Raw genomic sequence first — 55,910 nt, 5'->3', positions numbered from 1 at the left:
GGCAATGATCGCCTTGTCGCCAGCAGCGCTGTCGCCGACATGTGGGGTGATGCCAAGTTCATGTTCGACCATGCAAAGGGCGGTCGCGACACGTTCGCCTTCTCCGGTGAGTTCGGAGACACCCGCATCCATGACTTCCAGCAGGGCAAGGACCGTCTGGAGATCAATGTCGATCGCAGCCTCAATCCTTTTTCGCAGGTCGAGTGGGAAAGGGTTGGGAGCGACGTGGTCGTGACCGTCGATGGGCCTGTCTCGGAAGGCGAGTTCCGGCTCGCGGGATTCTCCGGGACGCTCAAGAACAACGATTTCTATTTCGTCTGACGATATGGCGGCGGCCGAACGTCGGCTCCGCCCCATTCTTCGCACTACCTCTCTTGCCCGAATGGCAAGGGCAGCGGGAAGAGGTATTGTCAAGCTTGGCCATGGATGCTGCGGCAGCTGCGCCCGTGGCCAGGCTCGGCGACTGACGCCGCTTCACCGCCTCCATATATGGACGGCTCTGCCGCCGAGCCACCCCGGCCACATCGGGGCGGCCTCTCGCTGAACGGCCAGCATCTCCTCCATTCAGAGCAAGTTAACATTCGCAGATGCATTCTGCGGGCAGAATGGAACCCTGCTCATGAGCATGTGTTCCTGAGTCAAGCGCCACGCGAATGGAAGGAAACTGGACGATGCTGAAGAAAATCGTAGCTATCGCTGCCGTTGCTGCTGGCCTTGTACTGCCGGGATCTGCCCTTGCGGCACCACTTGCCTTCACGACGACGGATCTCAACATCCGCACGGGACCTGCCGCATCTTATCAACGCTTTGATACGATTCCGGAGGGCGGGCGCGTGACGGTTCATGGCTGTCTGACCGGCTATAACTGGTGCGATGTCACCTGGGCCGGCGAGCGCGGCTGGGTCTCGGGCAACTATCTGGCCTATGCAGGCGAGCGTTATGCTCGCCAGCCGATTCCGAGCGTTGCTTTCTCCATTGGCGTTCCGGTGATCGGTTTCGATCCCGGCATCTATCACCGCCGCTACTACGTCGATCGTCCCTGGTACCGCGACCGCTACCTCGAGCGTCGCTGGGCCCGCGAGCCCTATTTCGACCGGCGGGATGCATTCCGGGAGCACCGCGAATTGCGCGATGCCCGGCGCGCGGTGCGCGAGGAGCAGCGGGATGTCTTCGATGCCCGGCGGGACCTGCAGCGCGAACGCCGTGTCGGAGGCAATGTCCGCGATGAGCGGCGCCAGCTCCAGCGGGAGCGCCGCGAACTCCTCGAAGCCCGGCAGGAGCTGAGGCGCGAGCGGAGAGACTAAGATGCGCAAGCCCCGCTGCTTCCCGAAGGCAGCGGGGCTTTGCTTTCATGCGCCGCTATGAGTCCAGGGCCGTAACCGTGCCGTCGGCGCTGATCTGGCAGGTGATATAAGAGTGGCGGACCTGGCGGGCGCGGGTGCTGGCATAGACGATCCTCACCTCGATCGGTGCGACAAGCCTGCCATCCTGCGCCTGTTGTGTCTGGCCGGCGCTGGCCGCATCCACGCGAACCGCACCCAGCGGGGCCGCAGCCGCGACGATGGAGTCGCGGCAGTTCCGGACGATGTATGTCGGCGTGCCGCTGCGGGGAACGAGCGGCGCAATGGAGCCGGTCGAGATCGGCTGTTGCATCGGTAGGCCGCCATCTCCGGAATTCGAGGCCTGAAGAGCCGGACGGAGAGCAGCCGGCAGGTTCAGCTCGCCGCCGCTTCCTCTGCGAACGATAACCTGCGCCGGCGGCAGGGCGGAATGCGTGACGACCGGAGCCGCGGCGGGGCGGGAATTCGTCGCCCTCGATGCCTCCGCTTTCGACGAGCTTCTGGAAGGAGACGAATCCCGAGCCGGGGATTCCGCGGATTGCCTGCCGCCGCTGCGCCGTGAGCCACCGCTCCTGCTGGGAGAGCCGCCGCCTGGATCGCTCGCCACTGAACCGCCTCCGGGAGGGCTCGAAGGGCTCGGACCCTGGCCGCCGCTGTTTACAGCGCCAGCGCTCGTGCTGATTCCGCCTCCTAAGGATCCTGCGGCGCCATTTCCACCCGCACCGATTCCGCCCGCACTGGAGGTGCCAGTTCCGGAATTGGAAAGGCCGACCGCGGGAGTGTCGGCAGTCGCGCCGGATGGGCTGGGACTGGCCGTGCCGGCATTCGGGTTTTCGCTCGGGGTGTCGCCTCCCTGCACACTGCCCGAACCGCCGCCCGCCGAGCCACCTCCGCCGCGGCCGACTCCGCCTGTGCCGTCGCCTTGGCTGCTCCCGCCCAGGCTTCCGCCCAGCGAGCCGCCACCGCCATTCTTGCCGCCGCGGCCGCCCCCGCCACCCCGTCCGCCATTGCCTTCATTGCCGCCACGGCCGCCACCGCGGCTCCCATCGCTGTCGCTACGGCCTTCGGCCTCGCCGCCATCGCCCCTTCCACCGCCGCCGCGTCCGCCGCCACCGTTCCCGCTCTCGCTGCCCCCATCCCCTTTGCCGCCTTTTCCTCCGCCATCACCTCCTCTGGCGAGGACCGGTTGGGCGGAAACGAGAGCGAGGACGACGAGGGAAACGAACGATGTCCGAAGCATGGCTCCTCCAGAGGGTGCGAGACCGGTGCAGCAGCTGCATCCGCTCGGTCTCTTGGTTCGGGTTTGGACTCGTCCGGGGAACGCAAAACGAAGAGAACGTCATTGGTCGCAGGCTGGCGGATTCCGGTTCGTGAGGTCTTGAGCCGGTCGTGGTTCGGAGCTTCCTGACGCCTGGTAAAATTGAAGCGAACGAGTTCCTGCTATTCCTGCCGAGGATCGGCCGGGGGGAGGGCAGCGTCAAGGAAAAGCCGGGCCGCTACCCTTCAGAGGTAGGCCATCCTGCTTTGCACCCCGATCCCGAGCGGCCGTGCGAAATCAGTCGCGGTATCGATCCGTATCCGCGGCAGGACCCGAATTGTCCGCCGATGGAGGCGGGTCTAGTTCTGCCGCCACAATCTCCCGTCGGGCAGCAATTCGGGCGGCAGTTCGAGAACGCGGATCTCCCGTCCTGCATCGGCCGCTCTCGCAGTGGAACGCGGTGATTGCTTCGCCGCCCGCGTCGGGGACTTCTTGTTGGCGGAGCGCTGGCTGCGCTCTTCTGCTGCCGGCTTGGTCGAGCGAGAATTTTCCTTGACGGATGCGCGGCCTTGCGAAGAAGGCTTCGCTGCTCTTTCCGGTGCGTCCTTCGGCAGTGCGGCCTGCTTGGCCTTGCGTGAGTCATCGCCGCGCTCGTCCTTCTCGGTGCGCCGCGGCGCATTCTCCGGCGGAGCAGGCGCAGGCGCTTCCAGAGTGAGGGGAAGCCGGAACATCACGGCTGCGGGCACGTGCTCATTCCGGGCCTGCAAGGCGGCGAGCTTCTGCCTGAGGCCATGGAGCTCGCGATGAGCAGCGGCGAGCAGCTCCCGCTCATGGCGCAATGCAATCCCAACCTGCGCTGCCTGCGCTTCGGCGGATCGCAGGGCCGCAAGCTGCCCTCGTGCATCGTCCAGCTGAAGAGACAGAGACGAGCTGCGCTCCTTTTCCGTTTCAGCCGCTTCCTGCGCCTTCGTCGCGTTCGCTCTGAATGCTGCGATCTGCTCCTTCGCCACGGACAGTTCGTGCGCTACGGAAACGGAGCGCTTTTTTTCCTGCGCAAGAGTCTCCGAGAGCTCTTGTGCGTTCGCAACGCGAGCCTGAAGGGCAGCAAGCCTTTCCCGCGATGTCGCGAGTTCGAGCGTCGTTGCATCGGCCCGGCCTTTCTCAAGCGTGACCGTTTTTTCAAGTTCAGCGTTTCTCGCTCTGATGGCTTCGGCCGCTTCCAACTGCTCCTGCGCCGCCTCAAGTTCGCGAGCGGTTATGGCAGCCCTCTCCCTCTCCTGCTTCAGCGCCGCTTCCAGTGCACTCCCTCCGGCCTCCGCTGCCTTCAGGCTCGCGACCTGAGCGCGCAGGATCTCGAGTTCCTGACGCGCCGCCGAGGCATTCGTGCGCTCCTGCGCAAGCTCGCCTTCACGCGCAGCCGCCCTGGCCTCGGCATCCGCCAGAACCGCAAGCCGCTCCCTGGCGCGGTTCAGCTCCTCGATGGTCTGATCTGCTCTCCGCTTTTCATCCGCCAATGCCTCTTCGAGCTCGGCAGTGACAGGCTGAGCTGTGGTCAGAACAGTCAGCTGTTCCCGGGCACCGTCCAGCGCCTTCAGCGCCGCATCGGCCCGGTCCTTCTCCCGCGCGAGGGCGCTTTCAAGCTCGGCGATTCTGGCCGTGGCGGCTTCCGATGTTCTGTCGCGTGTTTCGTCGGACAGGATAGGAGGGCCCTGCTCGCCGGATGCCAGTTCCTGCAGACTCATCTGCAGGGCCGGATCCCCGATGTGGTCGATCATCATGACGGCGAGCGATCCTGCCTCGATGGCGGATGAGAGGACCTGTTTCGCCTGTGCCGCATCGCCCTTCTGCACCAGCGCCGCCAGATGGGCGATCAGCGCCCGGCCTTCCTCCGAGGTGGAGAGGCCGCCAAGCATGAGGGACCAGTCCCGCGCCGGTTCGCCGGCTGGGGCAGAACCCGTCGTGCTGTGCCCGTCAGGGGAATTCACAGTATGCGAGGAGGCATCCATCCTGGCGCCGCGCTCATTCGCAGCGAGAGGCAGGGAGCCCATGATCAGCGTTGCAACCGCCGCCGGGGCGACGCGCCACCACAGACACGTTGCATGATGAGACTTCATCTTCTGCCGGGCCATGGCGCTTCTCCGCTGTGTCACAGGAGCTGACGGCATCTGCGGCGAGACTTCGGAAGCGCGCCGAATGATGCGGACAGCAACGACTCACAGCAGAGCCGATAAATCAGGCGACATTTGGCACCGGCCTGACCTGCAGGGCTGCTGCCTTTGCTGCAGGGCCGGAGCTCGATCGCACGGATGGTGCGGCAATCGCCATCAGGAATGCAGAGCGGAGCGCCCGCCCAGGTCTTTCGTCAACGCGAAGCCGTGATGCCGGCCGCTTGGGGCACGGGACTCCTGGTGAGGGTCATCCTGCTGTCGGGCCGGCTGCAGGACACGGTGACGAACCCGTCCGATGCGTTGATTCGAACGGAGATCAGGTCGTCGGTGCTGGCGAGGTTCACAGGCTCCTCGTCGATCTCCTGCGACACCTCGGCGATGATCGAGAGGCAATCGGCAAACGGCATCGTGGCGACCCGGGTGGTCTCGGCCGACTCGGCGCGAACGCCGGAGCTTGCAAGCGAGGCGCTGAAAGCGCCTATCAGCAGGCCGGTTAACAGGGAGCGCATCATTGATTCTCCTGATGCCGAGACATCAGCATAATGGGGGCGGGGCGGCTGTGCTGCGCCGCACATGCGGGGTCCTTCATCAGAAGTCCGGCCGCCGCTGTTGCTCTTCGGTTCTCATCGTGGAGAGGCAAGCCCCGCGCGTTTCATAAGTTCCGGCTTGGCCGGCGTGCCGGACAGAAAGTCGCGCACATGCGGCTTCGGTTATCGGTCAAGCTGGCCGCTGCCGGATCGGGCCTGGCGGTACTGTCGTCTGCGCAGGCGTTAAGAGCAGCCCGGCATAGGGCTTGCACCTTTCGCGATGCCGGCTGAGAAGCTTCTCCCTGACCTCTGTTCTGGTGCGGTCATCCATGCCGCTCATCTCCAGGTTCTGCAGTGCCGCCCGGTGCTGGAAGTCGATGTCGCCGAGAGTATGGAGAACCTCTCGCATGATCGATTCCAGCGCCAATGAGTTCGTGCCTCTCAAGGCCCTGCCGACGGCGTTCGCGTCGATGTTGTTGCCGGTCATGTTCCCTCCGCGCCGAACATTGAATCCTTGTTCGCTGATGATCCCCATAGGAGCGGGAGAGAGCGGGGGCGCGCTACCTCGCAATTTTACCTAACCCATTCGAAAGTCTGTCTTTTGTGACAAAATTCTCCGGCTGTAACGCCGGGAGGCTGTGCGCGCCTAGCGACAAGCTCTTGCGCTCTTTCCCGCCGCCACTTAGGCTCGTGCCAACATAACAATAAAAGCCAAATCAAAAGAGGGCTTTGAGGGAGAAGACGCTTGGGAGCCGAGGCTCGTGCCCGTTGGCATGTCCGCTCCATCGGGAAGGCTGCCGCAGTCCCGGTGCTGGCGATCGCGATGCAACTAGCCTCTGACCGGTCGAGGGGCGCGCTTTCGTGACGCTCGTTCTCGACAATGTCTGCAGGAAGGTCGGCGCGGAGACCCATATTCGCGACATATCGCTGACCCTGGAGCGAGGTTCGCTCAACGTGCTGCTCGGCGCGACGCTCGCCGGCAAGACGTCGCTGATGCGCCTGATGGCGGGCCTCGACGCCCCGAGCAGCGGACGCATTCTGGTCGATGGGCAGGACGTGACGGGATGGCCCGTGCAGCGCCGCAGCGTGGCGATGGTCTACCAGCAATTCATCAACTATCCGTCGCTCACCGTCTATGAGAACATCGCCTCGCCCCTGCGGGTCGCGCGGCTTCCATCGGCGGAAGTCGATGCCCGGGTCCAGGATGCGGCGCGGCTCCTCAAGCTCGAGCCTTATCTCGACCGCAAGCCCCTCAACCTGTCGGGCGGACAGCAGCAGCGCACGGCCATCGCCCGGGCGCTGGTGAAGCGCGCGGACCTCGTGCTTCTCGACGAGCCTCTCGCCAATCTCGATTACAAGCTGCGCGAGGAACTGCGCGAGGAGCTGCCGCGGGTCTTCGCCGCTTCGGGGGCCATCTTCGTCTATGCCACGACGGAGCCTTCCGAAGCCCTTCTTCTCGGCGGCAACACAGTGACGCTCTTCGAAGGCCGGGCGACCCAGTTCGGCCGGACGCCGCTCGTCTACCGTCACCCGCAGGATCTCGTCACGGCCCAGGTCTTCTCCGACCCGCCGCTCAACACGCTCAGGGCCAGCAAGACCGGCTCCACGGTCGCCCTGAGCACCGGCGGGCAGGGCCCTGCCGCTGGTGCCTTCGCCGCCGCGCCGGACGGGGAGTACACGGTGGGCTTCAGGGCTCATCACCTGGGCTTCGAGTCGACGGGACGGGACGAGATCGCGATTCCTGTCAAAGTTTCGCTCGCCGAGATCACCGGTTCCGAGAGCTACGTGCATCTCAGCGCAGGCGAGCACCGCTTCGTCGCCCTCGTTGCCGGCGTGACGCGTCTTCAGCCCGGAGCCGCGGTGACGGCCTATCTCGACCCGCGCCACGTCTTCCTGTTCGACGAAAGAGGCCGCCTCGCCGCTGCCGATCTCGCCAAAGCCGCGTGAGGAGAGAGGATATGGCCCGCATCACCCTCGACCATCTCGCCCACGCCTACAGGCCCGATCCGAAGGGACCGCAGGATTATGCCCTGAAGGAGATCAACCATGTGTGGGACCAGGGCGGCGCCTATGCGCTGCTCGGTCCCTCGGGTTGCGGCAAGACCACCCTCCTCAACATCATCTCCGGCCTGGTGCACCCGACGCGCGGGCGCATCCTGTTCGACGACCGGGACGTGACGGATCAGCCGACGGAGCAGCGCAACATCGCGCAGGTTTTCCAATTTCCCGTGGTCTACGACACCATGACCGTGCGCGAGAACCTCGCCTTCCCGCTCAAGAACCGCCGTGTGCCGCGGGAAGCGACCCATCAGCGGGTGGAGGAGATCGCCCGCCTGCTCGACCTGACCTCAGTTCTCGACCGCAAGGCGAACAACCTGACCGCCGACATGAAGCAGAAGATCTCGCTCGGGCGCGGGCTCGTGCGCCCCGACGTGGCGGCGATCCTGTTCGACGAACCGCTCACCGTGATCGACCCGCACCTCAAATGGCAGCTGCGCTCCACGCTCAAGGAGATCCACCGGGCGCTCGACATCACCATGATCTACGTGACGCACGACCAGACCGAGGCACTCACCTTCGCCGACAAGGTGGTGGTCATGCATGACGGCGCCGTGGTCCAGACCGGAACTCCGGACGAACTGTTCGAGCGCCCCGCCCACACCTTCGTCGGCCATTTCATCGGCTCGCCCGGCATGAACATCCTGCCCTGCCGGGTCGAGGGTGCGACGGCCTTCATCGACAACGAGCGCATCGCGCTGAAAGGCGCCTATCCGGCTCTGCCTGCGGGAGAGCGGATCGAGCTCGGCATTCGTCCGGAATTCGTGCAGCTTCAGCCGAAGGGAAGCGGGCTGCCGGTCCGCATCCGGCGCATCGACGATATCGGGCGAGCGCGCATCGCCCGGGTGGAGATGGGCGGTCGGGCGCTCGCCGCAAGCGTGCCGGAGGACATCTCCATCGAGGGTGACGAGGCCTCGCTCGCCTTCGATGCGCGCTATGTGCACATTTACGCCGACGGTCACCTGGTTCCGGGCGAAGAGCCGGGAGGGAATGCGCAATGACGAAGACCCTCAACAACAAGGCTTGGCTCTTCGTCCTGCCCGTCTTCGGCATCGTGGCCTTCTCGGCCATCCTGCCGCTCATGACGGTGGTGAACTATTCGGTACAGGACACCTTCGGCAACAACCAGTTCTTCTGGAACGGCGTCGGCTGGTTCCAGGACCTGCTCGACCCGTCGACCCAGCTCGGCGAGCGCTTTTTCGACGCCCTGTGGCGGACCCTGCTCTTCTCGGCGATCATTCTCATGATCGAGGTGCCGCTCGGCATCGCAGTGGCGCTCGCCATGCCGCGCGAGGGCTGGGGCGTCGCTTTCTGCCTCGTTCTCATGGCCCTCCCGCTTCTGATTCCGTGGAACGTGGTCGGCACGATCTGGCAGGTCTTCGCCCGCAGCGACATCGGACTCCTCGGCTGGGCCGTCAATAGGCTGGGGATCGACTACAACTACACGGGCGATCCGCTGGATGCCTGGGTCACCATCATCATCATGGATGTCTGGCACTGGACCAGCCTCGTTGCGCTCCTCTGCTATGCAGGGCTGAAATCGATCCCTGACGCCTATTTCCAGGCGGCGCGGATCGACGGGGCCTCGCGCTGGGCGGTGTTCCGCACCATCCAGCTGCCGAAGATGCGGCGCGTGCTGCTGATCGCGGTGCTCCTGCGCTTCATGGATTCCTTCATGATCTATACCGAGCCCTTTGTGCTCACGGGCGGCGGACCGGGCAATGCGACCACCTTCCTGTCCATCGACCTCGTGAAGCTGGCGCTCGGCCAGTTCGACCTCGGCAAGGCCGCCGCCATGTCGCTGGTCTACAACCTGATCATCATTGCGATCTGCTGGGTCTTCTATACCATCATGACCAACGCGGATGCGCAGCGCGGGAGGGTGCAGGAGTGACCGGAACCGTCGCCATCGGGCCATCCGAGACCAAGGTCTCCGCCGCGCCGCTCGCCGCCAACAAGGCCGTCCCTCGGCCGCGCGTGAACGGGCGGGTGGTGGTGATGACCCTCTACCTCCTGTTCCTGATGCTGCCGATCTACTGGCTCGTGAACATGAGCCTGAAGACGAACACGGAGATCACGTCGGGCCTCACCCTCTGGCCGCAGGAGATCACCTTCCAGAACTACGTCACGATCTTCACGGATGCGAGCTGGTATTCGGGCTACATCAACTCGCTCACCTACGTGCTGATCAACACGGTGCTGTCGATCTCGTTTGCGCTTCCGGCGGCCTACGCCTTCTCGCGCTATCGTTTCCTCGGAGACAAGCACCTGTTCTTCTGGCTGCTCACGAACCGCATGGCTCCGGCGGCGGTGTTCGCGCTGCCATTCTTCAATCTCTATTCCGCCATCGGCCTCTTCGATACGCCCTGGGCGGTGGCTCTCGCGCATTGCCTCTTCAATGTGCCCTTGGCCGTGTGGATTCTCGAAGGATTCATGTCGGGCGTGCCGCGCGAGATCGATGAGACGGCGGCCATCGACGGCTATTCCTTCCCCCGCTTCTTCATCAAGATCTTCATGCCGCTGATTGCGTCCGGCATCGGCGTTGCGGCCTTCTTCTGCTTCATGTTCTCCTGGGTCGAGCTGCTGCTCGCGCGTACCCTGACCTCGGTCAACGCCAAGCCGATCGCCGCCACCATGACCCGCACCGTCTCGGCGGCAGGCATGGACTGGGGGCTCCTTGCGGCGGCGGGCGTGCTCACCATTGTGCCCGGCGCACTCGTGATCTGGTTCGTCCGCAACTACATCGCCAAGGGCTTCGCCCTGGGGAGGGTGTGATGGAAACCAGGCACCGGCTTCCCGTGAGCGAGATCCGCGAGTGGGCGAATTCGATCTGTGACGCTCTCGAGCTGCGGGGCATTACGGAAGTCACCCTTGAGCATGACCAGTACTGGAGCATCTTTTTCGATGACGCCTTCGACTTCGATGATCCGGTGAAGCCGGTTGTCGGCTCGCTCGGTGATGACATCGGCGATCTCCGCAAGGAGATGGAGGCGTTTCGATCCCGTGATCGCGGCATGGTCGTAGAGCATGCATGCCATCATCTGCAGGGTATTCTGGGCTATCTGGCCTATGCGTGCAGCGGAACGGTCGTGAATGCTTCGAACAATGCTACGGGAGGTGCCCGTGCCTGATCTCGCTTGGATGGCTTGGACTTGGCAGACGGCGCTCTTCTTTGCCGGCATTGCCAGCCTGCTCCTGCTGATGACGCTGCTCGCGATCTACCGCCCTGAGACCGAGCGGGTGGGCGTGCTGCGCATTCCCACGACGCGCGGCGACCGCCTGTTCATCTCTCTTCTGGGCGCAGCCTTCATCCATTTGGCCTGGCTCGGGTTCGTCGGCACGGACCTTTGGTGGGCTTCCGGCTTGTCTCTCGTCTATGCGGCGGCGGTTTTCCGCTACGTGTGAGGGACGGGCTCAATAAAGCTCTTTCGGGCTTGGGGCTCGGAAGAGAAGCAGACCGGCTCAAGCCGGCAGGGGCACAATCTGGGAGGAATAAATGAAAGTTACCCAATCTCACCGGCGCTTGAAACTCTTCATGTCCGCGAGCGCCCTCGCCATGGTGATCGGCAGCGGCACGGCCTTTGCCGGCATGGAGGAGGCCCGTCGCTGGGTCGAAACCGAATTCCAGCCTTCCACGCTCTCCAAGGAAGAGCAGCTCAAGGAGATGGAATGGTTCGTGAATGCGGCGAAGCCGTTCGCCGGCATGGAGATCAATGTGGTCTCCGAAACCATCGCGACCCATGAATACGAGGCCAAGGTGCTGGCCAAGGCCTTCTCGGAAATCACCGGCATCAAGCTCACCCACGACCTGATTCAGGAAGGCGACGTGGTGGAGAAGATCCAGACGCAGATGCAGTCCGGCCGCAACATCTACGATGCCTGGGTCAACGATTCCGACCTCATCGGAACCCATTTCCGCTACAAGCAGGCGGTGGCGCTCGATGACTGGATGAAGGGCGAAGGCAAGGACGTCACCTCGCCCACCCTCGACATCGACGACTTCATCGGCAAGTCCTTCACCACCGGCCCGGACGGCAAGATGTACCAGCTGCCGGACCAGCAGTTCGCGAACGTCTACTGGTTCCGCTACGACTGGTTCCAGCGGCCGGATCTGAAGGAGAAGTTCAAGGCCAAGTACGGCTACGACCTCGGCGTGCCGGTGAACTGGTCCGCCTATGAGGACATCGCCGAGTTCTTCACCAAGGACGTGAAGGAGATCGACGGCGTCAAGGTCTATGGCCACATGGATTACGGCAAGAAGGATCCGTCGCTCGGCTGGCGCTTCACCGATGCCTGGCTTTCCATGGCCGGCAACGGCGACAAGGGCCTGCCCAACGGCCTGCCGGTGGACGAATGGGGCATCCGCATGGACGGCTGCCGCCCGGTCGGCTCGTCCGTCGAGCGCGGCGGCGACACCAACGGTCCGGCGGCCGTGTACTCCATCACCAAGTATCTCGACTGGCTGAAGAACTATGCTCCGCCCCAGGCGGCCGGCATGACCTTCTCCGAATCGGGACCCGTTCCGGCTCAGGGCAACGTCGCCCAGCAGATCTTCTGGTACACGGCTTTCACCGCCGACATGGTGAAGCCGGGCCTTCCCGTGATGAACGAGGACGGCACGCCGAAGTGGCGCATGGCTCCCTCACCGAAGGGCTCCTACTGGAAGGACGGCATGAAGCTCGGCTACCAGGACGCAGGAGCGTGGACGCTCCTCAAGTCCACCCCGGTCGAGCGCCGCAAGGCCGCCTGGCTCTATGCGCAGTTCGTGACCTCCAAGTCGGTCTCGCTGAAGAAGAGCCATGTGGGCCTCACCTTCATCCGCGAGAGCGACATCTGGCATCCGTCGATGACGGAGCGTGCGCCGAAGCTCGGCGGCCTCGTCGAGTTCTACCGCTCGCCCGCTCGCGTGCAGTGGACCCCGACCGGCAACAACATCCCGGACTATCCGAAGCTCGCTCAGCTCTGGTGGCAGAATATCGGTGACGCGGCCTCCGGCTCCAAGACCCCGCAGGAAGCCATGAATGCCCTTGCGGCGGCCCAGGACGACGTGCTCGCCCGCCTCGAGCGCGCCGGCGTTCAGGGCGAATGCGGACCGAAGCTGAACCCGAAGACCTCGGCCGAGGAATGGTTCAAGAAGGCTGCCGCCGAAGGCCACATCGCACCTCAGCGCAAGCTCGATAACGAGAAGCCGAAGGGCGAGACGGTCGACTACGACACGCTCATCAAGAGCTGGCCCGCTTCCCCGCCGAAGCGCAGCTGATCCCGGTTAGAATGAACGAGGAGGGGCGCGAAAGCGCCCCTCTTTTTGCGCTCGCTCTGCGCTACAACACCACGATGCCCGCGTGCTTTGCCTTGTCGTCGGGCTCCACATGGATCGTGATGAGGGCGTCCTCGATTTCTTCCTTCAGGGCCCGCTCCAGGCGGTCGCAGATATCGTGGGCGTCGGTGACGCTCATGCGGCCAGGCACGACGAGGTGGAAGTCGATGAAGGTCATGCGTCCGGCATTCCGCGTGCGCAGGTCGTGAGCTTCGATGGCGCCCTCTGCATTGCTGGCGATGACCTCCCGCACGCGGTTCAGGGTCGTTTCGGGCAGGGCCTCGTCCATGAGACCGCCGACACTCTCCTTGATGAGCCCCCAGCCGGACCAGAGGATGTTGACGGCGACCAGGGCGGCAAGCCCCGGATCGAGCCAGGTCCAGCCTGTCAGCGGCACGAGCAGCAGACCGCCTAGGACTCCGATGGATGTGACCACATCCGTGAAAAGATGCCGTCCGTCCGCAACGAGCGCCGGCGAGCGCAGCAGCCGGCCCCGGCTGATGAGGATCCACGACCAGAAGGCGTTGATGGCGCTCGCCACTGCATTCACGGCGATACCCAGGCCGGGAGCATCGAGCGGCTTCGGATTCATGAAGCCGTAATAGGCTTCCCGCAGGATCGCGAGCGCCGCGATGATGATCAGCACGCCTTCGAGCACGGCGGAAAAGTACTCGACCTTGTGGTGTCCGTAAGGGTGATTGGCATCGGCGGGCGCAGCGCTCAGCCGGACCGCCATGAAGGCGGCAAGCGCCGTCACCACATTGATGATGCTCTCCAGCGCATCGGAATAAAGCGCGATGCTGCCCGTGACGGCGTAGGCGGCATATTTCAGGACGAGAACGAACGTTCCGACGAATATGCTGCCGATGGCAAGTTTCTGGATCTTGTCCATGGCACAACAACGAAAAGCACGGGCAGCGGGAGAACGGAGCCGACCTTATAGAGGCTGCGACCTCAAGTGCAAAGCCTTGTGTTTACTTGCAAATAGGTTGCAAGTTCAGCGCGGTGGAGCAATCGGCATCATGCCGAGTTGCGCAGGGCGAGCCGGTAGAAATAGCGGCTCATGGAAGGAATGAGCCGCTCCTGCCGGAAGCCGGACTTCATCAGCACATGGCGCGATGCGGCGTTGTCAGGATGCGCGAAGGCTCCGACTTCGGACAGCCTTACGTCCTGCCGCACAAGGTCGAGACAGTATCTCACCAACTCGCTTGCATAGCCTTTCCCCCAAGCCTCGGGGGCAAAGTAGTAGCCGATCTCGAGGCCCCAGCCCGGATCGAAAGGATCCTCGTACAAGCCGCCGAACCCGACGATCAGATCGGACCTGTCCAGGATGACCCAGGGCGCGTATCCAACTCTTTCCCGGTTCCCTTCGTGTCCTTCGAGGTAGCGCCGACACTCGTCGAGCGATGCCTGGACATGGGTGAAGCGCATCGCATTTCGGTCACCCAGGAAACGGAACAGGTCCTGTGCGTCCGACGGGTTCGGCGGGCGAAGCCGTAGGCGCTCCGTCTCGATCATCATTCCGCTGTCTTTGCCACTTTCAGCGCCAGCCTCGCATAGTACCGCGCCAGCGAGGGAGCGAGCGCCTGACAGCGGTGGACAAGCTCCAGCGCTTCTTCCCGCCGTCCGGCGCGGACGGTGTCCATCAGCTGAGGGTGCAGGCCTTCGAGCTCGGCGACCGCCGGATCCTGGCGGCGTGCAGCCGGCGCGACAATGGTAAAGATCGCAGTCTCCGCCGCACGTCCCTTGACTGCGATCCGGTCGAGTTCGATCACCACATAGTGCTCGCGCACGGCATCTGCGGTTGCGGGGCCGAGGACGATCGAGACGCCGAATTCCTTCGACAGACCCTCAAGCCGTGAAGCGAGGTTCACCGTGTCGCCCAGCACGGAGTAATCGTAGCGCCAGCGCGAGCCGACGTTCCCGACGACGCAATCGCCCGTATTGATGCCGACCCCGATGGCGAAGGTGGGAGCATCCTCGCCCTGCTCCCGCCGGAGGTCCGCATTCAGGGCATTGACCGCATCCAACATGTGCATTGCAGCCGCGACTGCGCGCAGGGGATGGTCGGGACTCGGGAGCGGGGCGTTCCAGAATGCCATCACGCAATCGCCGATATATTTGTCGATGGTGCCGCCTTCCGTCAGCACCGACTCCGAGAGCGGGTCGAGCAGGCGGTTGATGAGGGCCGTGAGTTTTTCCGGCTCGTCCTTCATCCGCTCGGAGAGAGTCGTGAAGCCGCGCACGTCGCAGAACAGGATCGAGAGATTGCGCCGTTCGCCGCCGAGCTTCAGGGCGCCGGGATCGCGCGCGAGCTGCGCCACCAGCTCGGGCGACAGGTAGCGCGAGAAGGCCTCCGAGACCGCACGGCGCAGGTGCCTCTCGCGGGCATAATCCAGGCCGAAGCGGGTGCCGAACACCGCGAGCGCCGCCGCAACCGGCAGCGCAGGCGGGGCCCAGATGCGCTCGAAGCGGAGGAGCGCCCAGGCTCCGACGATGAAGAAGGCGAGGACGAAGACGACCGCAAACCCGGTCCGCCATGACACCCCGTGGACGCACAAGGCTGCCGCCAGAAAGGCCGCTGCGATCACGAGCGCAACCATCGCGAGCCGGGGAGCGGGGATTACGAAGAGGTTGTGGCGCAGGTTGTCGAGGATCGTCGCCTGCACCTCCACTCCGGCAGTCAGATTGCCGGTGGTGAGGGTATAGGGCGTTGCAAAGGTATCGGGCGCGCCCGCGTCGGCCGATGTCGCGGCCTTCAGGCTCAGTCCCACCATGACGGTCCGATCCTTGAAGAAGCCGGGGGGAAGGAAGTTCTCCGGATCGAGCGCCTGGTAATAGGACACGGTCGGATAGGTCCGGGCCGGACCGAAATATTGGATAAGGGCCCCTTCGGGCAGCTCCGGAACCGGCTCTCCCCTCAGACGAAGGCCTTCGTTGGCGAAGTTGTCGGGCGTCTGCGGCATGCGGCGCAGGTAGGCATCGCCGTCGAGATCGACTGCGGCGACGCCCGGCACCGCGCCGGCATCCAGGAAGGGATCGATGGGGTTGATCCGGGTCGTCTGAACACCCTGGGGAAGGGGGATCGTCACATCGTCCGCCGCCAGGATCACATCCGGCCCGAGCGCGCCGGCAAACCGCCTGTCGGCTTCCTCCGTGGAGGGCTCGGCGAAGATGATGTCGAAAGCGATGACCTTCGCGCCTGCCGCGCGCAGGCTTTCGATCAGCCGGGCGTGCAGGTCCCGCGGCCAAGGCCAGCGCTGGCCGATCTCCGAAATCGAAGGCTCGTCGATGGCGACCACCACCGCACCAGGATCCGTTGGGAAGGGCGGCGCGACGACTGAAAGGATATCGTAGAGCCGCGCCTCGATGAGACGGAAGGGCGGGAAGTACAGAACCGGGAGCAGGAGGGCCGCGACGAGCCCCGCCATGAGGAAATGCCGCCAGAGAGGCTGGCCGTTTCCCTCGCTTCCCGATGCCTGCCGGTTTCCGTTCTGCAAATTCGTGTTCGTCGCCATTTCGGACGGAAAACCGGCTCCCACTTTCCTGAAGCGGCTCTAGAACCGCGCCTTCACACTCGCCGCGATGGTGCGCCCAGGGCCAGGAATGTCCGGCGCAAGCTCATATTCCCGGTCGAACATGTTAAGGACGCTCAGGCCTAGGAGAAGCCGCCGGTCGGGCGTTTCCCAGGTGACGGAGGCATCTGTTGTCCAGTAGTCCTCGAGCTTCTGGTAGCGCAGGAGATCGCCGCGAAGGTCGCCGGCGAAGGTGCCCGCCAGGGTGAACTTGATCCGGCTCGGATGCACGAAGGTGACGCCGAACCTTGCGAACTGGCCGGCGATCAACGGTATGTCCCGTCCCCGATCCTCGCCGGCGCGAATTTCGGTCGAGGTGGTGCCGATCGTTCCGAACACGCCGATGCCGTGGCCGAGCCAGAGATTGGCTGTCGCTGCCAGACGCTCGATACGGGCCTTCTCGATGCCAACGCTGTCGAAGGTGTTCGGGACGGGAAGGTCGAGGCCTTCCACATCCTGGCGCTGGTACTCGACGGCCGTGAAGACGTGCGGCGTCCATTCGGCATCCCAGCGCAAGGCGAGGGTGTCCACCTCGCCGCCAAGGGCGACCGGCAGGTAATTGGGCACGAGGCCGACCGTCGAAACGGGGGACAGCGTGAACGACACCGGCAGCACGCGGTCACGGCGGAAGGCTGCCCGCAGCCACTGTCCCTCGAAGGGCGAGACGCCGAAGCCGATGCGGGGAGATATAGAATGCTCCTCGCTTTGCCCTTCGACATCGATGGCGCTGCGCTCGATCCCGGCCTGCATCTCGAACCAGTCGGACGGGCGCCAGAAGGCGTCCGCGTAGAAGCGCGTGCCGCGGAAATCCAGATCCGCTGCTTCGCTGATGTTCGCCGTTTGAATCTCTCCGGTCGTAGTATTGTAGATGTAGCTACGCCCGAACGAGTTGGCGATGCTGCGCCCGGTCTGAGCCTCAAAGCCGTAGCGCAGGGTGAGAGCGTCGAAGCCGATGCTATGGCCTATGGCTGCCACAGCTCCGTCTGTCCTATTGCGTTCCCACAGCTCCCCACCAATAAGAGCAGATCCACCGACGATTGTTGGACTTAGCAAAATGGTCGCCGAGTTGGTGAAACGCCGGTCGAGGCCGCGATTGGCGTAGATTGCGGCCGTGAGCACATTGCGGTCGCTGAAGCTGTGGCTCCAGCCCGCGCCGGCCTGCACGGCCGTGGTCTCCTGCGTTCCCTCGAAGAGCCGGGTCTGTGTGCTGACCCGTGCGAGGCTAGGCTCTTGGTTCGCCACCGAGCCGAAGACCAGGAAACGATCCGCCGCCGAGGGTGCCATGCCGATGAACAGGGAGCCGGTATCGGCCTGCTCCCGGTCGATGGGATTGTCGACGTCGATCCGGGTGCGGCCTGCGTTCAGCAGGAACGAGGTCGGAACCGGCTCGTTCGAAAAGCCCTGGACATTGGCTTCAGCGCCCCAGCCGATCTGGCCGTCTCTGGAAATGAGGCTTCCTCCCACCTCCGCATCGATGAAGGGCCGCCGCACGAGATCGAGGCGACCGATGCGGCCTGAGACGGCGAGCGGATCGAAGAAGAGCCCCTGGACCGTGAGGTTGAAGGCTGTCAGGTCGGCTACATCGCCTTCAAGAGCATCGATTGTCGGCCTCGTCGTGACGAGGTTCGGACGCAGAGCGGCCGCCTGGTCGAAATAGCTCGATGCCGTGAAAGGGTCGAACACCCGGTCGCCGTAGAAGCGAGCCCATTCGTTCAGGTCGAGGAACCGGTAAGCCTGGGCCGGATAGGAGCCGCCGTCCTTGTTGACGGCGAGACCTGCGAAATCGCCGCCCCGCTGCCGGTAGCGACGCAGAGTTTCCCGGGCGGCGAGCACCGCCTGATCCGCCTGGTACTGGTCGATGGCAATAGCGGTGCGGGCCATCGAGACGCTCGGATCGTTGGGATCGAGCCGGTCCGCATTGTCGAGCGCCTGATCGGCAAGCTCCTCCTCGCCGTTCTGGTAATAGGCGATGGCCGCCATCAGCAGCCCCTGGGAATAGGCCGGATTGGCGGCGGAGCCTGCGAGGATGGCTTCGAGGCCCTTCTCGGGCTCGCCCTTCTGCAGAAGGTACCGGCCGCGGGCGAGATAGCCCACGTGGAAGTCCGGATCGAGCTCCAGGGATTTGTCGATCAGGGCTCCGGCCTCCTCGACGCGATTCTGTTCGAGCAGGAGAAGGGCGAGATTCGTGTAGGCGACGGGGCTTCCCGGCTCTTCCGCAATGGCTCGCCGGAAGGCTTCCTCGGCCGCAAGCGGATGATCGCGGTCGGATTCGAGCAGGCCGAGGCTGTTCCAGATATCGGAGTTGCCGGGCGCGACGGCGGCCGCTTCGCGCAGGGCGGCAATGGCCGCATTCACCTCGCCGTCGACATCGGCTCGGATGTTGCTGTCCGCCAGAACGACTTCCGGGTCGTTCGGGTCGATGGCCTTGGCGCGGGCGATGGAGGCGCGCATCTCGTCGCGCCAGCCGAGCGCGTAATAGACCTGGGCGGCGGAGGCGGCGATGCGGATGTCCTTCGGGAAGCGCTTCTCCGCCGCTTTCATGAGCTCGCCGGCCGCCTTCAGATCCTTCTGGAAGGCGACGATGTAGATGTGGGCGAGCACCGCCATAGGGTCGGTGAGGGCGAAGTCCGGCTCCGCATAGACCCGCGAAGGATTGGCGAGGGACTCGGCGATGTAACGCCCGTAGGATGCGATGATGCGCCTCTCGCCCGAGACGCCCTGAGCCGCCCGCCCGAAGAGGCGGGCCGCTTCCGACCATTGGTGCTTCATGCCGAGGAGCGTGGCCTCGACGAGGTCGGCGCGGGCGCGCTGGGAGGCGCTCAGACCCCGGCTGCGGGCCTGGGCCAAGGCTTCCGCAGCCGCAGTGCGCCCGTCGAGATAGAGGGCGACCTCAGCCAGGCTCAGCCAGTCTTCCGCACTCCGCCGCTCCGGGGCGATGGCGGCAATCCGGGCCCGTTCCGCCCGGATTGCGGGTCCCGCCAGCGGGGTCGCGGGGAAGGTCGAGAAGATGTCGCGAAGGCTCATGTAGAAGAGCATCTGCTCGCGGTCGTTTGCACTGGTGAGGACGAACTTCGCCGGGGCTTGGCCGATGGCGGCGACAGCGCCTTCGCCCTGGCGGACCGTGACCGATCCTTGCGCATTGCGCAGCTCCACCACGCCTTCCAGCACGATGAGCGAGGTCCGTCCCGATCCGTCGACCGACAGGGACCAGTCGGTGCCGCGGATCGCCGCCACCGCAGCGGGCGTCCTGACGTCGACGCCCGTGCCGCCGCGGTTCGCGCGCGCCCAGATGTTGCCGGCCTGAAGATTGAGTTCGGTCGTGCCGCTGCCCGCCGCAACGTCGTTCACGGTCAGGACCGAGTTGCGGCCGACGCGGATCTGTGTCCGGTCCGCGAACAGGATCGCCAGGTTGCCGATAGCGTTGGTGCGAAGGACGTCGCCGCCGAGCACGTCCTGCCTGACCAGCACCCCGCGCCAGGCTTCCTCCCGGACGAACCGCATTTCCTCGCCCCCCTTGGTCGCAACAATGGACCCGGCGACCGGGGTGGGTCTCGGGACGGGAGATTGCGCCTGAGCGTCAGCGAGGCAAAGCGCCAGGGCGCTGGTCGCGGCCAGAAGCCTGAGGGAACGTACGGACATGGGGAATTAGCGGATTGGAGGGACAGCTGCTCTAACGTTACCTTCAGCTTAGCAGGAACGCGGCAGGATCAAAGCCGATTCACGTCACGGGTGCTATGTTTTGCAGCACAGCGTGAATCCTTGCGGCATATGCGCCACAGGTCGAAAGGCAGGTCGGAGGCGGAATCCGGCTTACGCCGGCTTGCCGCGGGCCAGGATGAGCTTCTGCTTCAGGTCGTGCTGGGCAAAGGGTTTCTGAAGCACGGGTCGATCGCGGAAGGCGTCGCGGATGCCGGCGCTGCCATAGCCGGTGGAGAAGACGAAGGGAACGGAGCGCTGGGCCAAGGCCTCGGCGACGGGGTATATCGGCTCGCCGGCCACGTTCACGTCGAGAATGGCGAGGTCCAACTGCTCGCGCGCCACCGCCTCGAGGGCCGCCGAGAGGCGGGCCGCCGGACCGACCACTTCGCAGCCGAAATCGAGGAGCATGTCCTCGAGCAGCAGGGAAATCGCCGCTTCATCTTCCACTACGAGAATACGCAAGCCGCTGAGATCGCCGTCGCTGGTCACGCTTTCAGTCACCGTTTTTCTTTCTTTCAGTCAGCGCGTCGGAAGGTGGCCATTCCGGGCCGGACGGCTGCCTTGCGAGGCTTCGGAGAGGGCCGAGAATCAGAAATTCTTAGCACTCTCAACTCTCTATCGCAAAGCCGGCCGGACCCCAATGGAAATCCCCGACACGCCCTTAAGAAGTTGATCTTACGAGGGAAGCCTCCGCTTGCCTAGATCCTGAGAAGCTTGGCATTGCGCGATGGAAATATGGTGAAGGTCGGGCTTTCCAAGGGTCTTCCGCGCTTCTTCGTCTTAGGTATGATTCGGGCTAGCTCCTGGGCGGCAGCCTTGAAAATCCAGGCCGAGGTTGCCGTTCCATGGCGGATCATGTTTTTCTCCCCTCCTCCTTCCCATTCGTCGCGCGGGCCGCAGGGCCGGTCCGGAACGAGCCCATGCCCAGCCAAGATTCCAAAAAGCCGATCCTCATCGTCCTCCACCAGGAGCACTCGACTCCCGGCCGGGTCGGGCGCCTGCTGGCGGAACGGGGCCACCGCCTCGACATCCGCCGCCCGCGCCTGGGCGATCCCCTGCCTGAAACCCTGGAAGCTCACGCGGGTTCGGTGATCTTCGGCGGGCCGATGAGCGCCAACGACCCGGACGATTTCATCAGGGCCGAAATCGACTGGATCGAGGTGCCGCTCAAGGAGAGAAAGCCTTTCCTCGGCCTCTGCCTCGGGGCCCAGATGCTGGCGAAGCACTTGGGGGCACGGGTCTGGCCGCATCCCGAGGGACGGGCGGAAATCGGCTATTATCCCCTGGTTCCGACCGCCTCCGGCGCAGTTCTGAGCGACAAATGGGGCGTGCCCTGGCCGACCCATGTCTATCACTGGCACCGGGAGGGCTTCGATTGTCCCTCGGGTGCGGAGACGCTCGTGACGGGGGACGATTTCCCGACCCAGGCGATCCGCGTAGGGGAGGCGGCCTTCGGGCTCCAGTTCCACCCGGAGGTTACCCACGCCATGCTGTGCCGCTGGACCGTGGTCGCCGAGGAGCGCCTGTCGATGCCGGGGGCCCAGGACCGCATCCGGCAGATCGAGGGACGCTTCCAGTACGATCCGCATGTCCGGCTCTGGCTCGACCGGTTCCTGGATCACTGGCTCGACGAGCCGCAACCGTAGAGCCCTGCGCCGGACGGAGCCTCAGGTCGCATCGAACTCGAAGGGCGAGACGCCGCGCTTCATCTCGTCGACCACGAGGGCATGCATGAGCGGCGGCGCGGCGCGCTGGGGGCAGGCGACGCGTTCGCACAGGCGGCAATTGATGCCGATGGGTGTGGGGTCGGGAGCGGCGAGATCGTAGCCTCGGGCATAGACCAGGCGATTGGCGTATTTCAGCTCGCACCCCAAACCCACCACGAATTGCGGATCGGGCGCGCCCCAGGGCGCGAAGGCGCGCTTGACCGCGCGGGCGACGGAGAACCAGCGCGAGCCGTCCGGCAACTCGATGATCTGCGTCACCACCTGGCCCGGAGTCCGGAAGGTGGAGTGCAGGTTCCACAAGGGGCAGGTGCCGCCGAACTGCGAGAACGGGAAGCGGCCGGAGGAGAAGCGCTTCGAGACGTTGCCTGCGGAATCCGCCCGCACCAGGAAGAAGGGAATGCCGCGCGCACCCGGGCGGGCAAGGGTCGTGAGCCGGTGCGCCACCTGCTCGAAACTCGCGCCGAAGCGGGAGCCCAGGACCTCCACGTCGTAGCCCAGCGCCTCCGCTGCCGCATGGAACTTGCCGTAGGGCATCATGAGGGCCCCGGCGAAATAATTGCCGAAGGAGACCCGCAGCAGCCGCCGCGCCGGCCCGTCGGTCGGCTCGAGGCGCGCCGCGAGGGCGTCGATGGTGTCCCGCATCTCGGCGAAGGCCAACTGGTAGGCGGCCTGGAACGTTCTTCCGGAAGGCTCCACCATTTCCGAGATCAGGAGCTGCCGGCGGTGATGGTCGTAGCGGCGCAGCGAATCCGACATCACGTCGATCGGCATGATCCGCACCCGGATGCCGTGCTTCGCATGCAGGCGCTCGGATATGGCGAAGAAGGGCTCGTGCCCGGTGAGGCTCAGGTCCGAGGCGAGGTTCTCGGCGGCCTCGTCCAGCTCCGGGAAATGGTTCTTGGCCTCGTGGATCAGGTCCCTGACCCGGTCGACCGGGTTGACCTGCGGCGCGTCCTCCGCCCGGTCGCGGTCGTTGAGGCTCGGCGTCATGGCCTCGCTCGCCCCGCGCATAGCGAGATAGGCGCGGTAGAGTCGGTTGACGGCATCCACGACGCTGGGGGCGCTCTCGATGGTCTCGCGCAGCTCCAGCCGCGAGACCGGCGCATTGCGAAAGAGCGGATCGGCAAAAACCTCCTCCAGCTCGGAGACGGCGCGCTCGTCGTCGTCGTTTGCGAACTCGCGCGGGTCGAGGGAGTAGGCGTGGGCGAGGCGGATGAGGACCTGCGCCGTGATGGGGCGCTGGTTGCGCTCCATGAGGTTGAGATAGCTGGCTGAGAGCCCGAGCTCCTCCGCCATGCGGGCCTGACTCAGATTCCGCTCCCGCCGCAGGCGCTTGAGGCGGGGGCCGACGAAGAGTTTTCTGCTCTCATCCATATGTGAATAACTTTACAGATTTTCAGAACGATTTCGGTCGAGCATTTACACGCCGACCTTTCTTTCTGATTTCTTCGTTGAAACAAAGCCTTCTTCGGTAGTTACTACAGTCAAAAGCTTCGCTGTCGACATCGATAATGTGGCCGGGCAGCAAGGTTTGTCAACGACTGTAAACCTTATGATGAGGGTTAAGGAGATCGCCATGCAAAACGGACGTTTCTGGGTGGTCGGCGGCGAGTACACCTCCTGCGACTGCGAAACCATTGTCCAGGGAACCGAGCGGGTGATCGGCCCCTTCGAGAGCCGCACGGAGGCCGAGCGCACCTGGCGCATCCTGTCCGAGGATCACCGGCCGCAGGCTCAGGTGCGCTTCACCATCGCCCAGGAGCCTCCGGCGGTCCTGAGCGCCTGACGTCCGCACCGGCGAATAGTTGCGCCGCCCGGCGTGACCGGGCGGCGGATCCGCATGGTCGCATACGATCTTTTTATTCCCTGCTCACAGGACTATGCAGGCCCCCCCTCTGCCTAAAGGCTTCGCGTGACCTAAAACATCACAGGCTGCCTGCCGTCATTCGAGGGGGATCATCATGAAAGCCATCCTGAAACCGTTCGCCGTTGCGCTGGCCCTCGGCCTCGCGGGCCTGACCGCCGCCAATGCGGATGTCGTCGTTTCGTCCAAGATCGATACGGAAGGCTCGGTGCTGGGCAACATCATCCTCCTGATGCTGGACGCCAACGGCATCAAGACGCAGGACCGTATCCAGCTCGGCGCAACCCCCGTGGTCCGCAAGGCGATCACCGCCGGCGAGGTCGATATCTACCCGGAATATACCGGCAATGCGGGCTTCTTCTTCAACAAGGCGGACGATCCGCTCTGGAAGGACGCCGCCAAGGGCTATGAGACCGCCAAGCAGCTCGATTACGACGCCAACAAGATCGTCTGGCTCGATCCCGCGCCGGCCAACAACACCTGGGCCATCGCCCTTCGCAAGGACGTGGCCGAGGCCAACAAGCTGAAGACGCTGTCCGATTTCGGCAAATGGGTGTCCGACGGAGGCAAGGTCGTGCTGGCGGCCTCCGCCGAGTTCGTGAATTCGGAAGCGGCCCTGCCTGCCTTCCAGAAGGCCTATGGTTTCCAGATGAAGCCGGAGCAGCTCATCGTGCTCTCCGGCGGCGACACGGCGGCCACCATCAAGGCGGCGGCCGAGCAGACCAATGGCGCGAACGCCGCCATGGTCTACGGCACTGACGGCGGCATCGCGCCGTCGGGCCTCGTGGTGCTGGAGGACGATAAGAGCGTGCAGCCGGTCTATGCGCCAGCCCCCATCGTTCGCGAGGAGGCGCTGAAGGAGAATCCGAAAATCGGGGAGATCCTTGAGCCCGTCTTCGCTTCCCTCGATCTCTCCACCCTCCAGAACCTCAACGCTCGCGTCCAGGTCGGAGGAGAGGCGGCGAAAGCCGTCGCGGCGGATTACCTGAAGTCCAAAGGTTTCCTGAAGTAGGCGATTGACAGCTGGAAGCAGGCGCCGTGTTGCGGGACAGAAGTCTGGCAGGCCGTGAATACGCTTTCCTCCTCACCGAGTGCGCTCGGCATGCGTCCCCTGCGCTCCGGCCTCCCGCTTGACCCGCTCGGGAGCGTGATCGCCATTCTCATCGGCGTTGCGCTCCTCGCTGCGCCCTTCGTGACCTATCGGGCCAACCGCATCGTCTCGGGCGAAGGTCGCATGCTCGCCGAGGCGCTGCCCGTCCTTGTCGCCGCCGCCGTCTTTGCCGTGGCGTTCGGCGCCGGGCTCGCAGCGGCGCTGATCCGCAATCCCCTGGCGCGTCTCGCCGCCGCCCTCGTCGGGCTTGCGGCGATATTCCCGGCGGTGGGCCTCTCGGCTGTTTTCCTCACGCCGTCGGGCAACAGCTTCGCGCGCATCTCCCCCTCGGTCGGCTTCTGGCTGCTCACCCTGTCCTTTGCACTGCTCGCCGCGGACTCGCTGACCCGGCTGCGCCTCGGGCCCTGGGCGCGGCTTGCAGCGCTGGCGACAGCATTCGGGGCTGTAGCATTGCTGCTCCTCTCTGGCGCCTGGGACGGGCTCTCCATCCTCAAGGAATATGCGACCCGCTCCGACAGCTTCTGGCGGGAGGCGCGCCAGCACCTGTTCCTGGCGCTGGGCTCGCTCGCGGCGGCCTGTCTCGTCGGGCTTCCCCTCGGAATGCTCTGCCATCGCGTGCGAGCCTTACGGGCTGGAATCCTGCAGGCGCTCAACGTGATCCAGACGATCCCGAGCATCGCCCTTTTCGGGCTGCTCATGGTGCCCCTCGGCACCCTGGCGGCGGCCTCTCCCCTGGCGGCGGGTCTCGGGATCCGCGGCATCGGCGCCGCTCCCGCTCTTCTGGCCCTGTTCCTCTACTCCCTGCTTCCCATCGTCGCCAATACGGTCCTCGGCCTGAACCAGGTTCCCGCCGTAGTCGTCGATGCCGCGCGTGGCATGGGATTGTCCGCGCGCCAGCGCCTCGTCCAGATCGAGATTCCCTTGAGCCTTCCCATCATCCTGGCCGGCATTCGCATCGTGCTCGTCCAGAATCTGGGGCTCGCCACGGTGGCGGCGCTCATCGGGGGAGGAGGCTTCGGCACCTTCGTCTTCCAGGGCATCGGCCAGAGCGCCATCGACCTTGTTCTCCTCGGCGCCATTCCAACGGTGGCCCTGTCGTTCGCGGCCGCCATCATTCTCGATGCGGCCACCGAGCTGGCGAAAGGCTCCGCATGATCGAGATCGAGCACCTCACGAGGCGCTACGGATCGACGGTCGTCGTCGACGACGTGTCGCTGCGCGTGGAGGAGGGCGCTATCGCCGTGGTGGTCGGGACCTCCGGCGCGGGAAAGTCCACGCTGCTGCGCATGATCAATCGGCTGGTGGAGCCGAGCGCAGGCCGTGTGCTCATCGATGGGCAGGATACGCGCACGGTGCCGGAGGACGAACTCCGACACCGCATCGGCTACGTCATCCAGGGCTACGGGCTCTTCCCCCATCGCACGGTGGCCGAGAACATCGCCACCGTGCCGCGCCTTCTCGGTTGGGGTTCGAAGCGGATCGCCGCCCGCGTCAATGAACTGCTCGACCTGTTCCAGCTCGACCCCGCCGAGTTCGCGAGAAAGTTTCCGCACCAATTGTCGGGCGGCCAGCAGCAGCGGGTGGGCGTCGCGCGGGCGCTCGCGGCGCGGCCTGCGCTACTGCTGATGGATGAGCCCTTCGGAGCGCTCGACGCGGTGATCCGGGCCAAGGCCCAGGAGGATCTCCTGGCGATCCAGCGCCGGCTCGGCACCACGATCGTTCTCGTGACCCACGACATGAATGAGGCCTTCCAGCTCGGCGACAGGATCGCCGTCATGGACCAGGCGCGGCTCCTGCAATACGCCACGCCCACAGAACTGCTGACGCGCCCGGCGGAGGACTTCGTCGAGCGCCTCGTGGGAACCGTGGAGCGGCCCTTCCGCCTGCTGTCGCTGACCGGCGTGCAGGCGGCCCTCGAGCCCGGCGGTGCGGAAGGCGAGCCCATCGCCTTGTCGGACAATCTCCAGAATGCCCTGTCCCAGCTGGTCTGGTCGGGCCGCGAGTCCCTGCCGGTTGCGGACCCGAACGGCGTCATTGTCGGCCGGATCAGCGTCGGCGGGATTCTCGCCCATGGACGCCCGCCGGCATGAGCGCGTTCTCGATCCTCACGCGCGGCCTGGCGCTATTCATGCTCGCGGTCTTCATCTTCGCGCCGCAGCTCTTCGCCTTCGCCTTCGAGCCACTGACGGCGAACAACGCACCGGCGATCTACAACCAGGGCAGCCTTCTGTCGCTGACCCTCTCGCATCTGCGGATCGTCGTCGGCGCAACCCTCGCCAGCACCGTGGTTGCGGTGGCGCTCGGCATTTTCGTCACGCGGCCCGCGGGACTCGATTTCCTTCCGCTCTCGCGCAGCCTCGTCAATGTCGGCCAGACCTTTCCGCCCATCGCGGTGCTCGCCATCGCGGTTCCCCTCGTCGGCTTCGGGGAGAAGCCCACCTTCATCGCGCTTTTCCTCTATGGGCTGCTGCCGATCTTCGAGAACACCCTGAGCGGTCTCACCCAGGTCTCGCCGCTGACGCTGGAGGCTGCGAAGGGCATGGGCATGAGCCCGCGCCAGCGGCTTTTTCAGATCGAGCTGCCGCTCGCCCTGCCGGTGATCCTCACCGGCATCCGCCTTTCCGTCATCATCAGCCTCGGCACGGCGACCATCGGCTCCACGGTGGCCGCCAAGGGGCTCGGCGAGGTCATCATCGCCGGGCTGCAGTCGAACAATGTCGCCTTCATTCTCCAGGGCGGGCTGGTGGTTGCGCTTCTCGCCGTTCTGATCCACGACGGGCTCTCGGTGGCCGAACGGGCCGTCGCCAGAAGGCTTGGCCGTCCTGCGGATGAAACGACATGACCCTGCTCGAGCGGCTGAAAATCGAGACGAGAGCCGCCCATGACCGGATCGAGGTCGCCATGGACCTCGACCGCCGGACCGCCTCGCGGGACAGTTACAGAGATCTTCTGATCCGCTTCTACGGCTTTCACGCGGCCTGGGAGGAGGCTGCCGCCCTCCGCGCGCCCGACCGCGCCTTCTTCGGGAGCCGCCGCAAGGCCGGGCTCCTGGCCAAAGATCTCAAGGCATTGGGAATGAAATCGGAAGAGATCATCGGATTGCCACGATGTCATCCTTTGATGCCTTTGCCTGCACCCGCTGCTACGCTCGGGAGCATGTATGTCGTCGAGGGCTCGACCCTCGGGGGCGCGATCATCGCGCGGGACGTGGAACGCAGGCTCGGCCTGACGCCCGAGACGGGCTGCGCCTATTTTCGAAGCTACGGGCGGGAGACCGCCCTGATGTGGAAATCGTTCGGCGCTGGGCTCCTGGCCGCGTCGTCGCCGGAGGTGGACGATCTGGTCGTCGAAGCCGCCAAAAGGACATTCGACGTGATGCACGACTGGATCTGCAGGACCCCATGAACGTCCAAACGCCACAGGATCTCGACCTGACCGCCTGCGAGCGGGAGCCGATCCATATTCCCGGCAGCATTCAGCCGCACGGGATCCTGCTGGCCGTCAGGCTCTCCGACATGAGCCTGTCCTATGTCAGCGCCAATGCGGCTTGCGTCTTCGGTTGCGATGCAGCTTCCCTGCTCGAGCGCCCGTTTCGCGAGGTTTTGCCCGATTTTGCCGGAGAGCTCGAGGCGGAGCTGGCAGATTCTCCCGTCGACGGCTCCCGCTTCATCCGGACCTTCCGCATGGAGGTTGCGGGCGCCGTCCGGTCCTACGATGCCGTGCTCTCCCGCTCCGGCGACCACGCGGTTCTCGAACTGGAGGAGGTGCCGCCCGGTGCGGTCGCGAGCCTCGACACGCTCTATCCGGTCCTGCGCCGCTCCGTGGAGCAGCTTCAGGGCGCTTCCACTGTCGATACGCTCTGCCGGCTGGCCGCCGAGGATGTCCGTCGTCTCACCGGCTTCGACCGGGTTCTGATCTATCGCTTCGATCCCCAGTGGAACGGCACCGTCACTGCGGAGGACCGCAACGAGAATTTGCCGTCCTATCTCGACCTGCGCTTTCCCGCCTCCGACATCCCGGCCCAGGCGCGGGAGCTCTACCGCCGCAACCGGCTGCGGATCATTTCCGACGCCAATTACACGCCGGTCCCCATCCAATCGCACGATCCCGCGCCTCTGGACCTGAGCGACTCTGTGCTGCGCAGCGTTTCGCCGGTGCATCTGGAATACATGCGCAACATGGGGACGCTCGCCTCCATGTCGATCTCGATCCTGCGCGACGGTGCGCTCTGGGGGCTGATCTCCTGCCATAGCAAGGAGCCCAAGCGCATTCCGCTGCAGGTGCGCAATGCCTGCGATTTCCTCACCCAGATCTTCTCCCTGCAGCTCGAGGCGCGCGGGAGCACGGAGCTGGCAGAGGACCGCGTTCGCCTCGGAGCCGTGCAGGCGAAACTCCTCGCTCATATGGCGGCGGAGGAATCCTTCATCGACGGCCTCGTAAAGCATCCCGACGACCTGATGCTTCTCGCCGGAGCCCAGGGCGCGGCCGTGGTGTCCGGAAACCACTGCTGGTGTCTGGGCCAGACGCCCGGCGAGGAGGGTGTGAAGGCGCTCTTCGCCTGGCTGTCGGAACACCACCAGGAGGATGTCTTCGCCACCGACCATCTCGCCGGCGCTTTCCCGGAGGCTGAAGGCTATGTGGACAGGGCGAGCGGGCTTCTCTCCATCTCGATCTCGAAGATGCATGCGAGCTACGTTCTCTGGTTCCGGCCCGAGGTGGTGCAGACCGTCAAATGGGGCGGTGATCCGAACAAGCCCGTGAGCGAGGAGGCGGGTGTGAAGCGGCTCCACCCTCGCCGCTCCTTCGAGACCTGGAAGGAGATCGTGCGCGGCCACTCGCTGCCTTGGGATCAGAGCGAGATCGAGGCGGTGAAGGAACTCCGGAACACGGTGGTCGGAATCGTGCTGCGCCGGGCCGAGGAACTCGCCTCGCTTACCGACGAGCTTCGCCGCTCCAACAAGGAGCTGGAGGCCTTCTCCCATTCGGTGTCGCACGACCTGCGTGCGCCCTTCCGGCATATCGTCGGCTACTCGGAGCTGTTGAAGAAGCAGGAAGCAAGCAGCCTGTCCGAAAAGGGGCGGCGTTATGTCGATACGATCATCGATTCGGCCTACACGGCGGGGACCCTCGTCGACAACCTGCTCAACTTCTCGCAGATGGGCCGCACGGCGCTCAAGCCCCGGCATCTGGATCTGATGCCGATGGTGGAGGAGATCCGTCAGCGGCTCTTGATGGAGATCGGCGAGCGCCGGGTCGAGTGGCAGGTGGCGGACCTGCCCGAAGTCTTTGCGGATCCGGCGATGATCCGCCTCGTCTTCGAAAACCTCATGAGCAATGCGGTCAAATATACCCGCCCCAGGTCCGTGGCCCACATCGAGATCGGCTCCTGTCGGGACGGTCACGAGACCGTTTTTTTCGTGCGGGATAATGGCGTCGGCTTCGATATGCGGTATGTGAACAAGCTGTTCGGCGTGTTCCAGCGCCTGCACCGGATCGAGGAGTTCGAGGGAACCGGAATCGGGCTGGCCAATGTGCGCCGCATCGTTGAAAGGCATGGGGGGCGCAGCTGGGCCGAAGGCGCGCTCGATCAGGGCGCAACCTTCTACGTCTCCCTGCCGAACCCTGAAGGAGCGGCGTGAATGCGGGAGTTGAAGCCCATTCTTCTGGTTGAGGACAACCCGAAGGATATCGAACTGACGCTGGCCGCCCTGGAGCAGAGCCAGCTCGCCAACGAGGTCGTGGTCGTTCGCGACGGCGCGGAAGCGCTGGACTTTCTCTACCGCCGCGGCGAGCACGAGAGCCGCAACACCAGCGACCCCGCCGTGGTCCTCCTCGACCTCAAGCTACCGAAGGTCGACGGTCTCGAGGTGCTGGAGACAGTCAAGGCCGATCCGCGCCTGAAGCATACGCCCGTCGTCATGCTCACCTCCTCGCGGGAGGAGAGCGATCTCGTGCGAAGCTATGAACTCGGGGTCAACGCCTTCGTGGTGAAGCCGGTCGGCTTCCGCGAATTCTTCGACGCCATTCAGGATCTCGGCGTATTCTGGGCCATCCTCAACGAGCCGCCGCCGGTGCACAACGGCCGTACGGAGGATTGATGGACCGGCAGACCGCTTCCCACCCTGCCCGCGTGCTGCGCGTCCTCCTCCTGGAGGACAGCGCGCTCGATGCCGAGCTGGTGATGGAGGCCCTGGCCGAGGCCGGTTTGGACGTGACGGTGGAGCGCGTGGTCTCGGCAGGCGAATTCACTCAAGCCGTTCAGGATGGAACATGGGATCTCATCCTGGCGGATTACCGTCTGCCGGCCTTCGACGGCCTGAGCGCGCTCGAGATCGTGCGCGACAAGGCTCCCGGAACGCCCTTCGTGTTCGTCTCCGGTGCCCTGGGCGAGGAAGTTGCCGTCGAATCGCTCAAGCGCGGCGCGACCGATTATGTCCTGAAGGACAGGCTGGAGCGGCTGCCCTCCATCGTTCTGCGCGCGCTCGCCGAAGCGCGTGAGCGAGCGGAGAGGCGCAGCGCACAGGATGCGCTTCATCGCCTCCTGGAGGAGCGTACCGCCCTGCTGCACGAACTGGATCACCGGGTGAAGAACAACCTGCAGCTTCTCCTCTCCCTGACCGGGATCGAGGCGCGGCAATCCGAGAGCGAAGAGGTTCGCCTCGTCCTCGGGCGCATGAGGGAGCGCCTGCAGGCTCTCGCGGCGGCTCACCGGGATCTTTATGACGGGCAAGGTTCGACCCGCTTCGATGCGGCGAGCTTCGCCCGCAATCTCTGCGAGGAGCTGACGGCTGTTCCGGGCGTCAACATCGCGCCTGAGTTCGAGATCGAGGACCTGGAGGTGGAGGCTGCCAAGGCGGCGCCCATGGCGCTCCTGTTCAACGAGATCCTGGTCAACGCCATCACCCATGCCTACCGGCAGCGTCACGGAAAGCTGAAGCTCACGATGGGGCTTCGCAACGGTTCACTGCTGTTCCAGGTTTCCGACGACGGCTTCAGCCCGGAGGAAAGGCAGGCTGCCAAGGACAGCGCATCCGGGTCCATTCTGAAGGCTCTCGCCCGCCAGCTCGATGCCGCTATCGACTGGCCGCATGAGGATCCGAAGACGCTCGTGCGTGTCACCATGCCCGTTCAGGAGCTTCGCTAGATGACGATCATGGCCGAAGCCGCGCGCACAGCCGGACAACCGGCTGACAAGCCTCCGGGCAAGACCCGGACCTCGCTGCGGCAGGTGCTGTGGGGTCTGGTCCTCGTGCTTGCCCTGCCGACTGTTCTCGTGGCGGCCGGAGGACTCTATTCGAGCTACCGGGCCGAGCAGGAGGCCATCGATCTGCGCATGCAGGATACAGCGCGCGCGCTGAGTCTGTTGCTGGACCGCGAAATCGAAAAATCGGTGCTGGCGCTGCGGATCCTGGGGCAGTCCCAACCTCTCGCCGAGGGCGATTACGAGGCCTTCTACCGGCGGGCGGCTGCGGCCAACCTCGCGGATTCCTCATGGATCGCCCTGTTCGAGCCCGATGGCCGGACCATCTTCAACACGCGCGTGCCCTATGGCGTGAGGCTGCCCGAGACACGCCGGCCCGAGGTGCTGCGGCAGGTCCGGGAGACCCGTACTCCGCATGTGTCGGATCTCTATGTCGGCTCCCTGACGGGACAGCGGCTGATCACGATCGACGCTCCCGTCATTCTCGACGAGACAGTGGCCTATATCCTTTCGCTGGCATTCAGCCCCGATGTTTTCCAGAGCATCATCCGCGATCAGCGGATTGCCATGGGCTGGAATGCCGCGGTGCTCGACCGGAGCAGACAGATCGTCGCCCGCTCCCGGTCGCCGGAGCGATACGTTGGCCAGATGGCGAGCTCCAACATCCAGGAAGCGCTCGCTTCCTCTCCTGAGGGGCACCTGCGGAGTGTGACGCTCGACGGCATTCCCGTTCGCACCTATTTCAGCCAGTCGCCGACCTATGGCTGGACCTTCGTCATCAGTATCCCTGAAGCAGAGCTGGCCCAATCGGCCCAACGCTCCCTGTTCTGGCTCATGATTGTGGTCGGGGTCATCGCCAGCGTTTTGGTCATGGCTTGGCTCCTTTCGCGTGCGATCGCCAGGCCGGTCGACCAGCTCGTCACGGCCGCCCAGTCCCTCGGCCGCGGGGAAGAGGTCGCGGGACCCGCCACCACCCGCGTTCTGGAATTCGACTCGATCAAGAAGGCCCTTGTGGAGGCTGGCACGAGCGTCCGCAAGCATGAGCAGGAACGGGAGGCCACGCTTGCCCAGATCGCCGAGAGCGAGGCACGCCTGCGCATGGCGCTCGATGCGGGTAGCCTCGGGAGCTGGGAGTATACGCCCTCGACCGGAATCTATACGAGCTCGCCTACCTGTCGCACCAATTACGGACGCAGTCCCGACGAGCCTCTCACCTATGAGAAGCTGGTAGACGCCATCCATCCGGACGACAGGCAGAGGCAGGCGGATGCCTTCGCCAGGGCCATGGCGGACCGGACCGACCTGCACCTGGAATACCGCATCACCTGGCCGGACCAGAGCGAGCACTGGATCCGCGTCAGGGGGCGCACGCGCATCGGGTGCGACGGTCAGCTATCCCTCGTAGGAGTGTCGCAGAACATCACGGAGCGCAAGCTGGCGGAAGAACGTCAGGCGCTGCTGCTCCACGAGCTCAACCACCGCGTCAAGAATACGCTCGCCACGGTGCAGTCCGTGGCCTCTCTGACCCGGCGTTCGGCCGATAAGGGCGGTCCGGACGCGTGGGACGCTTTCCTCGGGCGCATCCAGGGGCTGGCGAAGACCCACGATCTCCTCACCGCCACCCACTGGACGGGCGCATCCCTGGAGGACGTGCTCAAGAACGAACTCGATCCTTATCAGGATCCCTTGCGCCAGCGCATCCGCCTGCGCGGGCCGAGAGTCAACCTCCAGCCGAGCGCCGTGCTGGCCCTGGGTCTCGCGATTCACGAACTGGCCACCAACGCCAACAAGTACGGGAGCCTCTCGGTCTCGGAGGGACGCGTCAGCGTAATGTGGGCCGTGACAACGGGATCGAATCCGCCGACGCTGCTGGTGGAATGGGTCGAAAGCGGAGGCCCGCACGTGAAGCCGCCGGAACGTCAGGGCTTCGGAACGAAACTCATTCAGCGCGGATTGGCGCAACAGCTCGGTGGCGAGATCAAGCTCGATTTCGCCCCTGCCGGAATTCGGTGCGTCATTTCCTTCCCGCTCAAGAGCGTGGCCGTCGATCTGGACGAGGCAGGCGACGAAGAGGAACGCTACGCATCATGAGACCGGCTCCGCCCGAGGCGGAGCCGGGAGAGGGTATGGATCTAAGACGGCTTAGGACTGCCCATATTCGACGAGAGGTTCGTCATAGATCGCGGTGCGCAGAGCGCCGTCGCCGCGCACTACGCCGCGATACATACCCGAGCAGTTGAAGGGCAGCGACACGTTGCCCGCACGATCCACAGCGATGATGCCGCCCGAACCTCCGGCAGGAGCCAGCATGTCCATGACCACGGCTCGCGAGGCCTCTTCCAGGGACTGGCCTGCATAGCGCATGCGCGATGCGATCTCGTGGCCCGCTGCATAGCGGATGAAGATCTCCCCGTGGCCTGTCCCCGAGACGGCGCAGGTCTCGTCATCCGCCCAGGTGCCCGCGCCGATGACGGGACTGTCGCCGACGCGCCCCGGCATCTTCGCGGTCATGCCGCCGGTGGAGGTCGCAGCCGCGAGATGCCCGTTCCGGTCGCGCGCAACGGCCCCGACCGTGCCATGTTTGCGGGATTCGTCCTGATCCTCCGCGCCGCTGCGGCGCATGGCGAGGGTGTCCTGCAGGGCCTGCCAGCGCTGCTCCGTATGGAAATAGGAGGGCTCCTCGAAGGCGATGCCGTGCTCGCGGCAGAAAGCCATAGCGCTCTCGCCGATGAGCAGCACAGGGCCTGAATGCTCCATCACCGCACGCGCCGCGAGGATGGGATTGCGCGGACCGCAGATGCCGGCCACTGCGCCCGCCGCCCGGTCACGGCCGTTCATGACCGCCGCATCCATCTCCTGCTTGCCGGCGGACGTATAGACCGCCCCGCGTCCCGCATTGAAAAGAGGCTCGTCCTCCAGCACCATCACGGCGGCGGTCACGGCATCGAGCGCAGCGCCGCCATCGGCGAGCACCGCACGGCCCGCATCGAGGGCGCGCCGCAGGCCGGCATGGTAGGCGGCCTCGCGCTCCGGGGTCATCCTGCTGCGCAGGATCGTGCCCGCGCCTCCATGGATGGCGAGAGCGAAATCGGAATCGGATGCTGTGGTCATGGGAATCACGATCGGGTTGTCGGGAGGTTTTTCAGGGCGTCCGTCAGGCCAGGACGGTGATGACCGTCACGGCCGGTCATGGAGCCCGCCGCTACCAGGGCGTCGAGAACGGCTTCCTGCGTCGTGTCAGCCATGGCCTCGAACAGGATGTCGATGCGGTTCTCGTTGAGGAGGCGCTGTTCTACCAGCGCCGCACCCTCGTCATGGCCGATGATGTTAGCGGTGGTGAAGCCGAGTGCGATATCGCCGCTGCCATGGCCCCAGAAGGAGCCGAGCCGGGCAAGGCCGACGCCCGAGCGGCGGATGATGCGCTTGAGCTGCCGGTCGCTCAAGGGGATATCCGTGGCGGCGACGATGATGATCGAGCCTTTCTCCGCGGCCTTGGCATCCGGCTGCGCTATGGCGGGCGCGACGGTTCGACCGTCGGGAAGGCGCAGGTCTCCGGGCCGGCCGAAATTGGACAGAACGAGCACGCCGAAATGGTAGCTCCTGTCATCGAGATCGATCCGGCGCGAGGTCGTGCCGATACCGCCCTTGAAACCGAAGGTGCTCATGCCGCAGCCTGCGCCGACCGCACCCACATCGACGTAGGCGGAGGCCTCCGCGAGGGCAGCGCGCGCATCCGCCTCCGTCACGGCGAGAGCCTGGATGTCGTTGAGATAGCCGTCGTTGCATTCGAACACGACCGGGTTCACCGTCGCCGTCTCGCGGCCGATATCCGGATTATGCTCGATGGCATGGCGCACCAGGGCCGTGCAGCAGGCGCCGACCGAAAGCGTGTTGGTGAGAAGAATGGGCGTTTCGATGGCCCCCAGTTCCTCGACTTGCACGAGGCCGGCACTCTTGCCGAAGCCGTTCAGCACATGCACGGCAGCGACAGGCTTCTCGCGGTAGAGATTGCCGCCATGGGGCACGATGGCCGTGACTCCGGTGCGGATATCGCCGTGATTCAGCGTCCGGTGTCCGACATGGACTCCCGGAACATCCGCGATGCTGTTGAGCGGGCCTGCCGGCAGGCTGCCGCAGACAAGGCCTACATCCCGCGCGCGAAGCCCGGTGCCCATCAGGGGCATTCCGCCTTCACGAAAGCCGCGATCTCCGCATGGGTCGCGATCCATACATCCGAACGCCGGCTGATCTCCTCCAGGAGCTTCTCGAGGATCCAGATGCGGGAGCGGTAGCCGGTCACATGCGGGTGCATGGTCAGCAGGAACAGCCCACCCTCCTCGTAGGCCCGCTCGAATTCGCGGAAGAAGATGTCATAGACGGCGGTGGGCGGCGTATGCGGGCGCAGACCGTTGAAGCGATGCATGTTGAAATAGACCGCATCGTCGCGGATCCATTCCACCGGCAACTCCACGATCCCGGTGGGCTCGCCTTGCTCCAGAAGTTCGTAAGGATCGTCGTCGGCCATGAGCGAGGAATCGTAGAGCAGGCCGAGTTCGCGCTCGATGCGCAGCGTCGTCGGGCTGAAATCCCAGGACGGCGTGCGCAGGCCGACGGGACGCGTGCCTGTGATGCGCTCGAGGGTATCGGCCGCGCGGAACATCAGGTCGCGCTCGATCTCATAGGGAAGCTGGCTGTTGAGTTCGTGAATCCAGCCATGGATGCCGATCTCGTGGCCTTCCGCCACCACGCGACGCTGCTCGTCCTCGTAGAGGAGGGCCGCGACCGCGGGCACGAAGAAGGTGGCTTTCGCGTCGTATTTGGCGAGGGCATTCAGGATGCGCGGCACGCCCTGCCGGTTGCCGTACTGGCCCTGGGACATGCGGCCGATGGACTTGCCGCCGTCGCGCAGTTCGTTGGTCTCGTGGTCCGAGTCGAAGGACAGGGCCACGGCGCAGCGTGCGCCGTTCTTCCACTTGGCCGGCTTCATGGAGCGTCCGGCGCGGACATGATCCACCTTGCTGCGCCAGGTCTCCTCGCTCCAGCTCCACGGCTGCATGCCGAGATCGTCCATGGGCGTTTCCTTCCGTTCTGATTCAGGAGCGTCCGCCGTCGACCGAGATGATCTGCCCGGAAACCCAGGAAGCCGCATCGGAGGCGAGGAACAGGACGGTGTTGGCGATATCCTCAGGGTGGCCGAGACGGCGCGTGTGGATGCTCTCCACCAGACGCGCCTGACCCTCGGGTCCGTAGCTCTCCCACTGGCGCTGGGTCGCAGGGTTCGACAGGACGAAACCGGGGGCGACGCTGTTGACCGTCACGCCGTGGGGCCCAAGCTCGAAGCTCAACTGCTTCGTCAGGCCCACCAGCGCGTGCTTCGAGGCCGTATAGGCCTGGATGCCGGTCAGGCTCGGGCGCAGGCCCGCGCCTGAGGAAATGTTGACGATGCGCCCGAACTTCTGGCGCTTCATGTGCGGTGCAACGGATTGCGAACAATAGAACGCGCCGTGCACATTGGCCTCGAAGAGAACGAGCCAGTCCTGCTCGCTCACCTCCTCGACGGGCTTCGCCACCTGACCGCGCACGCCGCCGGCGCAATTGACCAGGATGTCGATGCCCCCGAGAGAGCCTGCCATCTCCTCCATGACGCGGGCGACGGCTGCGCGGTCCGCCAGGTCGAGGGTGCGCGTGGCGCGGGCGCCGCTCTCTGCGGCGATGCGGAGTCCCGCTTCGTCCAGGTCGAGCGCCCAGACATCGGCTCCCTCGGCTGCCAGCGATTGCACGATCTGACGTCCGATGCCCTGCGCCGCTCCCGTGACGACGGCGCGCTTCTTGGTGAAATCGAGCTTCATGATGCAAGCAGTTCGTCGAGAGTGGACCAGGATTGTTCGCGCCGCCCGTCCTCGATGTCGTGGATCAGGCTGACCAGCTTCTTGATGGTGGGTGTCGGAATGCCTGCCTCGTCGCCGAGGGTGGCGATGATGGCGATCTGGGCATCCACTTCGGTCTTACGCTTGCGCACGGCAAGGTCGCGCCAGATGCCCGAATGGGTCTTGGCCGTGTGCCGGTTGAACTCCGCCATGTCGGCGACGGAGCGACGGGCGGCCGCTTCATCCGCTCCCGGCATGAAGGCGTCCGGATCGAAGCCGTTGAAGCCGAGAGGCTTGACGCCCCGGGCCTTGGCGACCGCCATCACCTCCTGCCCGAGGCGGTGATAGACCGGGAAGTGGCGCTCGGAGGCGAGGTTCTCGGACATGGAGGCGTTCGTCAGGGCGGTGGCGAAGAGCAGGGAGCCGTAGCCGAGCTTGCCCCAGAGATAGCCCCAGATGTTGTCGGTGAGCACGGCCTGCGGCTCGAAGATCGAGAGCAGGCGGTGATAGTCGCGCACCGCATCGCTGGTCTTGCCGTCGAGGCCGCCGACGGCGACCGCGGCCCGGTTGCCGAAGAGGATGCGTCCCGGCTCCAGCCAGTCCGCGCCGAAATTGACGAAGCAGCCGATCGTCCGCTCCGCTCCGATCTCCTCGGCGATGACGATCTCGTTGAGGCCGTTCTGTGCCGACAGCACAGTCCCGTCATCGGCGAGGTGAGGCCTCAGGGCGCGCACGGCGTCACGCGTGTGGTGCGCCTTCACGGCGAGAATGATGCGCTTGAACTGTCCCTTCACGTCGGAGGGCAAGGCTGCGCGCACAGGCTGGCGGAAGGTCTCGACAGGACCTTCGATGGACAGGCCGTCCCCGTTCATGGCCTCCACATGCGGCTCGACGATGTCGACGAGGAGCACATCCTCGCCCGCGCGGGCGAGATAGGCGCCGAGGGTGCCGCCAATGGCGCCGGCGCCCCAGATCAGGATTGTGTTCTCGCTCATTTACCAGGTCTCGATCAGGGCGCGGGTTTCGGCGATGGCGACGGACCATATGGCGTTCATGTCCTCGTCCGAGCGCTGGTAGCGGCCGCCGAAATTGCCGTCGCCGAGGATCTCGCGCACGCCTTCGGGGCCGAAGGTGCGCATGCGGTCGAGATCGGCCATCGGCTTCTGGTGCTCGGGCTGCGCGACGCCGGGCAGGCGCGTCCAGGGGAAGTTCTCCATCCAGGAGGCATGGGAAGCGACCGGATCGATCTCCTTCACCTTCTCGAAGGTCTTGGGCGCATTCCACCAGTTGTGGAATTTCACGCGGCAATCCGGATTCGCGCCCATCCACTCGATGGCGGCCGTGTGGCCCGGCGTGTTGCCGCCATGGCCATTGACGAAGAGGATGCGGCGGAAGCCCGTGCGCTTCAGGGAATCGAGAATGTCGGTGACGATGCGAAGGTAAGTTTCGGCCTTCAGGGAGACAGTACCCGGATAGGCCATGAAATAGGGCGTGATGCCATAGGCCTGAACGGGGAAGACCGGCACGTTCAGGGGCTCGGCCGCTTCCAGCGCGACGCGCTCGGCGAGAATGCTGTCGACGGAGAGACTGAGGTAAGCGTGCTGCTCCGTGCAGCCGAGCGGCACGACGGCGCGATCATCCGCCTTCAGGTACTCTTCGACCTGAAGCCAGTTCATCTCACTGATTTTCATGAAGGTCTTCCTCTTGGGTCTCACTTGACGAGCGCAGACGCTCGAGAACAGGCAAAAGCGTGGCGCGGATCCAATGGGGATCCGGCATGTAGCGGAACTCGATGGCCTCGCGGCCCGGCGGCAGGAGCCGCTTCACGGTCGCCTCTGCGCCGCTGGCATAGATCGCCACATCAACACCTTCCAGGAACGCGGCGAGATCGGGAGCGGTGATGAGGCGCACTTCCACATCAGAGACATGAGGCGCGAAACGGAGTACGCCCGGCTTCATCAGGGCCGTGAACTCGGGGAAGATGGACACGATGCCGATGCGGGCCATCGGGTCGATCATCGCAAAGCGCGCGCGTGTCTCCTCGGCGGGAATGAAGTTCAGGCCCACCACCGGGATGCCGCTGGGCACGAGATGCTCGACCTCGCTTCGCCGGTGGGCGAGGGTGATGCAGACGTCGCAGGGCTGCGGAAAGGTCTCGCCGGCATGCAGGGCGTCGATGGTCGTCACCAGGATGCCGTCGCTCGGGCCGATGAATTCCTGGATTCGGTTGGCGTATTGCTGCGTGATCTCGACGAAGTGGCCGACCAGCACCAGGCGAAGAGGACGGGTCGATGTGCGACCGCGCGCGGCGCGCGCATTGACGAGGGACGAGACGACGGAGGGCGCCAGCCCCAGCTCCTCGGCCTCGTTGAAGAGCAATTCGATGCGGCGCTGGATCTTGCGGATCGCCGCCGAGCGCAGGCCGTCGCTGTTGTGCCCGTCGCCCACATAGGTCCCGGCGCCGGGCTTCGCCTCGATGAGGCCCGCCTCGCGCAGTTCCCGGTAAACCGTCGCGACGGTCATGTGCGCGACGCCGGCCCGCTCCGCCAATTCGCGAACGGAGGGGAGACGCTGTCCGGGCGGCAGCTCTCCGAGCCCGATGCCGAACTCGATCAACCCGCGCAGCTGAATGCCCAGCGGAACCGGCAGTGTGCGGTCGAGCGCGCCGGCGAGGCTGGCCAGGATCCGCTCCTCCGCGCTCTGTTCTGCTTCAACATAACAGATGCTCAGCGAAGCGTCAGATGATGGTTGCGATTTAGGCACGAGCTTGTTGACTTTTGGGAATCGGCTGACTTACCGTTCTATTCGATAAGAACACCTTGTACGAAAAGACAGGTCCTTAGCAAGAGGGGAAGTGACGTGAAACAAAATTTCAAGCTTGGCGGTGCCCTCGTGGCGGCGCTCCTTCTCGGCACCACGCTTGGCGGCGCCGTTTCCGCGCAGACGCTGACCATGGGTCTGCGCGCCGGTCCTGATTCCATCGATCCGCACTGGTCGACGCTGGGCAGCCAGGCCGAGGCTCTGCGCCATATCTTCGATACGCTCGTCATGTCCGACGAGAACCTCCAGCTGAAGCCGGGTCTTGCCACCTCATGGAAGCCGATCGACGATACCACCTGGGAGTTCAAGATCCGCGAGGGCGTGAAATTCCATGACGGGTCCGAGCTGACGGCCGAGGACGTGAAGTTCTCCATCGACCGCATCCCGGTCGTCACCGGCCCGATGAGCATGACGATCTACACGAAGCAGGTCGAGTCGACGAGCGTCGCCGACAAGTACACCCTGCACGTGAAGACGAAGAAGCCTGCGCCGACCCTGCCGAACGACTTCATCCGCCTCTTCGTCGTGTCGAAGGACATCGGCATGGATGCGCGCAACGAGCAGTTCAATTCCGGCAAGGCCGCCATCGGCACCGGTCCCTACAAGTTCGTGTCCTGGGAACCGAAGGGCGATCTCGTTCTCGAGCGCAACGACAACTACTGGGGCGGCAAGCAGCCGTGGGAGAAGGTGATCCGCAAGGAGATCCCGAACGATCCGGCGCGTATGGCGGCCCTGAAATCCGGACAGGTCGACCTCGTCAACTACGTTCCCGCCACCGACTACGCCGCGATGCAGAGGGACAAGTCGGTCGACACTTTCGTCGCCGACTCGGTCTACTTCCTGAACATCACGCCGAACGTGAAGGAAACCCTGCCCAAAAAGGTGAAGGTCGACGGCAAGGAAATCGACGCAAACCCGCTGCGCGATCCCCGCGTGCGTGAGGCGCTCGACCTCGCCATCGACCGCAAGACGCTGGTGCGCGTCGTGCTCGAAGGCTTGGGCCGTCCCGCCAACCAGCTGATGCCGGCGAGCTTCTTCGGCGGCAACAAGAACCTGCCGGAGCGTCCCTACGACATCGCCAAGGCGAAGAAGCTTCTGGCCGATGCCGGCTACCCGAAAGGCTTCGAGATCGACTTCCACTGCACCAACAACCGCCTGCCGGGCGATTCGGCGGTGTGCGAGGCGCTCGGTCAGATGTGGGCCCGCGCGGGTCTCAAGGTGAACGCTAATGCGCTGAACGGGACGGTCTTCTTCCCGGCCCAGCAGAAGGGCGAGTTCTCCATGTGGATGAGCGGCTGGGGCACGCTGACGGGCGAGGCGAGCTATACCTACGGCTCGCTGGTGCATACGGCGGATCCGGAAATCGGCCTAGGCGCGTTCAACAAGCAGGGCTACTCCAATCCTGAAGTCGACAAGCTGCTTCAGGAAGGCGCCCGCACCATGGACGACGCCAAGCGCCGGGCCCTCTTCGAGAAGGCCACGGAAGTGTCCATGAACGACCGCGCCCTCATTCCGACGGTCCAGATCCAGACGGTTTGGGCGGCGAAGAAGGACTTGCTCACCGTCCCGGCCCGCGTGGACCAGGAGACCCTGGCCTACGAGATCAAGCCGAAGAAGTAATCTTGACTTCGACCGGCCGGAATCGTCCGGCCGGTCGCTTCTCCTACGCGCTCCGGCCTCCTCCGGCTCGGGGTCGCTCCGGGCTTCCAGTTTTTCAGATCTGTTCCCTCAGGCGGTCCTTCATCCAGGTCGCCTGAAGGCGTTTCAAAACCATGCATGAGACAGCATGATCGGTTTTCTTATCCAGCGCATCCTTCAGGCGCTCATGGTCGTCATCGCGATGTCGGTGATCGTGTTTCTGGGCGTCTACGCCATCGGAAACCCGATCGACGTCATGATCGACCCTGCTTCGGATCAGGCCCTGCGTGAATCGCTGATCCAGCGCTACGGTTTCGACCGTCCGCTCTACGAGCAGTATTTCATCTTCATGAACAACATGCTGCACGGTGATCTGGGCGAGTCCTTCATCTACCGGCTGCCTGTGCTCGAGCTGATCCTCTCGCGACTGCCCGCGACGCTGGAGCTCGCATTGACGGCGATGATGATCGCCACCTGCCTGGGAATTCCGCTCGGGCTCTGGGCCGGCTACAAGCCGGATTCCCTTTCCGCAAAGGCCATTATGGGCTTTTCGGTGCTCGGCTTCTCCGTGCCGACCTTCTGGGTCGGCCTGCTGCTCATCATGGCGTTTGCCGTCGAACTCGGCTGGCTGCCCTCGGGCGGGCGAGGACCGACCACGGAAGTGCTGGGCATGCAGCTCTCCATCACCTCGCTCGAAGGCTGGAGCTACATCATTCTTCCTGCCTTCAACCTCGCCCTGTTCAAGCTCGGCCTCCTGATTCGCCTCACCCGCGCCGGAACGATCGAGGTCATGAGTTCGGACTTCGTGCGTTTCGCGCGCGCCCAAGGACTGTCCGAGGGCAAGGTCGTCGGCCTGCATGTTCTGAAGAACATCTCGATCCCGATCGTCACCGTCTTCGGCCTTGAGCTCGGATCGACGCTCGCCTTCGCGGTCGTCACCGAGACCGTGTTCAACTGGCCCGGCATGGGCAAGCTCATCATCGATTCCATCACCGTGCTCGACCGGCCCGTGATGGTCGCCTACCTCATCCTGGTGGTGTTCCTGTTCGTCATCATCAATCTGGTCGTCGACCTGATCTACGGGCAGCTCGATCCCCGCATCCGCGTGAAGGCCGCATCATGAGCACAGCATCCGTCACTGCGGCTCCCGCCGAGACCCGCCTGCACCGGCTTGCGAATTTCTGGGCCGACTTCAGGCAGAGCCCGGTCGCCGTCGCGGCCCTCGCCGTCATCGTCGTCATCGTTCTCATGGCGGTGTTCGCGCCGCTCGTCGCGCCGCAGGATCCCTACAACCAGGAGACCCTCGACCTGTTCGACGCCCGGCTCGAGCCCGGCGAGATCGGTTCCGGCGGCTATGTCCACTGGATCGGCACCGATGCGGCCGGTCGCGACGTCTTCTCCGCCATTCTCTACGGGCTGCGCACGAGCCTGATCGTCGGCGTCATGGCCGGCGCGCTGGCCCTCGTGCTCGGCGCCAGCGTCGGCCTAGTCGCCGCCTATTACGGCGGACGCGTCGAGGCGCTCATCATGCGCGTCATCGACCTCCAGCTCTCGCTGCCCGCCATCCTGTTGGCGCTGGTGCTGGTGGCGATGCTGGGACAGGGCCTGCCCCAGCTCATCGCGGCGCTGGTGGCTGCGCAATATGCGTATTTCGCCCGCACGACCCACGGCGCGGCGAGCGCGGAGCGGCGCAAGGATTATATCGAGGCCGCGCTTTCGACTCCCTTGCCCGCACGACAGGTGCTGTTCCGCCATCTCCTGCCGAATGCCCTGCCGCCGCTGATCGTCGTGGCGACGGTGCAGGTCGCCAATTCCATCGCGCTGGAGGCGACCCTCTCCTTCCTGGGCCTCGGCCTGCCGCTGACGCAGCCCTCTCTAGGATCGCTGATCTCCAACGGCTTCCAGTTCCTGCTCTCGGGCCGCTACTGGATCTCGATCTATCCCGGCATCGCCCTGATGCTGACTGTCGTCGCCATCAATCTCGTGGGCGATCAGGTCCGCAACGTTCTGAATCCGAGGCGCAGCCGATGAGTGAAGCCGTTCTTCGTGTCAAAGACCTCCGCACGCAGTTCAAGACGCGGGCGGGCGTCCTCAAGGCCGTCGACGGCGTCAGCTTCGAGGTCGGCCGCGGCCGCATCCTCGGGCTCGTCGGCGAATCCGGTTCCGGCAAGAGCGTTACCGGCTACTCGATCCTGGGCCTCATCGAGCCTCCCGGAGAGATCGCGGGCGGCGAGGTTCTGCTGAACGGGCAGGATCTCACGCGCCTCAAGAGCGAGGCCATGCGCAAGATCCGCGGCGCGCAGATCGCCATGGTCTTCCAGGACCCGATGATGACCCTGAACCCGGTCCTCAAGATCGGGACGCAGATGATCGCCGCCGTGCGCGCCCACGACAGGGTGTCCCGCAAGGTGGCCCGCGGCCGCGCCCGTGACGCGCTCGCCAAGGTCGGCATCCCGAGCCCGGAGGAGCGTCTCGACTCCTATCCGCATCAGCTCTCCGGCGGCATGCGCCAGCGCGTGGCGATCGCCATCGCGCTCCTGCACAACCCGGCGGTGATCCTCGCCGACGAGCCGACGACGGCGCTCGACGTTTCGATCCAGGGGCAGATCCTCGCCGAGGTGCGCCGGCTCGCGGACGAGACCGGCACGGCCTTCGTCTGGGTCACGCACGACCTTGCGGTGGTGTCGAGCCTCGCCGACGATATCTGCGTCATGTACGCCGGCCGCGTCGTCGAGACGGGGCCTGCGGCGGATGTGATCGCCTCGCCGCGTCATCCCTACACGGCGGGGCTTCTCGCCTCCGTTCCGGCCGAGCATGAGCCCGGCACCCGGCTTCCGCAGGTGCCGGGCTCGACGCCGTCGCTCGCCAACCTTCCTCCCGGCTGCGCCTTCGCGCCCCGCTGCGCCAAGGCCGGCCCCGCCTGCACCACCACGCCGCCCGTCCAGCATTTCGAGGACGGACGCACCGCCCTCTGCAATTACCCGATCGAGCCCGTTTCATGTCAGCCGCTCTCCTCGACATCGACCACGTATCGAAGCGCTTCGTAAAGCATCCGAACCTCGGGGAGCGCATCGCGAGCCTCGTCGGAGCCGGCCGCAAGGCGGAGGTCGTGCGCGCGGTGACGGATGTCAGCCTCACCGTGCAGAAGGGCGAGGTCGTCGGCCTCGTCGGCGAATCCGGCTGCGGCAAGTCCACCCTCGGGCGTATCGTGGCGGGCATCTACACGCCCAGCGACGGCAGGATCCTGTTCGGCAATGCGCCGGTCGCGAAGGAGCAGGGGCGTCGCACGCAGAAGCTCACCACCCGCGTGCAGATGGTCCACCAGGACCCCTTCGCCAGCCTCAATCCGCGCATTCGCATCGGCGATACGGTGGCGGAAGGGCCGGTCACGCATCGCATCGTGAAGGCGCGCGAGGCCGATTCTTACGTGGCGGACATCCTGGGTCGCGTCGGCCTCGATCCCAGCTACCGCAGGCGCTTTCCGCACCAGTTCTCGGGCGGACAGCGGCAGCGCATCGCCATCGCCCGCGCGCTCGCCATGAAGCCCGACCTTCTGGTGCTCGACGAACCGGTCGCATCCCTCGACGTGTCAATCCAGGCGCAGGTGCTGAACCTGTTCATGGATCTGCGTCAGGACCTCGACCTGACGGCGATCTTCATCAGCCACGATCTCGGCGTGGTGCGGCATGTCTCCGACCGGGTCGCCATCATGTATCTCGGCCGCATCGTCGAGCTCGCCCCCACTGCGGAGCTCTATGCCGCGCCGAACCACCCCTATACGCGCGCGCTCTTCGAAAGTGTTCCCCGCGTCGGCGTGGGGCGCAAGGATTTCCGCCCGATTGCCGGCGAGATACCATCGCCCCTCAATCCGCCGAGCGGATGCCACTTCCATCCGCGATGCCCCTTCACTGGCCCGCGCTGCAAGCGTGAGGCGCCGGCTCTCGCGCCCATCGGTCCCGGCCGTTCCTCGGCCTGCCACCTCAACACCGGCGGAACCGCCTGACGTCAGAGACTGCTCCCATGAATCCGCAAGCCTCCCTCTCGGCGCTCAACGAGCGCGTGGCCGCCGTCAACGACGTGCTCAACGCCACATCGATTCTCACCTGGGATTCCCGTACCATGATGCCTCCGGGCGGCGCGGAGACCCGCGGGCACCAGATCGCGACCCTCACGCGCCTTGCCCGCGACCTGCTGCTTTCGTCCGAGACCGAGACGGCGCTCGATGCCGCCGAACGGGCGGTGGAGGCTCTGCCCCAGGATGCCGCGGAGCGCCGGATGGTGACGCAGACTCGCTTGGCCCTTGAGCACCACCGCCGGGTGCCTGCCTCCCTCATTCAGGAGCGGGCGGCTTTGCGCACGGTCGCTCATTCCGCCTGGATCGAGGCCCGCGCGAAAAGCGAGTTCTCCATCTTCGCGCCCTATCTCGCCAAGACGGTGGAGCTGTCGCGGTCTTACGCCGATTGCATCGGCTGGTCCGAGCATCCCTACGACGCGATGGTCTCGATCTACGAGCCGGGCGAGACGGCTGCGAGCCTCATAAGACTGTTCTCGACCCTGCGTTCGGGCCTGCTGCCGATCCTGGCCGCCGCCCGTGCGAAGCCTGCTCCCCGCTCCGACTTCCTCTTCCGGGACTTCCCGGAGGAGGGCCAGCGCGCCTTCGGCTTGAGCCTTGCGGAAAAGCTCGGTTACGACCTTCAGCGCGGACGTCTCGACACGACCGTGCACCCCTTCGAGGTGTCGTTCACCCGCAACGACGTGCGCATCACCACACGCTACAGCCGCAACTACCTTCCGGCCTCGATCTTCGGCACGGCCCATGAGACCGGGCACGGCCTCTACGAGCAGGGTGTGGATCCGGCCTATACCCGCACGACGCTCGCGACTGATCTCGTCGGGCTTTACGCCGTCGGCGGCACGAGCTTCGGCGCGCATGAATCCCAGTCGCGCCTGTGGGAGAACCACATCGCGCGAAGCCGCACCTTCTGGCAGCTGCACTTCCCGGATCTGCAGCGGTATTTCCCGGATCAGCTCGGAGACGTGAGCCCCGAGGAGTTCTATCGCGCCGTCACCCGCGTCGAGCCCGGCTTCATTCGCGTCGAGGCGGACGAATTGACCTATGATCTCCACATCATGCTGCGCGTCGACATCGAATGCGCCTTGATGGACGGCTCGCTCCCGGTCCGGGATCTGCCTGCCGCCTGGAACGCCGCCATCAAGCGCGATCTCGACCTCGACGTCCCGAACGATGCCCGCGGGGTCCTGCAGGACGTCCACTGGTCCACCGGATATATCGGCTCCTTCCCGACCTACACCATCGGCAATGTCATGGCGGCGCAGGTGATGGAAACCTTGCGCCAGCAGGATTCCTCGCTCGACGCCGCCATCGAGGCCGGGGATTATTCCGGCCTTGCGGAGGCGCTCTGCAGCCGGATCTGGCAGCACGGACGCCGCTTCATGCGCGACGAACTGCTCGAGCGCGAGACCGGCCGCCGCCTCGATCCGGCGCCGTATCTCGCCTATCTCGAAGCCAAATACGCACAGTAAAAGGCACGCCTCAGGACCCGGCCTGATCCCGCCGGCTTGACAGGGCCCGGCATCCTCGGATGCTGGCCTCCCGATCAGCTGTCAGTCCGGTCCAACCATGAGCTCCACCCGAGACAGGCTCGAAGACATTCTGGCGCGCCTCTCCGAGCGCGCCGATGACGAACGCGTGTTCCTGCGCGTGTATCACGCCGCCGCCCGCGCCGCTGCGGATGCCGCCGATGCACGGAGGGCGGCCGGCGTTTCGCTCGGGCCGCTCGACGGGGCTATCGTCTCGATCAAGGACCTGTTCGACGTGGCGGGAGAGACGACCACCGCGGGGTCCTTCGCCCTTCGCGATGCTCCGCTCGCATCGGCGGATGCAAAGATCGTCCGCCGCCTGCGACAGGCGGGCGCCGTCATCATCGGCAAGACGAACATGGTGGAGTTCGCCTTCTCCGGGCTCGGCCTCAATCCTCATTTCGGCACGCCGGGCAACGCTGTCGATCCCGAGCGCATTCCCGGAGGCTCCTCTTCAGGAGCGGGCGTCTCGGTGGCGGAGGGCACGAGCGAGATTTCCATCGGCAGCGATACGGGCGGATCGGTGCGCATCCCGGCGGCGCTCAACGGGGTCGTAGGCTTCAAGCCGACGGCGCGCCGGGTGCCGCTCGACGGGGCTTTTCCCCTCTCGCCCAGCCTCGATTCCATCGGCCCGCTTGCGCTGTCCGTCCAGGACTGCGCCTTCACGGATGCCGTCATGGTGGGGGAGGAGCCGCCGGTGCTCGATCCCTTGCCGCTGGAGGGGCTCAGGATCGGCGTCCCCCGCGGACGTCTCTTCACGGAGAGCGAGCCGCTGGTGGAGGACGCCTTCGAGACGGTCCTGAGCGGCCTGTCGGAGGCCGGAGCGCACATCGTCGAGCACGACATCGACGACCTTCTTGAAGCCATGGCGGAGACCACCGTCCAGGCGTCCATCGCCTCCATCGAAGCCGCCGAGGTTCATGCGGACTGGCTCGACACGAAGGCGGACGAGATCGATCCGCGCGTGCGCTGGTGGATCGTGCGCAGCGGGGCGGTGCCGGCTCCGGCCTATATCCGCATGCTCCGCCGCAGGAAGGCGCTCGTGGCTGCCATGGACGAGCGGCTTGCGCCCATCGACGTGCTGGCGCTGCCGACGACGGCCATCTCCGCCCCGCTCATGGCGCCGCTGGAGGCGGATGACAGGCTCTACAACAGGATGGACTGGCTGATCCTGCGCAACACCATGTTCGGCAACCAGTTCGACCTCACCGCCATCTCCCTGCCCATCCCCGGCTGTCTCCGCCCGGTCGGCCTGATGCTCGTGGCGAGGCACGGGCAGGATCGTCAGCTGCTTGAGATTGCAGCCGGAATCGAGCAGGAATTATCGCTCTAATCGGGATGCGTCACGTCAGGCCTTGATCGCACGGGCAAGCGACAAACAGGCCGAGATGCCGTCCTCCAGGATCTGCTCCGAGAGCTCCTCGTCGTCGACGGCCCGCGCCAGCTGGATCATGCCGATCGTGCCCGAGATGATGGCCGTTGCGACGGACCGACGGGCTTCCGCGGTCGCCTGCGGAGGCAGCAGGGTTGCGAGCATCTCGATATGTTCGACGATGCTCTGCGTGAACATTTCCCTCACCGCCGGCGAATGCCTTGCAATGTCGGGCGCGAGGGCCGCGGCCACGCAGCCCGTCTGAGGACTGTCTCTGTGGCTGGTGCTCAGGTAGGCGCGGACGACGGCCTCGAACTTGTTCTCCTCCTTCTCGGCCACCGAGGCGATCCAGACCTTCACCTGCTCAATGGCGTCGCGCAGGGCCTGCTCGATCAGGTCGTCCTTGGACGAGAAATGGCTGTAGAACCCGCCATGGGTCAGGCCCGCGCCGGCCATGAGACCGGCAACGCCCGCCGCGCCCATGCCCTCCTTGCGGAGCTGTTTTGAGGCGACGTCGATGATGCGTCTGCGCGTGGCTTCCTTGTGACCTTTTCCGTAGCGCATGAGCTTGGCTCCTTGGACGAGGCAGGCAGTTCAGTCGGAGATCGGAATGCCTGAGTAATACAGTTGCAGGGCCGTAGAATGCAAGCCCTGCAAAGCTTCCGGCCGGAAGGGGACCGGGCTGGTCCCCAATTCGTTCGGGGCCCGCCGAAAAGGCCATAACACCAACATTTCAGGCATTCCCTATTGAAAAGCTACGTTTCGTAGTATTATGATCATCATGTAATAAGTTGCTTCCGAGAACAAGCCCTTCCATTCCCTAGAGGCATGAGCATCCAAGATGTCGAACATCAGCGCAGCCATCATTGCCTCTGCTCTGTGGAGGAGCTTCGGGCGTCTCTATCGTGAGGTGTCGTCGTCCAGGATCAGGATCGACGACCCTCGCGCCGTGGGGGAGGGCGCCTGGGCGGATCCGCTTTTCTTCGAGACCGCCGGTCGCGCATTCCGCGAGACCTCCCGCTCGGGAACGGCAAGATCCTCGACAGGGGCCAAAACAACCGGCGCACCCGCTTTCATGCTTCCGGGAGGACATGAGACAATCGAGAGCGAAGACATGACAAACTCCCCCAACGCCGTCTCGAAGCCAGTCACGCCGCCAGCATCCCCCAGTGCGAACCGCAATCTCAACTGGCGCAGCCAGATCGGCATTTCCTACGAGGACCGGAGCGCCAATCCATCTGCAAGGCCGGCTGCGTTGAGCGCCCTGAAACGGGCTCTCAGGGCCTGGAGAGCGAGTTGATCCCGACCCGGCGCTCTTGCTATCGATAGCCTGTGCGGTCGAGGGCACCGGATCGCCGACAACGCGTTATGTCTGTCCCGGACTGGGCACAGGGTGGAGCGGATCATGCGCAGGGTGCATCTCGGCCTCGGCTACGCGAGCATCGCACTCGGCGTGATCGGAATCGCGCTGCCGATTCTGCCGACGACGCCCTTTCTTATCCTGGCCGCCTGGTGCTTCTCCCGTTCCAACCCGGCGCTGGCCGAAAGACTCTATGGTCATCCGCGCTTCGGAAAGCTGCTGACGACCTGGCGCGATCAGCGCGCCATCCCGCTCAAGGCCAAAATCTTTGCGCTCGCTACTCTTGCCGGCTCCTATGCCCTGAGCGTTTGGCTGGTCGAGAGCAGATATCTGCCTTTCATCCTCGCCGGCATCATGGGCAGCGTGGCTGTCTATATCGCGACCCGCCCCAGGCCCGCTCCACAGGCGGATGTCGAGGCCGAGGATGCGTTTCACCGCTCCGGGATCGCGAACGGCCGCAGGCAGGGCGGGGCGATCAGGTGAAGGCCCCGGCGGCCAAGTGACCGCCCAGCATGAGCAGGCCGACGAAGAAGCAGAGCCGGAAGGCCCTCTCGCTCACGCGGCCGCGCACCCACTGGCCGAGAGCCATGCCCGCAAGCGCAGGCATGAGGGCCAGCAGTGATGCCGCCGCAGTCGAGGCCGCAAAAACCCCCTCCTGAGCAAGGGTCAGGGCCAGGGCAATGGTCGAGACGGTGAACGACAGCCCGAGCGCCTGGACGAGGTCGTCCTTCTGAAGCCCAAGGGCCTGAAGATAGGGCACGGCCGGGATGACAAAGACGCCGGTTGCCGCCGTGACAAGGCCGGTCCCTGCCCCGATCACGGGCGACAGCCAATTCTCGTGCTTCGCCGGAACGGAGGGACGGACCGCCGCCAGCCCGAGCGCTGCATAGACGATGAGGGCGAAGCCAAGGGCGATTGTCGCCTCATCGGCGGTGTCGCCCGTCATGAGACCGGATCCCGCCCAGGTGCCTGCGGCGATGCCGGCCATCATCGGCCAGAGGCGCCGTGCGGTGTTCCAGAAGCGCGGGCCCGCGGCAAGCTGCCAGATATTGGTGACGAGGGATGGCACGATCAGGAGGGAGGCTGCCTGCGCGGGCAGCATGACGATGCTCAGGAGGCCGACCGCCACCGTCGGCAGCCCGAGACCGATCACGCCTTTCACGAGGCCTGCGAGAAGAAAGGTGAAGCCTGTGAAAAACAGTGCGGTGGGGATGTCGGGCATGAACCGAATTGGCCACGGCCGCGAGCGTCCGTCCAGGGGATTGCGGGCTCGACTCCCAGGCTTTCTCGCTGTGCAATGGATACTCGGCTTCGCCTCAACCTGTCCGAGGTAGCCCGGTCGGGGTCCCGCCGCGGCGAGTTTACCTATGGACGGGCTCTCACGGGAACCGCACTATCACCGGCATCCGTCGATCCCCGGGGGAGTCGTGCCTCCGCATCACCATCCTGTCGCGCGCAAGCTCGCCGCCATTCTGGCGGCCGACATAGCCGGCTTTTCCAGGCTCATGGGTCGGGACGAGGAGGGCACGCTCGAACACGTCAAGCGGCTGCGCAGCGAGATCGTCGCGCCCAGTCTCGAGCGGCACCGCGGACGTCTCGTGAAGATCACCGGAGACGGCTTCCTGATCGAGTTCGGGAGTTCCGTCGATGCGGTCCGCTGCGCCGTGGACATCCAGGAGCGTCTTGCGCGTGAGACGATCTCCGACCGTGCCGAGCCTTTGCAGCTTCGCGTCGGCATCAATCTCGGCGACATCATCGTCGACGAGGACGGCGATATCTATGGCGACGGGGTGAATGTCGCCGCGCGCCTCGAACAGCTGGCCGAGCCCGGTGCGATCTGCCTTTCCGGCAAGGTGTACGAGGAGGTCAGGGACAAGCTGCCCTATGCGTTCGAGGATGAAGGCGAACGCCGGGTCAAGAACATCGCGCGGCCACTGAAGATCTACCGGATCGCGCCGCCAACGCGGACGACCGCGACGCCGGGCAGCGCTCACCCTTTTCCTACCCCGCGCGACATGCCGTCCATCGCCGTGCTTCCGTTCACCAACATGAGCGGCGATGCCGAGCGCGAATTCTTCGCCGACGGCATGACGGAGGACATCATCACCGCTCTGTCGCGCCTGCGCTGGCTGCTCGTCATCGCACGCAATTCCACCTTCGCCTACAAGGGCAGGGCGGTGGATGTGCGCCAGGTCGCACGCGACCTCGGCGTCCGCTATGTGCTCGAAGGCAGCGTCAGGGCGTCGGGCAACCGAATCCGCATCACCGGGCAGCTGATCGACGCCGAGAGCGGCAAGCATATCTGGGCCGAACGCTACGACCGGCTCGTCGAGGATGTCTTCGCGGTCCAGGACGAGATCACGGAGCATGTGGTCGCCGCCATCGAGCCCCACCTCTATGCAGAGGAGGGCTACAGGGCCCAGAGCCGGGCGACCGAGCGCATCGATATATGGGGCCTCGTGGTTTCGGCCCTGACCCTCATCAACAGGGCCACACGCGAGGCGAACCGGGAGGCGCAGATTCTTCTGCACCGCGCCATCGCCATCGAGCCCGGCTATGCCCGCGCCCACGCCATCCTGGGCTGGGCGATCTGGTGGGAGACCTTCTGTTACTGGCGACCGCCGGAGGAGGGATTCCGCGAGATGATGGAACTCGCCCGGCGTGCGCTCGCCCTCGATCCGCAGGAACCCTGGGGCCGCATGATCTTCGGCTTCTCCCTGAGCACGACAGGCCACCATGACCGCGCCCTGGAGCAGATGCGCGGCGCTCTCGACATGAACCCGAGCTGGGCGCTGGGGCGCACCCTCTACGGCGTGGCCTTGCTCCGGGCCGGATACGCAGCCGACGCCGTCAGCGAAACGGGCCGGGCCGTGCGCATGAGCCCCCTCGACACCTTTGCCGGCATCTACACGGCCTTTCACGGCCTGACCCTGCTGGGAGACCGCCGCTTCGAGGAAGCACTGCCCTATCTGCGCCGTTCGGTGCTCGTCTTCCCGGAATTTCCGGGGCACTGCAATGCGCTCATCAGCTGCTGTGGTCATCTCGGTCTCATCGAGGAGGCGCAGGCCCAGCTTCAGCATCGCAACCGCATCGGACCGCCGCTGACCTTGGAACAGATTCGGCGAAACCTGCGCCATCACGCCCACTGCGCGCTTTTCGTCGAGGGACTGGCGAAGGCCGGGGTCCCCGAACACGATGCTGGCTCGAAGGAGGATCGGTCGACGGCGCTGCCGTAGGTTCGGTTTGTCCCTCGCCGTTCGGGCCCCATATCGCTTCTGGAGCACTTTTTCGGCGAAGTGGATCCGGTTCGCCATTCGAGCAGATGGAGATGCGACATGCTGGAGATTCTTCCCGCCCCGGACGCCGTTCTCGCCATGCGGGCTTCAGGGCGAATCGACGAAGCCGATATCGAGCGCGCCATCCTGGCCGTGGACAACGCTCTCGCTACTCGGGACCGGATCGCGGTCTATGCCGAGATCGGCATTAACGGCATGACGCCCGGGGCGCTCGCCTGCCATCTGAGCTACGGCTTCGGCAAGCTGCGCGAACTGCACCGCTTCCCGCGAGCGGCCGTGGTAACCGGCCAGGACTGGGTGCGCTGGGTCGCACAGGTGGAGCAGGCGGTTCTGCCCGGAATCGAAGTGAAAATCTTCCCGCCGGCCGAGAAGGATGCCGCGCTGGCCTGGGCTTCGGAGCCGCTGCCGCCTCCCGCTGCCGAGCCCGAACCGGTCCAGCCCTCCATCCGCCCCATCGGGACGACGAAGCCGGATCTTGTCGCCTTCGAGGTTGACGGCCGGATTGGAGCCGAGGATATGCGCCGCCTGATCGCGACCTTCAATCAGGCCATGGACGAACATCACAGGCTGCGCGTTCTTGTGCGGGTCCGTGATTTCGACGGCGTCACGCTCGATGCGCTGCGCCAGGAAGGCCTTATGGCGGCCAAGATGAGAGGCTGGGGCAAGGTCGAACGCTATGCGCTCGTGGGCGGGCCCGCATGGATGGAGGGAGTGACGGCCAGTGCGGCGCCATTCGTCGGCATCCAGACGCGTCGCTACGAGCTGGCGGACGAGGCCCAGGCCTGGAGCTGGCTTGGAGGCGAGCCGGCCGACGGCGGCAATCAGGCGACCTGACCTCGACAGCGACGGCGCTTCCGGGGGTGACATCGATGAAACGGTTGCACGCAAAGTTCACAGCAGTGCTTCTCGGCTTGGTCCTGGCGCTCGGCGCAACCAGCCTTGCGGCCGCCCAGGCCCTGTCTCCCATGACCGTGCAGGAGCCGCAGGGAAGGGCCCTCGTCGAGCGCCTGCGCCATGGAGGGATCGTGTTGTTCTTCCGCCATGCGGATACGACGGGCATGCCCTGCGACCGCACCTACCGGATCGGCGAGCGTGCTGGTCAGCGAAATCTTTCGCCGGAAGGGCGCGAGCAGTCGCGCCGCATCGGCGAGGTTCTCCGGTCTCTGGAAATCCCGGTCGCAGATCCGGTCCTCGCAGGGCCCGTGTTCAGGGCGCGCGACACCGCCGAACTCGCCTTCGGCTCCGATCGGGTCGCGGTTACGGACAGCCTGCTTGCGGATGATTACGCCGGCCGTCGGCTGGAATGGGTTCTCGGCGGGCACCGGCGGCTGCTCACGGAGCCCGTTCCCGCCGGCGTCAACCGCGTCCTGGTCGGCCATCGGACCCCGGCCATCATGGTGCTTGGTTCGCGCGTCGGCGGAGAGGCCCTCCCGGAAGGAGCGGCGCTCGTCATCGAGCCCGGAAACGAGCCGCGCGTGCTCGGGATTCTCCTGCTTGCGCCGATCCCGGACAGGGGCTTTCACGGCTGCTGAAAGCGACTGACGCCTCTTGCATCACGTCTTTCAATCCCCATATCAGGCTGACCCAGCGGACATTTTTGTGGACTTCGAAGCGGCGGGCGTCACCGCGCGCTTCGTTGGGACCGTGCCAGGACGGATGTAATCCGGCCCGGTCCGAGCCTGCTCTCGCCTGACGATGCGAGCGCCCGACTGGACCCGATCAGCCCAGGCCCGTAGCTGGCGCGGCAGGAGATGCAACGCATCCCGCCCGTTCGCCCCGGAGCCTGGGCTTTTCCTTTTGTCCCGCTCTCGGGCCCGGCCGGAACCGCTCCCATCCCGCTCCGTTGACAGATCGTTGTCGATCTGAGGAGTGCATCATGGATCCCTGGCATCTGATTGCGAACGATCACGTCAACATCGTCAGCCTCTGCAGGGACATCCTCCGTGCGCCTGACGGCGTCAGGAGCCGCGAGCGGCTTTTCAACCAGCTCAGCGATCAGCTTCGCTGGCACATGGAGGCCGAGGACGACAGCCTCTATGACGCGCTCGAGGATGACGACCGGACGAAGCGCCTGATCGACGAGCTCGAGGACGAGCACGAGGAGATCGAGG

53 protein-coding genes (2 of these 53 only partly in view) are annotated in these 55,910 nt (G+C 65.2%); 34 read left to right on the top strand and 19 right to left on the bottom strand.

The window, feature by feature from the left end:
- Both LG661_RS03520 and LG661_RS03515 read left to right on the top strand, forming a co-directional pair.
- On the top strand, nt 1–321 hold the 3' portion of the coding sequence (locus LG661_RS03520; protein ID WP_230530484.1) for a hypothetical protein. It extends 1,086 nt beyond the left edge of the window; the window shows 321 of its 1,407 coding nt (coding positions 1,087–1,407); its start codon lies off the left edge, out of view; the stop codon is at nt 319–321.
- 350 nt (nt 322–671) lie between these two features.
- On the top strand, nt 672–1,304 hold the full coding sequence (locus LG661_RS03515; protein ID WP_230530483.1) for an SH3 domain-containing protein: 633 nt from the start codon (nt 672–674) through the stop codon (nt 1,302–1,304).
- A 55-nt stretch (nt 1,305–1,359) separates the two neighbouring features.
- Here the strand turns inward: LG661_RS03515 and LG661_RS03510 are convergent, their stop codons facing one another.
- Nucleotides 1,360–1,653: a hypothetical protein gene (locus LG661_RS03510; protein WP_230530482.1), complete on the bottom strand. Its 294-nt coding sequence runs from the start codon at nt 1,651–1,653 to the stop codon at nt 1,360–1,362.
- A gap of 609 nt (nt 1,654–2,262) precedes the next feature.
- Here LG661_RS03510 and LG661_RS03505 point away from each other — a divergent pair.
- The gene (locus tag LG661_RS03505) at nt 2,263–2,748 is read left to right on the top strand and encodes a hypothetical protein (RefSeq protein WP_230530578.1); all 486 of its coding nucleotides are present in this window, start codon (nt 2,263–2,265) and stop codon (nt 2,746–2,748) included.
- A gap of 209 nt (nt 2,749–2,957) precedes the next feature.
- On the opposite strand, the gene LG661_RS03500 is transcribed toward LG661_RS03505, so the two are convergent.
- From LG661_RS03500 to LG661_RS03490, 3 genes are all read right to left on the bottom strand, one after another.
- Nucleotides 2,958–4,727 carry a coiled-coil domain-containing protein gene (locus tag LG661_RS03500; RefSeq protein WP_230530481.1) on the bottom strand — a complete coding sequence of 590 codons (1,770 nt, stop codon included), beginning with the start codon at nt 4,725–4,727 and terminating at the stop codon, nt 2,958–2,960.
- 233 nt (nt 4,728–4,960) lie between these two features.
- Nucleotides 4,961–5,275, bottom strand: a complete 315-nt coding sequence (locus LG661_RS03495; protein ID WP_230530480.1) for a hypothetical protein — start codon at nt 5,273–5,275, stop codon at nt 4,961–4,963.
- Nucleotides 5,276–5,483: 208 nt separating this feature from the next.
- Nucleotides 5,484–5,780, bottom strand: coding sequence for a hypothetical protein (locus tag LG661_RS03490; protein ID WP_230530479.1), 297 nt, complete (start codon nt 5,778–5,780; stop codon nt 5,484–5,486).
- A gap of 374 nt (nt 5,781–6,154) precedes the next feature.
- Between LG661_RS03490 and LG661_RS03485 the strand changes: the two genes are divergently transcribed.
- The 7 genes from LG661_RS03485 (at nt 6,155) to LG661_RS03455 (ending at nt 12,611) form a co-directional block, all read left to right on the top strand.
- On the top strand, nt 6,155–7,240 hold the full coding sequence (locus LG661_RS03485) for an ABC transporter ATP-binding protein (protein ID WP_230530478.1): 1,086 nt from the start codon (nt 6,155–6,157) through the stop codon (nt 7,238–7,240).
- 11 nt (nt 7,241–7,251) lie between these two features.
- Nucleotides 7,252–8,352, top strand: coding sequence for an ABC transporter ATP-binding protein (locus LG661_RS03480; protein WP_230530477.1), 1,101 nt, complete (start codon nt 7,252–7,254; stop codon nt 8,350–8,352).
- On the top strand, nt 8,349–9,245 hold the full coding sequence (locus LG661_RS03475; RefSeq protein ID WP_230530476.1) for a carbohydrate ABC transporter permease: 897 nt from the start codon (nt 8,349–8,351) through the stop codon (nt 9,243–9,245). The genes LG661_RS03480 and LG661_RS03475 overlap by 4 nt, the downstream gene beginning before the upstream one ends.
- 14 nt (nt 9,246–9,259) lie before the next feature.
- The gene (locus LG661_RS03470; RefSeq protein WP_407666637.1) at nt 9,260–10,126 is read left to right on the top strand and encodes a carbohydrate ABC transporter permease; all 867 of its coding nucleotides are present in this window, start codon (nt 9,260–9,262) and stop codon (nt 10,124–10,126) included.
- Nucleotides 10,126–10,482, top strand: a complete 357-nt coding sequence (locus LG661_RS03465; protein WP_230530475.1) for a hypothetical protein — start codon at nt 10,126–10,128, stop codon at nt 10,480–10,482. Before LG661_RS03470 ends, LG661_RS03465 begins: the two co-directional genes overlap by 1 nt.
- 10 nt (nt 10,483–10,492) lie before the next feature.
- Nucleotides 10,493–10,756, top strand: a complete 264-nt coding sequence (locus LG661_RS03460; protein WP_407666636.1) for a DUF2160 domain-containing protein — start codon at nt 10,493–10,495, stop codon at nt 10,754–10,756.
- Nucleotides 10,757–10,847: 91 nt separating this feature from the next.
- The gene (locus LG661_RS03455; RefSeq protein ID WP_230530473.1) at nt 10,848–12,611 is read left to right on the top strand and encodes an ABC transporter substrate-binding protein; all 1,764 of its coding nucleotides are present in this window, start codon (nt 10,848–10,850) and stop codon (nt 12,609–12,611) included.
- 61 nt (nt 12,612–12,672) lie between these two features.
- Here the strand turns inward: LG661_RS03455 and LG661_RS03450 are convergent, their stop codons facing one another.
- The 5 genes from LG661_RS03450 to LG661_RS03430 form a co-directional block, all read right to left on the bottom strand.
- A complete protein-coding gene (locus LG661_RS03450; protein WP_230530472.1) occupies nt 12,673–13,560 on the bottom strand; it encodes a cation diffusion facilitator family transporter in 888 nt (295 codons plus the stop codon).
- 128 nt (nt 13,561–13,688) lie between these two features.
- Nucleotides 13,689–14,189 (bottom strand): GNAT family N-acetyltransferase, encoded by a 501-nt coding sequence (locus tag LG661_RS03445; RefSeq protein ID WP_230530471.1) that lies wholly within the window; start codon nt 14,187–14,189, stop codon nt 13,689–13,691.
- Nucleotides 14,186–16,186, bottom strand: coding sequence for a CHASE2 domain-containing protein (locus LG661_RS03440; protein WP_230530470.1), 2,001 nt, complete (start codon nt 16,184–16,186; stop codon nt 14,186–14,188). The genes LG661_RS03445 and LG661_RS03440 overlap by 4 nt, the downstream gene beginning before the upstream one ends.
- 39 nt (nt 16,187–16,225) lie before the next feature.
- Nucleotides 16,226–19,882, bottom strand: a complete 3,657-nt coding sequence (locus tag LG661_RS03435) for a FecR domain-containing protein (RefSeq protein WP_230530469.1) — start codon at nt 19,880–19,882, stop codon at nt 16,226–16,228.
- Nucleotides 19,883–20,053: 171 nt separating this feature from the next.
- Complete coding sequence (locus LG661_RS03430) at nt 20,054–20,443, bottom strand: response regulator (RefSeq protein WP_230530468.1); 390 nt, start codon at nt 20,441–20,443, stop codon at nt 20,054–20,056.
- A gap of 419 nt (nt 20,444–20,862) precedes the next feature.
- Between LG661_RS03430 and LG661_RS03425 the strand changes: the two genes are divergently transcribed.
- Complete coding sequence (locus LG661_RS03425; protein WP_230530467.1) at nt 20,863–21,588, top strand: glutamine amidotransferase; 726 nt, start codon at nt 20,863–20,865, stop codon at nt 21,586–21,588.
- 21 nt (nt 21,589–21,609) lie between these two features.
- On the opposite strand, the gene LG661_RS03420 is transcribed toward LG661_RS03425, so the two are convergent.
- The gene (locus tag LG661_RS03420) at nt 21,610–23,043 is read right to left on the bottom strand and encodes a helix-turn-helix domain-containing protein (protein ID WP_230530466.1); all 1,434 of its coding nucleotides are present in this window, start codon (nt 23,041–23,043) and stop codon (nt 21,610–21,612) included.
- A gap of 202 nt (nt 23,044–23,245) precedes the next feature.
- On the opposite strand from LG661_RS03420, the gene LG661_RS03415 reads away from it, so the two are divergent.
- The 10 genes from LG661_RS03415 to LG661_RS03370 all read left to right on the top strand — a co-directional run bounded on the left by LG661_RS03415 (nt 23,246) and on the right by LG661_RS03370 (nt 33,936).
- Nucleotides 23,246–23,455, top strand: a complete 210-nt coding sequence (locus LG661_RS03415; protein WP_230530465.1) for a DUF4170 domain-containing protein — start codon at nt 23,246–23,248, stop codon at nt 23,453–23,455.
- Nucleotides 23,456–23,630: 175 nt separating this feature from the next.
- A complete protein-coding gene (osmF, locus tag LG661_RS03410) occupies nt 23,631–24,545 on the top strand; it encodes a glycine betaine ABC transporter substrate-binding protein OsmF (RefSeq protein WP_230530464.1) in 915 nt (304 codons plus the stop codon).
- A gap of 90 nt (nt 24,546–24,635) precedes the next feature.
- Nucleotides 24,636–25,799, top strand: coding sequence for an ABC transporter permease (locus tag LG661_RS03405; protein WP_230530568.1), 1,164 nt, complete (start codon nt 24,636–24,638; stop codon nt 25,797–25,799).
- A complete protein-coding gene (locus LG661_RS03400; protein WP_230530463.1) occupies nt 25,796–26,734 on the top strand; it encodes an ABC transporter ATP-binding protein in 939 nt (312 codons plus the stop codon). The genes LG661_RS03405 and LG661_RS03400 overlap by 4 nt, the downstream gene beginning before the upstream one ends.
- Entirely contained in the window at nt 26,731–27,486 is a 756-nt protein-coding gene (locus LG661_RS03395; protein ID WP_230530462.1) for an ABC transporter permease, read from the top strand. Before LG661_RS03400 ends, LG661_RS03395 begins: the two co-directional genes overlap by 4 nt.
- A complete protein-coding gene (locus tag LG661_RS03390) occupies nt 27,483–28,049 on the top strand; it encodes a biliverdin-producing heme oxygenase (RefSeq protein WP_230530461.1) in 567 nt (188 codons plus the stop codon). The genes LG661_RS03395 and LG661_RS03390 overlap by 4 nt, the downstream gene beginning before the upstream one ends.
- A complete protein-coding gene (locus LG661_RS03385) occupies nt 28,046–30,283 on the top strand; it encodes an ATP-binding protein (protein ID WP_230530460.1) in 2,238 nt (745 codons plus the stop codon). The genes LG661_RS03390 and LG661_RS03385 overlap by 4 nt, the downstream gene beginning before the upstream one ends.
- Nucleotides 30,284–30,742, top strand: coding sequence for a response regulator (locus LG661_RS03380; RefSeq protein ID WP_230530459.1), 459 nt, complete (start codon nt 30,284–30,286; stop codon nt 30,740–30,742). It begins immediately after the preceding gene.
- Nucleotides 30,742–31,788 (top strand): sensor histidine kinase, encoded by a 1,047-nt coding sequence (locus LG661_RS03375; RefSeq protein ID WP_230530458.1) that lies wholly within the window; start codon nt 30,742–30,744, stop codon nt 31,786–31,788. The genes LG661_RS03380 and LG661_RS03375 overlap by 1 nt, the downstream gene beginning before the upstream one ends.
- Complete coding sequence (locus LG661_RS03370) at nt 31,789–33,936, top strand: sensor histidine kinase (RefSeq protein ID WP_230530457.1); 2,148 nt, start codon at nt 31,789–31,791, stop codon at nt 33,934–33,936.
- A gap of 51 nt (nt 33,937–33,987) precedes the next feature.
- Here the strand turns inward: LG661_RS03370 and LG661_RS03365 are convergent, their stop codons facing one another.
- Genes LG661_RS03365 through LG661_RS03335 form a run of 7 tightly spaced genes read right to left on the bottom strand, consistent with a single transcriptional unit; the run spans nt 33,988 to nt 40,475 of the window.
- Complete coding sequence (locus tag LG661_RS03365) at nt 33,988–34,956, bottom strand: isoaspartyl peptidase/L-asparaginase family protein (protein WP_230530456.1); 969 nt, start codon at nt 34,954–34,956, stop codon at nt 33,988–33,990.
- A gap of 5 nt (nt 34,957–34,961) precedes the next feature.
- Nucleotides 34,962–36,020: a DmpA family aminopeptidase gene (locus LG661_RS03360; RefSeq protein ID WP_407666635.1), complete on the bottom strand. Its 1,059-nt coding sequence runs from the start codon at nt 36,018–36,020 to the stop codon at nt 34,962–34,964.
- Nucleotides 36,020–36,916 (bottom strand): polysaccharide deacetylase family protein, encoded by an 897-nt coding sequence (locus LG661_RS03355; RefSeq protein ID WP_230530454.1) that lies wholly within the window; start codon nt 36,914–36,916, stop codon nt 36,020–36,022. Before LG661_RS03355 ends, LG661_RS03360 begins: the two co-directional genes overlap by 1 nt.
- A 22-nt stretch (nt 36,917–36,938) precedes the next feature.
- On the bottom strand, nt 36,939–37,694 hold the full coding sequence (locus LG661_RS03350; RefSeq protein WP_230530453.1) for an SDR family NAD(P)-dependent oxidoreductase: 756 nt from the start codon (nt 37,692–37,694) through the stop codon (nt 36,939–36,941).
- Complete coding sequence (locus tag LG661_RS03345; RefSeq protein ID WP_230530452.1) at nt 37,691–38,707, bottom strand: ketopantoate reductase family protein; 1,017 nt, start codon at nt 38,705–38,707, stop codon at nt 37,691–37,693. Before LG661_RS03345 ends, LG661_RS03350 begins: the two co-directional genes overlap by 4 nt.
- Nucleotides 38,708–39,403 (bottom strand): creatininase family protein, encoded by a 696-nt coding sequence (locus LG661_RS03340; protein ID WP_230530451.1) that lies wholly within the window; start codon nt 39,401–39,403, stop codon nt 38,708–38,710.
- Nucleotides 39,390–40,475, bottom strand: a complete 1,086-nt coding sequence (locus LG661_RS03335; RefSeq protein WP_230530450.1) for a GntR family transcriptional regulator — start codon at nt 40,473–40,475, stop codon at nt 39,390–39,392. Before LG661_RS03335 ends, LG661_RS03340 begins: the two co-directional genes overlap by 14 nt.
- A gap of 96 nt (nt 40,476–40,571) precedes the next feature.
- Between LG661_RS03335 and LG661_RS03330 the strand changes: the two genes are divergently transcribed.
- The 7 genes from LG661_RS03330 (at nt 40,572) to LG661_RS03300 (ending at nt 49,104) form a co-directional block, all read left to right on the top strand.
- Nucleotides 40,572–42,152: an ABC transporter substrate-binding protein gene (locus LG661_RS03330; RefSeq protein ID WP_230530449.1), complete on the top strand. Its 1,581-nt coding sequence runs from the start codon at nt 40,572–40,574 to the stop codon at nt 42,150–42,152.
- A 166-nt stretch (nt 42,153–42,318) separates the two neighbouring features.
- Entirely contained in the window at nt 42,319–43,293 is a 975-nt protein-coding gene (locus tag LG661_RS03325; protein WP_230530448.1) for an ABC transporter permease, read from the top strand.
- Nucleotides 43,290–44,201 carry an ABC transporter permease gene (locus tag LG661_RS03320; protein ID WP_230530447.1) on the top strand — a complete coding sequence of 304 codons (912 nt, stop codon included), beginning with the start codon at nt 43,290–43,292 and terminating at the stop codon, nt 44,199–44,201. Before LG661_RS03325 ends, LG661_RS03320 begins: the two co-directional genes overlap by 4 nt.
- Complete coding sequence (locus LG661_RS03315; protein WP_230530446.1) at nt 44,198–45,217, top strand: ABC transporter ATP-binding protein; 1,020 nt, start codon at nt 44,198–44,200, stop codon at nt 45,215–45,217. Before LG661_RS03320 ends, LG661_RS03315 begins: the two co-directional genes overlap by 4 nt.
- Entirely contained in the window at nt 45,169–46,173 is a 1,005-nt protein-coding gene (locus tag LG661_RS03310; protein WP_230530445.1) for an ABC transporter ATP-binding protein, read from the top strand. The genes LG661_RS03315 and LG661_RS03310 overlap by 49 nt, the downstream gene beginning before the upstream one ends.
- Before the next feature lie 17 nt (nt 46,174–46,190).
- Nucleotides 46,191–47,714: a carboxypeptidase M32 gene (locus LG661_RS03305; protein WP_230530444.1), complete on the top strand. Its 1,524-nt coding sequence runs from the start codon at nt 46,191–46,193 to the stop codon at nt 47,712–47,714.
- Nucleotides 47,715–47,811: 97 nt separating this feature from the next.
- Nucleotides 47,812–49,104, top strand: a complete 1,293-nt coding sequence (locus LG661_RS03300) for an amidase (protein WP_230530443.1) — start codon at nt 47,812–47,814, stop codon at nt 49,102–49,104.
- Between the two features lie 15 nt (nt 49,105–49,119).
- On the opposite strand, the gene LG661_RS03295 is transcribed toward LG661_RS03300, so the two are convergent.
- Entirely contained in the window at nt 49,120–49,707 is a 588-nt protein-coding gene (locus tag LG661_RS03295; RefSeq protein ID WP_230530442.1) for a TetR/AcrR family transcriptional regulator, read from the bottom strand.
- A 277-nt stretch (nt 49,708–49,984) separates the two neighbouring features.
- Here LG661_RS03295 and LG661_RS03290 point away from each other — a divergent pair, with 277 nt between their 5' ends.
- Nucleotides 49,985–50,443, top strand: a complete 459-nt coding sequence (locus LG661_RS03290) for a hypothetical protein (RefSeq protein ID WP_230530441.1) — start codon at nt 49,985–49,987, stop codon at nt 50,441–50,443.
- A gap of 105 nt (nt 50,444–50,548) precedes the next feature.
- Entirely contained in the window at nt 50,549–50,986 is a 438-nt protein-coding gene (locus LG661_RS03285) for a YbaN family protein (protein WP_230530440.1), read from the top strand.
- On the opposite strand, the gene LG661_RS03280 is transcribed toward LG661_RS03285, so the two are convergent.
- On the bottom strand, nt 50,979–51,725 hold the full coding sequence (locus tag LG661_RS03280; protein WP_230530439.1) for a sulfite exporter TauE/SafE family protein: 747 nt from the start codon (nt 51,723–51,725) through the stop codon (nt 50,979–50,981). The two genes, LG661_RS03285 and LG661_RS03280, sit on opposite strands and share 8 nt — an antisense overlap.
- A 205-nt stretch (nt 51,726–51,930) precedes the next feature.
- On the opposite strand from LG661_RS03280, the gene LG661_RS03275 reads away from it, so the two are divergent.
- From LG661_RS03275 to LG661_RS03260, 4 genes are all read left to right on the top strand, one after another.
- Complete coding sequence (locus LG661_RS03275; protein ID WP_230530438.1) at nt 51,931–53,739, top strand: adenylate/guanylate cyclase domain-containing protein; 1,809 nt, start codon at nt 51,931–51,933, stop codon at nt 53,737–53,739.
- 99 nt (nt 53,740–53,838) lie between these two features.
- Nucleotides 53,839–54,633 (top strand): SpoIIAA family protein, encoded by a 795-nt coding sequence (locus LG661_RS03270; RefSeq protein ID WP_230530437.1) that lies wholly within the window; start codon nt 53,839–53,841, stop codon nt 54,631–54,633.
- 35 nt (nt 54,634–54,668) lie between these two features.
- Nucleotides 54,669–55,331, top strand: a complete 663-nt coding sequence (locus tag LG661_RS03265; RefSeq protein WP_230530436.1) for a histidine phosphatase family protein — start codon at nt 54,669–54,671, stop codon at nt 55,329–55,331.
- Between the two features lie 344 nt (nt 55,332–55,675).
- Nucleotides 55,676–55,910, top strand: the start of a protein-coding gene (locus LG661_RS03260; protein ID WP_230530435.1) for a hemerythrin domain-containing protein. The gene runs 632 nt beyond the window's last position; 235 of the gene's 867 nt are visible here — the first part of the coding sequence; the start codon lies at nt 55,676–55,678; the stop codon falls past the right edge of the window.

The organism is Microvirga roseola, from assembly GCF_020866965.1.
GTDB lineage: Bacteria > Pseudomonadota > Alphaproteobacteria > Rhizobiales > Beijerinckiaceae > Microvirga > Microvirga roseola.
The sequence above is the reverse complement of the archived record's forward strand: the minus strand, read 5'-3'. Positions and strand labels throughout refer to the sequence as shown.

What these genes read in the sequence shown, in the direction of transcription:
- LG661_RS03515 (WP_230530483.1), top strand. Translation starts at nt 672, where the DNA reads ATGCTGAAGAAAATCGTAGCTATCGCTGCCGTTGCTGCTGGCCTTGTA.
- LG661_RS03510 (WP_230530482.1), bottom strand. Translation starts at nt 1,653, where the DNA reads ATGCAACAGCCGATCTCGACCGGCTCCATTGCGCCGCTCGTTCCCCGC.
- LG661_RS03500 (WP_230530481.1), bottom strand. Translation starts at nt 4,727, where the DNA reads ATGGCCCGGCAGAAGATGAAGTCTCATCATGCAACGTGTCTGTGGTGG.
- LG661_RS03495 (WP_230530480.1), bottom strand. Translation starts at nt 5,275, where the DNA reads ATGCGCTCCCTGTTAACCGGCCTGCTGATAGGCGCTTTCAGCGCCTCG.
- LG661_RS03490 (WP_230530479.1), bottom strand. Translation starts at nt 5,780, where the DNA reads ATGACCGGCAACAACATCGACGCGAACGCCGTCGGCAGGGCCTTGAGA.
- LG661_RS03480 (WP_230530477.1), top strand. Translation starts at nt 7,252, where the DNA reads ATGGCCCGCATCACCCTCGACCATCTCGCCCACGCCTACAGGCCCGAT.
- LG661_RS03475 (WP_230530476.1), top strand. Translation starts at nt 8,349, where the DNA reads ATGACGAAGACCCTCAACAACAAGGCTTGGCTCTTCGTCCTGCCCGTC.
- LG661_RS03465 (WP_230530475.1), top strand. Translation starts at nt 10,126, where the DNA reads ATGGAAACCAGGCACCGGCTTCCCGTGAGCGAGATCCGCGAGTGGGCG.
- LG661_RS03460 (WP_407666636.1), top strand. Translation starts at nt 10,493, where the DNA reads ATGGCTTGGACTTGGCAGACGGCGCTCTTCTTTGCCGGCATTGCCAGC.
- LG661_RS03455 (WP_230530473.1), top strand. Translation starts at nt 10,848, where the DNA reads ATGAAAGTTACCCAATCTCACCGGCGCTTGAAACTCTTCATGTCCGCG.
- LG661_RS03450 (WP_230530472.1), bottom strand. Translation starts at nt 13,560, where the DNA reads ATGGACAAGATCCAGAAACTTGCCATCGGCAGCATATTCGTCGGAACG.
- LG661_RS03445 (WP_230530471.1), bottom strand. Translation starts at nt 14,189, where the DNA reads ATGATGATCGAGACGGAGCGCCTACGGCTTCGCCCGCCGAACCCGTCG.
- LG661_RS03440 (WP_230530470.1), bottom strand. Translation starts at nt 16,186, where the DNA reads ATGGCGACGAACACGAATTTGCAGAACGGAAACCGGCAGGCATCGGGA.
- LG661_RS03435 (WP_230530469.1), bottom strand. Translation starts at nt 19,882, where the DNA reads ATGTCCGTACGTTCCCTCAGGCTTCTGGCCGCGACCAGCGCCCTGGCG.
- LG661_RS03425 (WP_230530467.1), top strand. Translation starts at nt 20,863, where the DNA reads ATGCCCAGCCAAGATTCCAAAAAGCCGATCCTCATCGTCCTCCACCAG.
- LG661_RS03420 (WP_230530466.1), bottom strand. Translation starts at nt 23,043, where the DNA reads ATGGATGAGAGCAGAAAACTCTTCGTCGGCCCCCGCCTCAAGCGCCTG.
- LG661_RS03415 (WP_230530465.1), top strand. Translation starts at nt 23,246, where the DNA reads ATGCAAAACGGACGTTTCTGGGTGGTCGGCGGCGAGTACACCTCCTGC.
- osmF (WP_230530464.1), top strand. Translation starts at nt 23,631, where the DNA reads ATGAAAGCCATCCTGAAACCGTTCGCCGTTGCGCTGGCCCTCGGCCTC.
- LG661_RS03405 (WP_230530568.1), top strand. Translation starts at nt 24,636, where the DNA reads ATGCGTCCCCTGCGCTCCGGCCTCCCGCTTGACCCGCTCGGGAGCGTG.
- LG661_RS03400 (WP_230530463.1), top strand. Translation starts at nt 25,796, where the DNA reads ATGATCGAGATCGAGCACCTCACGAGGCGCTACGGATCGACGGTCGTC.
- LG661_RS03395 (WP_230530462.1), top strand. Translation starts at nt 26,731, where the DNA reads ATGAGCGCGTTCTCGATCCTCACGCGCGGCCTGGCGCTATTCATGCTC.
- LG661_RS03390 (WP_230530461.1), top strand. Translation starts at nt 27,483, where the DNA reads ATGACCCTGCTCGAGCGGCTGAAAATCGAGACGAGAGCCGCCCATGAC.
- LG661_RS03385 (WP_230530460.1), top strand. Translation starts at nt 28,046, where the DNA reads ATGAACGTCCAAACGCCACAGGATCTCGACCTGACCGCCTGCGAGCGG.
- LG661_RS03380 (WP_230530459.1), top strand. Translation starts at nt 30,284, where the DNA reads ATGCGGGAGTTGAAGCCCATTCTTCTGGTTGAGGACAACCCGAAGGAT.
- LG661_RS03375 (WP_230530458.1), top strand. Translation starts at nt 30,742, where the DNA reads ATGGACCGGCAGACCGCTTCCCACCCTGCCCGCGTGCTGCGCGTCCTC.
- LG661_RS03370 (WP_230530457.1), top strand. Translation starts at nt 31,789, where the DNA reads ATGACGATCATGGCCGAAGCCGCGCGCACAGCCGGACAACCGGCTGAC.
- LG661_RS03365 (WP_230530456.1), bottom strand. Translation starts at nt 34,956, where the DNA reads ATGACCACAGCATCCGATTCCGATTTCGCTCTCGCCATCCATGGAGGC.
- LG661_RS03360 (WP_407666635.1), bottom strand. Translation starts at nt 36,020, where the DNA reads ATGGGCACCGGGCTTCGCGCGCGGGATGTAGGCCTTGTCTGCGGCAGC.
- LG661_RS03355 (WP_230530454.1), bottom strand. Translation starts at nt 36,916, where the DNA reads ATGGACGATCTCGGCATGCAGCCGTGGAGCTGGAGCGAGGAGACCTGG.
- LG661_RS03350 (WP_230530453.1), bottom strand. Translation starts at nt 37,694, where the DNA reads ATGAAGCTCGATTTCACCAAGAAGCGCGCCGTCGTCACGGGAGCGGCG.
- LG661_RS03345 (WP_230530452.1), bottom strand. Translation starts at nt 38,707, where the DNA reads ATGAGCGAGAACACAATCCTGATCTGGGGCGCCGGCGCCATTGGCGGC.
- LG661_RS03340 (WP_230530451.1), bottom strand. Translation starts at nt 39,403, where the DNA reads ATGAAAATCAGTGAGATGAACTGGCTTCAGGTCGAAGAGTACCTGAAG.
- LG661_RS03325 (WP_230530448.1), top strand. Translation starts at nt 42,319, where the DNA reads ATGATCGGTTTTCTTATCCAGCGCATCCTTCAGGCGCTCATGGTCGTC.
- LG661_RS03320 (WP_230530447.1), top strand. Translation starts at nt 43,290, where the DNA reads ATGAGCACAGCATCCGTCACTGCGGCTCCCGCCGAGACCCGCCTGCAC.
- LG661_RS03315 (WP_230530446.1), top strand. Translation starts at nt 44,198, where the DNA reads ATGAGTGAAGCCGTTCTTCGTGTCAAAGACCTCCGCACGCAGTTCAAG.
- LG661_RS03310 (WP_230530445.1), top strand. Translation starts at nt 45,169, where the DNA reads ATGTCAGCCGCTCTCCTCGACATCGACCACGTATCGAAGCGCTTCGTA.
- LG661_RS03305 (WP_230530444.1), top strand. Translation starts at nt 46,191, where the DNA reads ATGAATCCGCAAGCCTCCCTCTCGGCGCTCAACGAGCGCGTGGCCGCC.
- LG661_RS03300 (WP_230530443.1), top strand. Translation starts at nt 47,812, where the DNA reads ATGAGCTCCACCCGAGACAGGCTCGAAGACATTCTGGCGCGCCTCTCC.
- LG661_RS03295 (WP_230530442.1), bottom strand. Translation starts at nt 49,707, where the DNA reads ATGCGCTACGGAAAAGGTCACAAGGAAGCCACGCGCAGACGCATCATC.
- LG661_RS03290 (WP_230530441.1), top strand. Translation starts at nt 49,985, where the DNA reads ATGTCGAACATCAGCGCAGCCATCATTGCCTCTGCTCTGTGGAGGAGC.
- LG661_RS03285 (WP_230530440.1), top strand. Translation starts at nt 50,549, where the DNA reads ATGCGCAGGGTGCATCTCGGCCTCGGCTACGCGAGCATCGCACTCGGC.
- LG661_RS03280 (WP_230530439.1), bottom strand. Translation starts at nt 51,725, where the DNA reads ATGCCCGACATCCCCACCGCACTGTTTTTCACAGGCTTCACCTTTCTT.
- LG661_RS03270 (WP_230530437.1), top strand. Translation starts at nt 53,839, where the DNA reads ATGCTGGAGATTCTTCCCGCCCCGGACGCCGTTCTCGCCATGCGGGCT.
- LG661_RS03265 (WP_230530436.1), top strand. Translation starts at nt 54,669, where the DNA reads ATGAAACGGTTGCACGCAAAGTTCACAGCAGTGCTTCTCGGCTTGGTC.